Raw genomic sequence first — 56,504 nt, forward strand, 5'->3', positions numbered from 1 at the left:
ACACCCTCGAGGTGACCACCCCCACCGGCCACACCTACCAATCCATGGCCCCGCCGGTACCCGGCTCTCCGTCCTGAGACACTGCCGGGTAACCCGGCCGGCTACCGCCCGAACCACGACTCGGACAGGGACACGTCGGCCTCCATGGTGTAGTCACGGGCCGAGTGCCCGAGCGCCAGGCGGTAGCTGCCACCACGGGTGTGCCACTGCCCGCGGCCGGTGTCGTAGGAGGCCAGCAGCCGCGGATCAACGTCCAGCGAGACGGTCCGCGATTCGCCGGGTTCCAGGTCCACGCGTTCGAAGCCGAGCAGCCGCATCCGGGGCCCCGCAGGATCCTCGAGCAGGTAGAGCTGGGGCACATCCGCGCCGCGGCGCGGCCCCGCATTGGTGACGGTGAACTCGGCTAGCACCCGGCCCCGGTCCTGCACTGCCAGGTCCGCATAGCCGAACCTGGTGTAGCTGAGTCCGTGGCCGAAGGGGAACAGGGGTTCCTGGCCGGTCTTCGCAAACCAGCGGTACCCGACGTCGGATCCCTCGTTGTAGTTGACCGCCGTCGGGGTACCCCACGGCGTGCCGAGGCCCGGCAGCTCAGGCCGCGGCGTCTGGTCCAAGCCCGTCGGGAAGGTCAGCGGGAGTTTCCCGGACGGGTTTGTGACACCGGCGAGGATTTCAGCGATCGCCTGGCCGCCGCGCTGGCCGGGGTACCAGGCCGCCAGGACCGCCCTGACTTTAGGAAGCCACGGCATCGCCACGGGGTTGCCGGTCTCGAGGACCACCACGGTGTTCGGGTTGGCGCCCGCGACCGCCTCGATCACGGCGTCCTGGCCCCACGGCAGGGACAGGTCGGCGTTGTCGTAGCCCTCGCCCTCCACACGGATGCCAAAAACGACGGCGAGGTCGGAGCGGCGCGCCAGCAGCGCTGCCTCGGCCGGGCTCATCCCGGGGTCGTATTCAATTTCGGCGTCGGGCAGCAGCTTCTGCAGTTCCGCCAGCGGGGAGGAGGGCAGCAGGTACAGGTTCCGCATGCTGCCCATAATGCCCGGGCCGCCGATGGAGTGGACCTCGGCGTAGCCGCCAGGCGGGGTGACGGCGCTTGAGCCGCAGCCGGAGGGTACGCCGAGCTGGGCATGTCCCCCGATGACCGCGATCCTGAAGGGCGCGGCAGGAACTGGGGGCGCCTCCAGCGGAAGCACCCCGTCGTTCTTCAGCAGCACAATCCCCTGCCGCGCGGTCTCCAGGGCGATGTCGGCATGGGCGGCGAGGTCGACGTCGGGCGTTCCCTCCCAGCGGTCGATGCCGACGTCGAAGATGGCGTAGAGGATGCGCTGCACCATCTCGGACAGGCGATCCTTGGGGAGTTCACCCGCCGCGTACGCCGCGCGCAGCGGGGCGGTGAAGGTCTCCTGCCCCCACATCATCACGTCGATCTGCACGCCGGATTCCTGGTCCTGGCCCCGGAGCGCGAACTCCCAGCTGGGCGTCGCACCCCAGTCGGACATCACCCAGCCGGGGAAACCCCAGGCGCCCTTCAGGATTCCCTGAAGCAGCGGGCCGTTGCCGCCCGCGTAGGTGCCGTTGATCTTGTTGTAGCCGGTCATGACCGCGCCGGGCCGGGCACGCTCGATGGCGATTTCGAAGGCGAGCAGGTCGGATTCCCGGTGCGCGGCAGGGTCGATGATGGCGTCCAGCCAGTGGCGGTTGGTCTCGTTGCAGTTCAGGGAAAAGTGCTTGACCGTGGAGATGACCTGCTCGCCCTGGATGCCCTTGACCGACTCCGCGCCGAGGACTCCGGTAAGCCAGGGGTCCTCGGAGAGGTACTCAAAGTTCCGGCCGTTTCGCGGGTCGCGGTGCAGGTTGAGTCCGCCGGCGAGCTGGACGTTGAGCCCTTTGCTGCGGGCCTCCCGGCCCACCAGCTGCCCGGATCTGCGGGCGAGCCCGGGGTTGAAGCTGGCGCCCAGAGCGATCGACGCCGGCAGCGCCGTGGCGGTGTCGCCCTCCCGGTAGCCCGGGTTGGTGACGCCCAGGCTCGCGTCGCTCATCAGCAGGGCGGGGATGCCCAGCCGCGCGATCCCGGGCGTGTAGCCGGCACTCATCGGGACGCCGTCCGGGATGCGCGGATCCTTGTCCTGGAGCACCTCATTGGCACCCATAACGCTGATCAGGAGTGAAAAACGTTCCTCATCCGTCAGCTGCGCCTCAACTTCACGGGCCCGTTCCATCGCTTCTGAATTCACGCTTCGCCTGCTTTCGGGGACGACCCGGCGGGCGTTGGGCGCGGGGCGGAGGACCTGGGATCGGTTCCATCATGCCCGTGGCGGCCGGCAAGGGCCAGAGATTTGGGCGGATTCTCGCGCTGCGGCGACCGGATTCAACTGCGGCGGGGGTCACTCCGTTGTGAGCGCACCTGACCCAGGTTGGCGTTGCGGATTCGGCTGCAATGCGGAACTCCACGCGCGCCGCCTTTAAATGCAAGGCCTGCGCCTTTAAATGCGAGGCCTGCAGGTACCTTCGCGATCTCGCTATGAGATGGCTCGGACATTTTCATGTCCTGAACGACCCGGCTAAACCAGATGGTTACCTGCAGGCGCTTTAAGCGTACGCCCGGCTGTCCGCCCGTGACTAGGGGTCCGTCGCCTCTTCCGCGCGACCGAAAAAACGCCCCGGCGCCCAAAAGCGTAGAGTGGAACCAGACGCCTGATTCTGGACGCCGAGCGCTGAGGGAGAAATCGTGACGATTGACTGGGACGAAAAGAAGACCCTGCTGCAGGAACCGAACATCGCCGCCGTAACGCAGCTTTGCGACGAACTGATGGAAAAGAAGCCGGGGTCGGTCGTCCCCTACATCGATCCCGTCCACGACGAGGACGAGTGCCGGATCGTCAGCCTCCACATCGCCCCGGGCAAGGGCACCGAATCGGGCTTCGTCTCCCACTTCAACGATGACGAGACCGCCCGCCGCGCCACCTCCATCTACGAGGCCGTCGAACTCGACCCCCGCTACGTGATGCCGTGGAACGCCTACCCTTGGGTCCGCGACCCCGAACTGCCCTCGGCGCTGAACGTCCAGGAGAAGACGGACGGACTGCGGCCGTTCCGCCAGTTCCTCAAGATCAATAAGCGCGTCTCCGCCGTCATCGCCCACGGCGCTGATGCCCATGCCTTCCTGACGCTCTTCGAGAAGACCTACCACTCCTCCCTGAAGAACCGCGGCGTCAAGATCTACAAGGCCACGGCCCTGGGCGGCCGCGCCTTCGCCGTCTCGGCCGCCAAGCAGGATGAACTCCTGAGCAAGAACGTCGAGGTCTACAAGGACGCCATGCAGCGGGCAGGCATCCAGCACCTCTGAGCCGGCGGCTCAGAACGCGCACGACGGCGGCTCCTATTCCATTGCGCACCGGACCCGCCTAGGGTCCAACGGCCCTGCCCAAGCCCGGCAGTCCTTGGTGAGCTGGAGACGAGCCCGGACCGACGTGTCCCTCGTGCGGCTCGCGGCCGAAAAGGACTCAGCTATGGGACGGTTGGACGGCAAAGTGGCCCTGGTCAGCGGCGGCGCCCGCGGAATCGGCGCAGCCATCGCCAAACGCTTCCTGGACGAAGGGGCCAGGGTCGTCGTCGGCGATGTCCTCGACGAGGACGGCCGGCAACTGGCGCGCCAACTCGGGACCGGCGTCCGCTATGTCCACCTGGACGTGACGAAGCCGCCGGACTGGGACGCGGCGGTGAGCGAGGCCGTAACCGCGTTCGGCAGCCTCAGTATCCTGGTCAACAATGCCGGCATGGTGAACTTCGGCCGGATCGACGAATATCCGCACGAGCAGTGGGCCCGGATCATCGATGTGAACCTCACCGGGGTCTTCAACGGGATCAAGGCTTCGGCGCCGTCCATGAAACGTGCAGCCACCGCCGCCATCATTAACATCTCCTCGATTGCCGGCCTCCGGGGCTATGAGAACCTCTCCGGATACACAGCGTCGAAATTCGGGGTCCGCGGCCTGACCAAGAGCGCCGCTCTGGATCTTGGCGGCTTCGGCATCCGGGTAAACTCAGTCCATCCGGGGGTCATCGAGACGCCCATGACCGCCGGAATGACTTTCGACACTGGACATGTCCCCCTGCACCGGGTCGGGCAACCCAGTGAGGTCGCCGACCTGGCCGTGTACCTGGCCGGCGACGAGTCCTCGTTTGTCACGGGCGCCGAATTTGTGATCGACGGCGGCGAAACGGCCGGCACTGTCGCACCACCCGCCGTCTGACCGGAAAGTAGAAGCCCATGTCCCAGAGTGGCGGATCTAAGCTCGCAATTGTCGGCGCCGGAAGCGTCGGCACCTCCCTCGCCTACGCCGCCCTGATCCGCGGCTCGGCCAGCAACGTGGCCCTCTTCGACGTCAACGCAACGAAGGCCGAGGCGGAGGTGCTGGACCTGGCCCATGGCACCCAGTTCGCCGCCGCTGCGGCAACCGTCATCGGCGGCGGGGATATTTCCGCAACGGAAGGGGCCGACGTCGTCGTCATCACTGCCGGGGCCAAACAGGCGCCGGGCCAGACACGGCTGGACCTGGCCGGCACGAACGTCCGCATCCTCGAACAGCTCATGCCGCAACTCCTCACGCACGCCCCGGACGCCGTCTACGTCCTGGTGACCAACCCCTGCGACGTCTTAACCGTCGCCGCCCAGAAGATCTCCGGCCTGCCGTCCTCCCGCATCTTCTCCTCCGGCACCGTCCTCGATACGTCCCGGCTGCGCTGGCTGCTGGCGCGGAAGGCCGGCGTCTCCCTCACCAGCGTCCACGCCAGCATGGTGGGCGAGCACGGCGACACCGAATTCCCCATCTGGTCCGGCGCAACGATCGGCCCGGTCCCGATCCGCAACTGGAAGGTCGACGGGGAACCCGTCTTCACGTCCGACTACCTCGCCGACACCGCGCGCGAAGTGACGCAGGCCGCCTACAAGGTGATTGCCGGAAAAGGCGCCACAAATTACGCGATCGGGCTGTCCGGCGCGCGCATCGTGGAGGCCCTGATGCGCGGGGAAAACGCGGTCCTCCCGGTGTCCACCGTGTTGGACGGCGAGTACGGAATCACCGGGGTGGCGCTGTCCCTGCCGAGCATCGTGGGGCACGACGGGGTCCGCCAGGTCCTGGATACCCCCATGGACGACGGGGAACTCGCCTCGCTGCACCACTCGGCGGAGACGCTGCAGCAGAGTCTCGCCACGCTGGGAATTTAGGCGCTCTTCGCCGCCCCGTCGGCGGCGAAGCCGGGCACGACGGTCACCGAGCCGACGTGGGGCAATGCCCGCCGGATCCCGCGTTCCACATTGGACGTCACGGAGGCGAGTTCAACGAGGTGCGCCTCCGTCGCCACAGGCACCGTGACCTCGACGTGCAGCCGGTGTCCGGACCAGCGCAGCCGCGCGGCGCCACCGGCTGTGGCATGTTCCGCGATCACGGCCTCAACCCGTTCCGTCAGCTCGGGGTCGACGCCGTCCATCAGCCGCCGTCCGACGTCGCGCACCGTGCCCCAGAGGAGGACGACGATGGCGGCGGAGATCAGCAGGCCCACGATCGGGTCCGCGAGCGGGAAGCCGAGCCAGACGCCGACGACGCCCGCCACAACCGCCAGCGAGGTAAAGCCGTCCGTCCTGGCGTGGATGCCGTCGGCCACCAAAGCCGCGGAACCGATCCGCCGGCCGACGCGGATCCGGTAGATCGCCACGAGTTCGTTGCCTGCGAAGCCCACCAGCCCGGCGGCGAGAACCCAGCCAAGGTTGTGCACGGGCTGGGGTTCGAAGATGCGCCGGATGGATTCGACGGCGGCCACCACCGCGGAGAGCGCGATCATTGCCACGATGAACAGCCCGGCGAGGTCCTCGGCCCGGCCGAAACCGTAGGTGTACGTCCGGGTGGCCTTGCGGCGGCCCAGCAGAAACGCGATCCAGAGCGGGACCGCAGTCAGCGCGTCGGAGAAGTTGTGCACCGTGTCTGCCAGCAGCGCCACCGAGCCGCTGACCAGCACGATCACCAGCTGGAAGAGCGAGGTGGTGCCGAGCCCCAGCAGGGAGACCTTGACCGCGCGGATGCCCTGCGAGCTGGATTCGAGCGCCTCGTCGATGGAGTCCGCGGCGTCGTGCGAGTGCGGGACGAAGACCGACTGGAGCCAGCCCTTGAGACCCTTGGCGTGTGTATGGCCGTGGTCATGCGGGTGGTCATGGCCGTGGCGGTCCGGGTGGTCGTGGCCGTGGTCATGCGGGTGGTGGTCTTTGTGGACAGCGCCGACGTCGTGGGTGGGCTCCTGAGCGCCGCCGCTGCTGTGTTCGTCCACGGCGTCCGACGGGCGGTTCATGCGCCGTGCCCCGGGGCGGTGCCGAGCGCGTGCTCTGCCTGGTGGATCGCGTCCATCACCAGTTGGCGGGCGTGGTCATTCTGCAGCCGGTAAAAGACTCTGGTGCCTTCCTGCCGCGTGGCGACCATGCCGCCCAGCCGCATCTTGGCCAGGTGCTGCGAGACGGCCGACGCCGGTTTCCCTACTTTCTCGGCGAGCGCGTTGACCGGCAGTTCCCCGTCCCCCAAAGCGAGGATCAGCCGGACCCGTGTGCTGTCGGCCAGCATCGAGAACACCTCGACGGCGAGCTCCACGTGGGGGCTGTCGACCTCAACCTGCATATCTGCATTCATACGCAGATACTGTCATAGTTGTCCGCCTCGGCCAAACTGCTCACGGCCGACGGACATGGGTGGCTGGAACACAATGCCCGGACGTTTCGTTGAACACCGGTAGCCTGAAAACCACCCCGAGCGCGCGAAAGGGAGGACCGTGACCGCAGTCAGCCCGGCAGGGGCCGCCTCCGCTCTTCGCCGCGCCGTGCTGCTGGCCGGAATTCTCGCTGTGCTCGCCGGCTTCCTGGGCATGCACATCTTGTCCGGCTCCCATGGGATGCACTCCCAGGAGCCGCATCCTGGCAGCGCCAGCCAAGCCGCGGCGGAGCACTCTGCGGCCTCAACAACCGCACCCGCCCACGACGGCCACGCCAGCCACAACACTGTCCTGACGGCGCCGCCGACCGCCGCCGCGACGCCCGTCCCGGTGACGCCAGCCTCGGTGACCGTCGGCGGTACTGAAGTGCCGCCGTCGTGCGTCTGCCCAGGCGGGTGCGCCGACAACTCGGCGGTTCACGTTGACTGCACGCCCTCCCCGGCGGGCGCTTCCCTGAGCGCCCCGCCGCCCGGGACCACGCCGCTGGCGATGCAATCCTGGACGCCAGCCTTGGCAGCCCGGCCGCCGGGCCGCAGCTATCATCCCGGGACACCAACTCCCCGGGATCTGTCCATCAGCCGCACGTAGGACTGGGCATGTGCCGTGACGACGCCGGCGCACCCCCCTCCCAGAGGCGGCCGCGTGCCCCCAGACCAACGGTTCCGCCACCGGATCCACAAAGGACACGATTTTCCATGAAGAAGACCCTCACCATTTCCGCCACCCTCGCCGCCGTCATTGCGCTGGCGGGCTGCTCCAGCGGATCCGCTTCCGGCGGGAGCAGCATGCCCGGCATGGACCACAGCACCATGGCGGCGAGCCCGGTCCCCGCCGCCGGGGACGCGGACCACAACGGCTCGGACGCGATGTTTGCCCAGGTCATGATTCCGCACCACGCCCAGGCCGTGGAGATGAGCGACATGATCCTGAAGAAGCAGGGCATCGATGCCAGGGTCACCGCGCTGGCAACGAAGATCAAGGCAGCCCAGGCGCCCGAGATCGAGAAGATGACCGGCTGGCTCAACGACTGGAACGAACCCACCCAGGCGCCCGGCGGCCACTCCATGACCGGCATGATGAACGACGACGACCTCGAGAAGCTCAACGCCGCCCAGCGCACCGAGGCCGCCCGGCTGTTCCTCAGCCAGATGATCGCCCACCACGAAGGCGCCGTCGAGATGGCGAACGCCGAGGTCCGCTCCGGCCAGGACGCGGCGGCCATCCAGCTGGGCAAGGACATCGCGGCCTCCCAGACGGGCGAGATCCAGGACATGAAGGACCTGCTCGTCGCGCTGTAGACCGGCCTCAGAGCACCACGATGACGGCGGCCCCGGGCCCCGGGGCCGCCGTCACAGTTGACACCCCGGTGTGATCCCTGCCATATTTTAAGCGTGAACCTGTCAGACAGCCGGACAGCAGGACAGCCTCTCGCCCGCCTCGGCGCGGCCGAAGCAGTCTTCAATGTCCTCCGCTCCGAAATCGAGTCCGGCAAGCTCGGCGTCGGCGCCAAGCTGAGCTCCGAGGCCACGCTCGCCCAGCAGTACGGCGTGAGCCGCTCCGTGGTCCGCGAGGCGTTGCGTTCCTGCACCGCCCTGGGGCTGACCGTCACCAGGACCGGGCGGGGCACCTTTGTCGTCGCCGACCGCGTAGCCAAGGACCTGGTCCTTGGCCAATACTCAGCACGCGACCTCACCGAGGCACGTCCCCACATCGAGGTTCCTGCCGCCGGGCTGGCGGCGGAACGGCGGTCGCCGGAGGAACTGGACAGCCTGCGGGACATCGTCGCCGCGATGACCGCCGAGGACGACCCCGAAGTGTGGGTGGGCCTGGACTCGAGCTTCCACGCGCTGATCGCGAGGGCCAGCCGGAACAAGGTGTTCGAAAACGTAGTCGCGGACATCCGGGAGGCCCTGGCCCACCAGTCCGAAACCCTGAACATGGTGGCGGACCGCCAGCACGCCTCCGATGAGGAGCACCGGCGCATCCTGGCCGCCATCGAAGCCGGCGACGCGGCAACAGCGCGCATCGCCATGAGCCAGCACCTGCATGCCGTTGGCCTTGCCCTTGACTCGATCCTCAACCCCCTTGCAGGCGCCTGACCCCCGCCAGCTTGACCAGTTACCCACACCACCGCCAAAGGACGCAATGATTTCTCCTGCCCTCGTGCACATCCCGACGCCGCTGGCCCCGGAGCGACTCCCGCAGCACGCCCCGCTCGCGGTCCAGACCCGCGACGGCCTCGTCGAGAGCGTCCACTACGGCTCCGCTATCGCCACCGCGGCGGATGGCCGCACCCTCCTGGCCGCCGGCGAGCCCCTCGCCCCGTTCTACCCGCGCTCCGCCCTCAAGCCCCTGCAGGCTGTTGCCATGGTCCGCGCCGGCCTGGACCTCCCGGAGGAACTCCTCGCCCTCGCCGCCGCCAGCCACTCCGGCGCCGCGGCCCACCGCGACGGGGCGCTGCGCATCCTGGACCTGCATGGACTGACCCCTGGCGACCTCGAGAACAGCACTGACCTCCCCTATGGAGTCCGCGAGCGCGAGGAATGGCTCAGGGGCGGCGGGCAGGCCACCCGCCTGGCGCAGAACTGCTCCGGAAAGCACGCCGCGATGGCCGCCACCTGCGTCATCAACGGCTGGCCGGTCCAGGGCTACCTCGACCCGGCGCACCCGCTGCAGCAGCTCGTGGCCGGGACCGTACTGGAGCTGACCGGCGACGAACCGGAGCGCACCTCCACTGACGGCTGCGGCACGCCGCTCTTCGCCCTCACCCTGCGCGGCATGGCCCGCGCGTTCGGGCGGCTGGCCGCGGCAGCCGGATCCGGCGGCAGCGCGGAAGCCGCCGTCGCACGCGCCATGCGCCGCCACCCCGTCATGGTGGCGGGCGAGGACCGCGACGTCACGGCGCTGATGAGCCTGGTCCCGGGGCTGCTGGCCAAGGACGGCTTCGAGGGCGTCCAGCTGGCAGGCCTGCCCGACGGCCGCGCCGTCGCCGTGAAGATCTCCGACGGCGGAGACCGCGCCCGGATGCCCGTCACCGTGCGGATTCTGGCAGCGCTCGACGTCGACACCTCGCCCCTGGCGCACCTTGCCACAGCACCTGTGCTGGGCGGCGGCCGGCCCGTCGGGCTGCTGCAGGCCGCCGATTTCCTGCCTTCCTCCGAAACCTCCAACGCTCCCGACGCCCCGTAAGGACCGCCATGACATCGCTCGACGAACGCGCAGACTTCCGCTCCGAACACGACCTTCTGGGCGACCGGGATGTTCCCGCCGGCGCCTACTGGGGTGTCCACACCCTCCGGGCCGTGGAGAACTTCCCCATCACGGGCCAGCCCCTTGCCTCCAACATGTATCTTGTCCGTGGGCTGGCCGCCGTGAAACTGGCCGCCGCCCGCACCAACCACGAGCTCGGGCTGCTCGACGCCGGGCGCGCCCGGGCCATCGAGGAGGCCTGCACGGACGTCATGAACGGCAAGCTCAGCGAGCAGTTCGTCGTGGACGTCATCCAAGGCGGTGCCGGGACGTCGTCGAACATGAACGCCAACGAGGTGATCGCCAACCGTGCCCTGGAAATCCTCGGACACCCGAAGGGCGACTACGCGCGGCTGCACCCCAATGACCACGTCAACCTCAGCCAGTCCACCAACGACGTCTACCCCACCGCGGTCAAGCTCGGCACGATCTTCGCCGCGAGGGAACTCCTCGATGCCCTCACCGAACTCGAGGACGCCTTCGCCGCCAAGGCGCTCGAATTCCGCACGGTGGTGAAGATGGGCCGCACCCAGCTGCAGGACGCCGTTCCTATGACGCTCGGCCAGGAATTCGGCACCTACGCCGTCACGATCGGCGAGGACCGGCTCCGCCTGGCCGAAGCCGACCTGCTGATCCACGAAATCAACCTCGGCGCCACCGCGATCGGCACCGGCCTCAACGCACCGGCCGGATATGCCGAGGCCGCCTGCCGGCACCTGGCGGAGATCACGGGCCTGCCCCTCGTCACGGCAGTGGACCTGATCGAAGCCACCCAGGACGTCGGCGCCTTCGTGCACCTCTCCGGCGTGCTCAAGCGGGTCGCCGTGAAACTGTCCAAGATCTGCAACGACCTGCGTCTGCTCTCCTCCGGACCGCGCGCCGGGTTCGGCGAGATCAACCTCCCCGCCGTGCAGTCCGGCTCCTCGATCATGCCCGGCAAGATCAATCCGGTCATCCCCGAAGTGGTCAGCCAGGTGGCTTACGAGGTCATCGGCAACGACGTCACCATCACCATGGCCGCCGAGGCCGGTCAGCTGCAGCTCAACGCTTTCGAACCGATCATTGTCCACAGCCTCCACAAGAGCATCTCCCACCTGGAAGCCGCCTGCCGCACCCTCACGGCCCGCTGCGTCCGGGGCATCACCGCCAACACCGAACACCTCCGCCTCACAGTGGAACAGTCAATCGGGCTGGTCACCGCCCTCAACCCGCACCTGGGCTACGCCACGGCCACGGCCATCGCGCAGGAAGCCCTCGCCACCGGCAAGGGTGTCGCGGAGCTGGTGCTTGGACACGGGCTGCTCACCGCCGAGCAGCTCACCGACCTCCTCAGCCCGCAGCGCCTGGCCAACTTGAGCAAGTAAAGCACCCTCGAACCCAAAGGATTCCCATGACGTATCCCGAAACTGCCCGCGCCCAAAAACAACAGGCCCCACAGCGGCAGGCTGTCACCGACCACACCATTCCGGCGCACTCCCATGCCACCGAGGCCGCGCTCCACGCCGAGGACCAGGGCTACCACAAGGGCCTCAAACCCCGGCAGGTCCAGATGATCGCGATCGGCGGTGCCATCGGCACCGGCCTGTTCATGGGCGCCGGCGGCCGCCTCGCCACCGCCGGCCCGGCCCTGGCCATCAGCTATGCCGTCTGCGGATTCTTCGCCTTCATGATCCTGCGCGCCCTTGGCGAACTCGTGATGCACCGGCCGTCGTCGGGTTCGTTCGTCTCCTACGCCCGTGAATTCTTCGGCGAGAAGGCCGCGTTCGTCACGGGCTGGCTGTACTGGCTGAACTGGGCCATGACGGCGATCGTGGACATCACCGCCGTCGCGCTCTACATGAACTTCTTCAAGAAGTACTGGGCGCCAATCGCGGATGTACCGCAGTGGACTTGGGCCCTGGCCGCCCTGATCCTGGTCCTGGGCCTCAACCTCATCAGCGTCAAGGTCTTCGGCGAGCTCGAATTCTGGTTCGCCCTGATCAAGGTGGTGGCGCTTACGTCCTTCCTGGTGGTCGGCATCTACTTCGTCATCTTCGGCACCCCCGTCGCCGGCCAGGAGGTCGGGTTCAGCCTGATCGCGGACAACGGCGGCATGTTCCCCAACGGCCTGCTGCCCGCAATCGTGGTGATGCAGGGTGTCGTGTTCGCGTACGCCTCGATTGAGCTGATCGGCACCGCCGCCGGCGAAACGGACAACCCGGAAAAAATCATGCCGCGGGCCATCAACACGGTGATCGTCCGTATCGCGGTGTTCTACGTCGGCTCGCTCGTGCTGCTCTCGCTGCTGCTGCCTTACAGCTCCTACAAGGCCGGCGAAAGCCCGTTCGTGACGTTCTTCGGCTCCATCGGGATCGAGGGCGTGGATGCCATCATGAACCTCGTGGTCCTGACCGCGGCACTGTCCTCGCTCAACGCCGGCCTCTACTCCACCGGCCGGATCATGCGTTCCATGTCCGTTTCGGGGTCTGCGCCGAAATTCGCCGCCCGGATGAACAAGTCCGGCGTCCCCTACGGCGGCATCGCCCTGACCGCCGGCGTGGCCCTCCTGGGCGTCATCCTGAACGCCTTGGTCCCGGCCGAGGCCTTCGAGATCGTCCTGAACGTCGCATCGCTGGGCATCATCAGCACGTGGGCCATGATCGTCCTCTGCCAGATGCAGCTCGCACGGCTCGCGGCCCGCGGGGAGCTGCTCCGCCCGACTTTCCGGATGCCTGGTGCTCCTGTCACGGGCTGGCTCACGCTGGCCTTCCTCCTGGCAGTGCTGGTCCTCATGGCATTCGACTCGCCGGTGGGAACGTGGACCATCGCGTCCCTCGTGGTCATCGTGCCGCTCCTGATGCTCGGCTGGCGCCTCTGCCGGCACCGCATCCTGGAAATCGCCGCCGTCCGGGACGGCTTCACCGGCCCGTATCCGCTCGTGGCTGCCCGGCCCGCAGGGAGCGCCAGCGGAGACCCGAAGTAGCCTTTCGGCATTCCGCCTCCCCGTAACGCAACGTCCCCGCAACCTCTCCGGGCGGCGGTTCGCATATGCTCGACGGAAGGATTCACACTGGCTCAGCGACGAACCACCCGGGAGACACCTTATGACCAACTGGCGAATCAGGGATTTCCATTCCGCCGATCTTGACGGCATCCTTCACCTCTGGGAGACCCTCAAGGCCAGCAACGTCGAGCCGGTCTACGCGCTCTCCGAGGTGCTGGCCTCCTGCGAAAAGGACCATGCCGTGGTCGCGGTGCAGGGCGATCAGGTCGTGGGCGCCGCCGTCGGACGCGCCGCCCACGACCAGGGCTGGATCGTGTTCCTGGCGACCCTCCCCGAGTACCGCGGCCGTGGGATCGGCACCTCGCTGCTGGCCGCCGTCGAGAACCGGATGGCCCCGCACGGGCTGAACAAGCTCTCCGCGCTCATGCCGGAATCCGAGACCCGGGTGGAGGCGTTCCTGGGCCGCGGCTTCGTCCTGAAGAAGAACCTGCGCTATTTCGAACGCAAGATCCCGGTGCAGCGCCAGGAACTGGAACCCCTCAGCCAGCTCGGCGGCCGGATCCTGGCCCGTGACCTCTGGGAAAACGTCGCCGGCATGCGGAACGAGAAGGAGCTGCTGGAACGCCGCCTGGTCCTGCCGCTGGCCGAGGCCGACCTCGCGGACGAATACGGTGTGGTCCCGCCGCGCGCCGTCGTCCTCTTCGGCCCTCCCGGCACCGGGAAGACCACCTTCGCGAAGGCGATCGCCTCCCGCCTCGAATGGCCTTTCGTGGAGGTCTTCCCCTCCCGCCTGGCCTCCGACCCCAAGGGCCTCGCGGGTGCGCTGCGTGAGACGTTCCTGGAGATCGCGGAGCTGGAGCACGCCGTCGTCTTCATCGATGAGGTGGAGGAGATCGCCTCCCAGCGGTCCGGCGAACCGCCGTCGCCGCTGCAGGGCGTCACCAACGAACTCCTCAAGATCATCCCGGCCTTCCGCGAGCAGCCCGGCCGCTTGCTGGTCTGCGCCACCAACTTCATCCGTGCCCTGGATACCGCGTTCCTACGCCACGGCCGGTTCGACTATGTCATCCCCATCGGCCTGCCCGACCGCCAGGCCCGGGAGGCCATGTGGCAGCGCTTCATTCCCGCGACGGTAGTGGACGACGTGGACGTGGAGCTGCTGGTGGACCGGACCGAGGGCTTCTCCCCCGCGGACATCGAATACGCGGCCCGGAGCGCGTCCCAGCGGGCGCTTGAGAAGGCCGTGTACGACGACGGCGGGCTGGCTTCCAGTCCCACTGCCTCCATTCGCGACGCGGTCCGGAAGGGTCCCGCGACGCAGGACTACCTCGACGCGATCGCCGACACGCGGACCACGGTCAGCGACGAGGTCCACGAGCAGTTCCTCGAGGACATCGACGCCCTGGGCCGGGTGTAACTCCCACCGCAACGCGGGGTCAGATATCGCCCATGTTGAACCCCGGAATGGGCCGGATGTGACCCCGCGTTGCTTGAGTGGTGAGCCAGAGAGGAAGCCATGATCCTGTTCCTGACGGTTGTGAGCGGCCTCGCCTGGACCGCGGTCTACGTTGATGGCATCCGGATCGGGTTCAGGGACCGAAGCTACGCGATTCCGGCCGCGGCCCTCGGACTCAACTTCGCCTGGGAGACCATCTATGCCGCGAGGTCTGTTGCGACCGGAATCTCGGCCCAGGGGGTCTTCAACATCGCGTGGGCACTCGCCGACGTCGTGATTGTGTACACCTTCCTCCGGTTCGGCCGTTCCGAGCTGCCGGCCTGGGTGACACGGCCGCTCTTCATCGGCTGGGCGCTCCTGCTGGGCGCCACGTCCTTCGCAGTTCAGTTGCTGTTCGTGGTCGAGTTCGGCTGGACCGACGCTGCGCGCTACGCGGCGTTCCTGCAGAATCTGCTGATGTCCGGGCTGTTCATCGCCATGTTTGTTGCCCGCCGGGGATCCCGCGGCCAATCCCTGCTGATTGCGGTGGCCAAGTGGATCGGGACCCTTGCACCCACCGTTGTGTTCGGCTGGTATGGCAACTCGCCGCTGATCCTGGGCGTCGGCATCCTCTGCAGCGTCTTCGATCTCGCCTACATCGGCCTGCTGTGGCGGGCGCGGTCCCTGCCAACCGCAACGCGGGGTCAGATATCGCCCATGTTGGGCCCCGGGATGGGCGCTATGTGACCCCGCGTTGCTGTGAGCGGGCGACGGCGGTCCCGGGGTTGGGGACGGAACCGCTGCCGCCAGCGGGGGCTCAGCCCTGGTGCGGCCGGCGGGGGCTCAGTCCTGGTGCGGCCGGGACTCTGAGGCCACGGCCGCGGTTTCCGCCGGTTCCGCCCCGGACGACTCGCCCTCCGGGGCATCGTCATAGGAGAGGTTTTCGTAGTCAGTGTCGTCCGCCTCGTCGAGCAGATCGTCCAGCTCCTCCAGCAGCCACGGGTTGATCCGGGCCAGGATCTTCCGGGTTTCCTCCACCGGAACTGCGGCATAAAGCACCGGGCGGGCCTCGTTATAGCGGGTGACCGGCGGCTTGTCCGGCCACTTCTCGGCCAACGCCCTGACGCGCTCGGGCAGGGAATTGTGCGCGTTATCCGCGATCTTCACCAGGGTGGCGTCGTGGTCCTCGGCGATGTAACGGATACCGGCCTGGTAGTCGTCAGGGTTCTCATGCAGGCGCTTGGTCACGCGCTCAATGATGTCCACGGCACGCTCGGAGACGCCCATGTCCAGCAGTGCCTGCCGGGTCATCGGGGTGTCCTCGGCGATGTCGTGCAGATAGCCGGCAATCCGGATGTCGTCGTCGAAGTCCGCCAGGGCATCCCCGACAGCGATCACGTGCTCCCGGTAGGGGCGCTTGAGCTTGTCCTTCTGGCGGTTGTGGGCCACTTCGGCGAGGATTTTCGCTGTCTCGACGGTAAAACTCGGCTGCGGGCTGCGCGCTTCACTGGACTCTGGTTCTGACATGGTTCAAGCCTACGCGTCCGGGCCGGCCATCCCGGGCCAGACCCACGGCTCCCGCGGCAGTGCGGTGGGGTCAAACACGGCCAGGGCATGCTCCAGCGGCCCGGCCGGCAGCCCGAGGGATGCCAGCAGCGCGTCGCGCACCTGGCCGACGGGTATGCCGGCGGCCGAAAGGTCCGCGAGCGTGACGGCGCCGTCGCGCTTGGCCAGCCGGGCGCCGTCGGCGTTCAGCACGAGCGGAACGTGGGCATATTCCGGAACGGGCATATTCAGCAGCGAGGCGAGGTAGACCTGCCGCGGCGTGGAGGGCAGCAGGTCGTCCCCGCGAACCACCTGGTCGATGCCCTGGGCGGCGTCGTCCACGACGACGGCGAGGTTGTAGGCGGTCACGCCGTCGTTGCGGCGGAGCACAAAGTCATCCACCACGCCGGTGTAACTGCCTTTCAGCACGTCCTGGACGTTCGCCTCGGTGACGGCGGACCGGAGCCGGATCGCCGCGGGGCGGACGGCACGTCTGGCTTCACGCTCCGCCGCGGACAGCTCCCGGCAGGTGCCCGGGTAGGCTCCCTGCGGGGCGTGCGGCGCAGACGGCGCCTCCTGGATCTCGCGGCGGGTGCAGAAGCACTCGTACGTCAGTCCCGCGGCGGTCAGCCGGGCGATCACTTCCGCGTAGAGGGGCCTGCGGTCCGTCTGGCGGACGACGCCGCCGTCCCAGGTCACGCCGATCGCGGCCAGGTCCCGGAGCTGCCCCGCCTCGGCGCCGGCCCGGGCGCGGTCCAGGTCCTCAACGCGCATGAGGAACTGCCTGCGGGTGGACCGGGCGAAGAGCCAGGCCAGGATGGCCGTGCGGAGGTTGCCGACGTGCAGTTCGCCGGAAGGGCTGGGGGCGAAGCGGCCGGCAGAGGTCATGGCACCAGCCTATGCGCCGCCCGCGCCGGAGCCATTCCAATAGCAACCCGGGGTCACCTCCGGCCCATGTCGGGGCCGAACATGGGCCCGAGGTGACCCCGCGTTGCCTTGGGGGCGGTGGACACACAAGAGCCCCTCAGCTACCGATGACTTCGGGGAAACCGACGTCGGTGGCTCAGGGGCTCTTGCCGTGCCGGGCCCGGGGCGTTGCTCCGGGCCATGGCACTGCGGTTGCGGGGCTTTATGCGGAATGACGATGGTGTGAACAAGAGTCAGTCAGCGGGCGGGTTCCTTGCGGGAAGCCTCATCCAAGGTCCGGGTGGTGTGCCGGGGTGCTTGTAGCCTGTGGGAACCGGCGGTGGCCCGTGTCCCTTTGTTGTCACTATTTCAACAGAAGTCCTACAGTTGGCACAATAGGCAGGGATTACACTAGTCGGACTGATCAATTCAGGCAGGAATCACGTACAGGAAGTGGTCACATTGCAGGAACTCGACGCTACGGACAGGCGGATTCTCCTCGCCCTCGATGAGGATCCCCGGCTGCCGATCATGGTGCTGGCCCAGAAGCTGGCCCTGGCGCGCGGCACCGTGCAGTCCCGGCTGGAGCGGATGGCGGCGTCGGGCGCCCTGCGGCCGAACAGCAGCCGGGTGCTGCCCTCGGCGCTGGGCCGGGGGGTGGCGGCCTCGGTGAGTGCGGAACTGGACCAGAGCCACCTGAACGAGGCGATCGCCGCGCTGCGGAACATCCCCGAGGTGCTCGAATGCCACGCCCCGGCCGGCGAGACCGACCTGCTGATCCGGGTGGTAGCGAAGAGCCCGGATGACCTGTACCGCGTCTCCGAGGAAATCCGGCTTTGTCCCGGCATTGTGCGGACCTCCACGAGCATGTTCCTGCGTGAGGTCATTCCCTACCGGACAACGGGGCTGCTGGGCTCCTGATTCTCCTGCCGCGCCGGCGGGGAGTCCTCCCCATCGCTGCCTGCGCCGGATTGCGGCTACGCTGACCTGGGGATTCAAGCTGGTACAGCCAAAGCGGGGGACAGATGGCGGACAACTTTTGCGGGGCGGATGCCGCCCGGCTGCGCCGACAGGCCGGGGACCTGGCCGGCGGCGGCCGCTGCAGTGCCCAGGGGGTCCGGGGATGACGCACCTCCGGGCCAGGCCTTGGGCTGCCGCCCTCGCCGCAGCGGCCCTGGGCTCAAGCCTCCTGGTCACGGGCTGCCAACCGGCCGGTCCGCCCTCCGGCTCTGCCTCCGTGCCGGGTCCGTCCCAGGGGGACACTGCGGCATCCTCTGAATATTCCGCCCTCGACGCTGCAGGTGTGCAGCAGATCGAAAGCAGCCGCAGGGCACGACTGGACATGAGGGGCGGGGAGCTGCTCAAGTCAGCGGTGCGCGTCACGGACGACGCCGGCGGTCCGGAAATCAGCACCCATGGCGCGGGCAAGATCGCGCTCACCGTCGCCGCTCCGAGCGGCGAGATCCGGGGGCAGACGGACCGCATCCGTTTTCTGACCACGGACACCCAGCCCGATTTCAGCCAGGTCACGTACTTCCTGAGCGCGGATACCCGGGACGAGTACTTCGCCCTGATTCGCGACGGGGTACAGCGGTACGGCATCGAGAGCCGCGCTGCGGAAGCGTGGATAGCCTCCATCAGCGGCCAGCCGGAGGGGAAGAGCAGCTTCGCCCTCGGCCCGGGCACCGCCACCGGCCTTAACGTGAGCTATGACCTCCGCTACGACGGCTCGAAGGACGTCCAGGTCATCATCGTGCAGGTCAGCCCTGTCCGGCAGTCCCGGAAACACCACCGCCGCAGCCTACACCGGCGGCCCGGTATTGGTTTTCAGGTTCTTCATGACCAGCGTTGACGTCAACCGCTCGACGCCGGGCAGCGAGGTCAGCTCGCTGTCGTAGAAGCGCTGGTAGGCGGGCAGGTCCTCGGCGATGACTTTAAGCAGGTAGTCGGGGGAACCGAACAGCCGCTGGGCCTCCACGATGTTGGGGTTGTCAGCCACGCGGTTCTCGAAAATCTCCATCGTTGCCCGGTCCACCTGGCGGAGCGTGACGAACACGATCGCCTCGAACCCGAGCCCCACCGCGGCCGGATCGATGTCCGCCCGGTAGCCGCGGATGACGCCGGATGCCTCCAGGTCGCGGAGCCGCCGGTGGCATGGAGCCACGGTCAGTCCCACCTTGGCGGCGAGCGCCGTTGCCGTCATGCGGCCGTCCTCTTTGAGATGACGCAAAATACTTCTGTCCAAGTGGTCAATCACGCAATAATCTTACCGTCTGGCGGCGTTTTACCGCGAAAAGAGGGAACACTTCTGGCGGAAATTTTCCTAGACTTTTCCTGTACCCGCCCCTCAGGAGACCGCCATGAACCCTCAGCTTTTCCTCGCCTTTCTGGTGGTCGCCGGCGCCCTTGCCTGCACCCCCGGGGTCGACTGGGCCTATTCCATCACCGCAGGGCTGAAGCAACGCAGCTTCGTGCCCGCGGTCGCGGGACTCTGCGGCGGCTACCTGCTGCACACTGTGCTTCTGGTCGCGGGCCTGGCGGCCCTGCTCACCGGGATCCCGGGTGTGCTGGGGTGGCTGACGGCGGCCGGCGCGGCCTACCTCCTCTGGCTCGGACTTACTACCATCCAATCCTGGCGCGGGGCGAGCTTCGGCAGCGCCGAGGCGCGGGCGCCGGGGAACCAATTCCGGACCTTCCTGCAGGGCATGGGCACCAGCGGCATCAACCCGAAGGGCCTGCTGTTCTACGTGGCCCTGGTGCCGCAGTTTGTCAGCCCGGAGGCGTCGCTGCCGGTGCCGGTGCAGTCCGGCCTCCTGGGCCTGACCTTCGTGCTGCTGGTCGCAGTGGTCTACAGCTGCGTTGCGTTGCTGGCACGGAAACTGCTGCACTCCCGGCCGGGCGCGGCGCGGAGGGTGACGCTCGCCAGCGGCATCATCATGGTGGCCCTGGGGGCTGTGCTGCTGTCCGAGCAGCTAGTTCCGTTCCTGGGCCACGCCCTGTCGCGCGGCTGAGGTCACTTGCGCTTCATGTACCACTCGGTGAACGCCGTGGCGCGGCCGTCCCCTGTCAGCTGGATGATCCACAGGTTGTCGTAGCTGCGGCTGTTGCCTCGGTACTCGGTGCGGCCCTGCACGAAGGCCCGCCCGCCGTCGACCCCCAGGAGTTTCCACCCGAACGTCCAGTCCCCCGGCTCATCCCGCGCGGCGATCCAGCGCTCCACGATCTCCTCGCGCCCGGTCCACGGCTCGGGATCGTCCGGGCGGGTGGCGTACACAGCGTCCTCGGTGAAGAGGGCCCTGATGTCCTCCGGATCGTTTGACGTCCAGGCTGTGATGTAGTGCTGCATCCAGCGCGTTGAGGCATCTCTCATGCGTCGTTTTTACTCCCTGTTTCCGGCGGCCGGCAAGGGTTGTGTATCCGGCGCGGGACCTTTTGCCCTGGTTCAGTCGTCATCGGTCCAGCCGTATTCGCGGTCCCAGAGCTCATGCAGCTCCGCGTCCTTGCGGATGGCCCGGACCGTTTCCAGTTCCACGGGCTGGCGGTGTTGCCACTCCAGCCGGTTCAACGCCTTCCGCCCGTTGTCCAGCAGCAGGAGCGCCCGGTCCGTCAGGGCATCGCTGCGGAGTGTGAAGTCGGTCCCGCGCCGGCGCAGGACCTCCTGCAGGACGGCCCGGGCGGACGCGTTGGCACCAAGCTTCCGGAGCGAGCGTGCCCGCACCAGGAGCAGCGCCGCCGCGAGGTCATCACCGTTGCGCAGCCCGTCAGTGTCTTCCACCACGTCCCCGTGCCGCCCCAGGACGGCGGCGAGCGAGCACCGCGCCAGCGCCATGGGCAACGACGGCGGCAGTCCGGTCAGCGCCGCGAGGGCAGCCTCGGTCTGGCCGGCCTCGCGCAACGAGTGGGAAAGCGCCAGGAACACCCCTTCCTCGCTGAAGAGAACCGGAACCTCGACCCGCTCGGCCACGGTCACCCGGGTGACAACCCGGCTTAGATAGGCGGAGGCATAAAGGTTCGCGTCGTCCTCGTTCCTGGTCAGCATCCCGCGCTGGAGCAGTTCAGCGGCGCGCAGGTGGCCGCCGTGGGCGTAGCTCAGCAGCCCCGCCATCAGGTAGCACAGCCCGGCCCACCCGGGGTAGCTGTGCGCCAGGGCGATCAGCCGGTTTGGGTCCGAGCTGCCGAAGATCGCGGCGTGCACCTCCTTCGCGGCCTTGCCCGGCGCCTTGCGGCCCACTTTGCCGAGCCGCGGTGCGCCGCCCTCCACGGGCAGGATACCGCGGGTCCGTCCGGCCAGGATTCCGGAGACCGCACCCCCTACACCTTCGGCGAGGCCGCGGACCGGCGTCCGGATGACCGCCGTGCGGAACGGCGTCAGGTCGCGGAGGTCGCGGTAAAGGACGGGGCGGGGTGCGGATTCTGCTGGTCCGGCGCTCATACCTCCATGCTAGTTCTCTGCGGGAGGCCGCGGCAGGCTAGGCCGCAGCCGAAATCCACAGGCCGATCACCCAGGTGCTGCCGGCAAGGCAGGCGAGCCCGAACTCCACGATCATTCCCAGCCCCGTGGCCTTCAGTGCGGCCCAACTCGATGCCATCGCGGTGCCGAAAGCGCGCGTGCGGTGCAGTTCACTCAGCAGGAGACCGGCGGCGAACCCCACGAACAGGCCCACGACGGGAATGATCAACATTCCCACGACACCGAAGACGAGCCCGGCCACCACCGAGCGGCCGGGAATGCTGTGTTGTTTGAGCTTCCGGCCGGTCAGGACCGCGCTGGCGGCCATCCCGGCGAGGACGAAGACCAGGCCGATCCCGAAGACCACCCAGCCGGTGGTTCCGGCGCCGCCCCAGATAGCCCAGGCCAGCAGGCTCAGACCGATCAGGATGCTGCCGGGAAGCACGGGGATGACGGTGCCGGCCACGCCCACAAGGATGGCGAGGCCACACACGATCGTCACAACTGTCTCGGTGTTCATCGCCCCAGTCTAGGTCGCGCTAGGTCGCGACAGCGGGCGGTCCGGGGCGGTCCGCCAGGAGGGCGCCGGAGCGCAAAAGACGGCGACGGCGCCGCATCCCCCAAGGAAGCGCCGCCGTCGTCGTCTGTTTAGCTATTGCTACTCGGCTTCAACCGCCGCGGCGACGGCGGCCGAAACTGCCGGTGCCACGCGCGGGTCCAGCGGACTGGGGACGATGTAGTCGGCCGAGAGGTCCTCTTCGGCCAGTGCCGCGATGGCGCGGGCCGCAGCCAGCTTCATGGCCGGCGTGATCCGGCGGGCGCCGGCATCGAGGGCGCCCCGGAAGATGCCGGGGAACGCGAGGACGTTGTTGATCTGGTTCGGGAAGTCGCTGCGGCCGGTGGCGACGACGGCCGCGTACCGGCGTGCTACCTCCGGCAGGACCTCGGGGTCCGGGTTGGACAGCGCGAACACGATCGAGTCCTGGCTCATGAGCTTGAGGTGCTCCTCGGCAAGCTTGGAGGAGGAGACGCCGATGAACACGTCGGCGTCCAGCAGGGCATCGGCGGGTCCGCCGGAGACGCCGCGCGGGTTGCCGCTCAAGGCCAGCTGGGCCTTCTTGCTGGCGGGATCGGCGGCGATGTCCGCACGCTCGCTGTTGATGACACCGCGGGAGTCCAGCAGTACGACGTCGGTGATTCCGGCGGTGAGCAGCATCTGTGCCACGGCGATCCCGGCGGCGCCGGCGCCCGAGACGACAACGCGCAGCTTCTCGAGTTCGCGTCCGGTTACCTTGGCGGCGCCGGTCAGGGCCGCGAGGACGACGACGGCGGTGCCGTGCTGGTCATCGTGCATGACGGGGCAGTCGAGGGCCTCGATGAGCTTTTCCTCGAGCTCGAAGCAACGCGGCGCCGAGACATCCTCGAGGTTGACTGCGCCGAAGCTCGGACGCAGGCGGACGAGGGTCTCCACGATCTCGTCAACGTTGGTGGTGTTGAGCACCAGCGGGATGGAGTCGAGCTCGCCGAAGGCCTTGAACAGGGCTGACTTGCCCTCCATCACGGGCAGCGAGGCGCTGGCACCGATGTCCCCGAGGCCCAGGACGGCTGTGCCGTCGCTGACGACGACGACGAGGCGCTGGGCCCACGTGAGGGTTTTGGCGAGTTCCGGGTTGGCGGCGATGGCTCGGCTGACCTGGGCGACTCCGGGCGTGTAGGCGATGGAAAGGTCGCGCTTGCTGGCGAGCGGCACGGTGCTGGAAATTGAAAGCTTGCCGCCCTGGTGGGCCGCGAAAATTTCCTCGTCGCTGAGCACCGCTACGGGCTCTGCTGCGGACGCGGGGTCGGTGGGGTTAATCGTCTCAATGGACACTTCGTTGTCTCCTGGGGCTCACCGTGGGCATACGGCTCATGGAAGCTCAAGCACAGGGATGCTCAAGATGGTCTGGGGAACGTCAGCTGCGACCCGTGGTTGGTGGGTCTGCGGCGACGCTCCGGGGTACTGCAAGCGGCTGGGCCGCTCCGGTTCTGCAATGGTAGACAACGCGCGGCGGCGGCGACGTGATGCACGACACACCCGAGCAAATGGTGAAACGTTTATCCAACACTTTTAGTGAGCTGCATCACGAAAAAGTGCCGTTACCGTCCAGTAAAAAGTCAGATTGGTCTAGACCAGTTACGCCGCACGGCGGCTGCATGTCAGCAGAAAGCAGGCCTTTTTGAGGTCTTCTTCGGCCTCGAAGAGGGAAAGGCGGCGGCAGCGGACGGACTGGACCAGTCCAGTGACGGTCAGCAGCAGCACCCGGGAGATGGCGGCGTCGCCGCTCACGGCCGTGACGGCCTTTTCGGCCGCGGAGTCGATCTCCCGGAGCAGCTTCGTGGTGTCGGTGTCCTTGGAGTAGACGGCCTTGTTCAGGCACTGCTCCACGGCCGGCTGCATAAGGCGCATGTGGAAAATTTCCATCACGACGCCGGCTAGCGCCTGGGCGGGAATGTCGCCCTTCGTGTTCGCTGCGGGAGGCGTCGAGGAGCGTCCCGCAGCGCGCCCCGCGGACTTCTTCGCGGGCCTGCCGGCCGTGCCCGCAAGCGCGCCGGGCGCGGCGCCGGGCGCGACGTCGACCGGTGCGCCGGCCGGTGCGCCGGCGGCCGCATTGGCCCCGGGCGCGGCCGGGGCGTTGGCCGCATGCAGCTCCGTGAGTTGCTTGCGGTAGAGCGCCAGCACCAGCTGGGTGGCGGAGGGAAAGTAGCGGTACAGGGTGCCCAGCGGGACGTCAGCCTTGGCGGCGACCTCGGAGAGGACGACGGAGTCCAGACCCTTACGGGCGAACCCGGCGGCTACGTCGAGGATCCGGGTGTAGCGGAGCCGCTGCCGGGGCAGGGTGGGCGGAGGGGCCATCGGAGGAAGTTCTGAGTGAAATTCAGGCATCAGCAGCGTTCCGGGATCGGTTTCTCGGCAGCCGGAGGGATCCCCCCCGCAGCACTGCCGCGGCAATTCCCGTCCACTATACGCCACGCTCCCGGGCCGTCAGCGAGCCACAGAAAGCGCCGGGGCTGCCCGAACGAAGTCGCGCCCGCGGTGGGCCCGGAGCTAGTCGACGCCCTTGATTTTGACCACGAATACAGCACCCATCAGCCCGATCACCGCGGCGGCCACGTACAGCGAAACGTAGCCTCCCCACATCGTGACGAAAGGGAAGGCGATGAGCGGCGCGAGCACCTGGGGCAGGGAATTGGCGATGTTGAGGACGCCCAGATCCTTTCCGCGGCTTAGTGCCGTCGGGAGCACCTGGGTGATGAGGGCGAAATCCACCGCAAGGTAGCAGCCGAAGCCGATCCCCAGCACGGAGGCGCCAAGGAGTGCCCCCGGCCAGGTCGGCGCGAACGCCAGGATCAGCGAGGCCACTGCGATGATGACGGAGGAGACGATCACGAGCGGCTTCCGTTTCCCCATTCGGTCGCTCAGCCGGCCGCCGATCACGCTGGTGATGATCACCGTCACGGCATAGAGGCCTGTCAGGATCAGCACACCGAACTCCGGTGCGATGCCCTGCGTCTCCTCAAGATGGACGGCGTCCTTGAGAAAGAAAAGCAGGTAGAGGGTGACCATGTGGTTGCCGATGTTCACCAGGAGCCGGGTCAGCCAGGCCCAGCCGAAGTCCGGGTACAGCACCGGGGAAATCCAGAAGCCCCGGGCGAAACCAGCCAGGCTGAACGGCGGGCACGCCCCGGCGGGGAGCGCGACGTCGTCGTTCCTGAAGAAGTAGAGCAGGACCCCGGCCAGCAGAGCCACGGCGCAGACCAAATAGCCGACGGCGAAGTTTCCGGTCACCGCTGCAGCGATCACCGCGCCGACAAGGATTCCGACGGTCTGGCCCATGGCGCCGAGGCCGCCCACCGTGCCACGCTGGGCCACGGGCACGCGGTCCGGGACGGCCGCGGTAATGGCGGCATAGGCGCCGTTGCAGCCCGCCTGGACGAGGCACCAAAGCAGCGTCATGATGGCAACATTGGGTGCCCCGGCGAGCGCGATCAGGGCCGCGGCGCCAAGGATGGCGCCGAAGAGGACCCACGGCACCCGGCGTCCCAGGCGTGAGGTGGTGCGGTCGCTGAACGCACCGAACAATGGATTGGCCACGAGGGAGACCGCCGCCCCCGCCCCGGTCACGAGGGCGAGGATGGCCTCTTTGTCGCCCGCGCTGAACGCTTCCGCCTGCTGGCCGAGCAACACCTGGAGCGGGGCGAAGAACGCCGCGTTGATGCCCAGGTTGACGAGGACGACGCCGGCAATCCAGACGGGACGGACCGCCCGCTCAGGCTCGGCGAGCGCAATCGCGGTCGGGCTTCCCGCAGCGAGGCCGACACGGGTTGGGTCCGGAGCTTCTCCGGATAGATCGGACAGGCTCATGTAATTCGGTTCCCCCGGAAACGGCTGACGCACGCAAGATCAATGTGCAGCCAGACTATCGTGGGGACCACGATCCGCCCCCTATTTCCAGCATGAGGAGAACCGATGGCTGCATCCGCCGTTAATACCGCCGATCTCTATGACGTGCGGGGTGAGGAGCTCGACTCCGTGGCCCTGCAGTTCCAGTCGCTCGGCGGGCACACGCATTTCAGCGGCCCGGTCCGGACCATCCGCTGCTTTGAGGACAACGCCCTGGTCAAGTCCACCCTCGCGACGCCCGGCGGCGGAGCAGTCCTGGTGGTAGACGGCGGCGGCTCGCTGCGCACGGCCCTGATGGGGGACCTGATCGCGGCGAGCGCCGTCGCGAACGGCTGGGCCGGCGTCGTCATTAATGGCGCCATCCGCGACAGGACGGCAATCGCCGGGCTGCCGCTCGGGGTCAAGGCGCTGGGCAGCAACCCCCGCAAGAGCGCCAAGGCGGGCGCCGGCGAGAGCGACGTGGAACTGGAGATCGACGGCGTCGCCCTCCGGCCCGGCGCGATGATCTGGTGCGACCCTGACGGGATCCTGGTTGAGCGGTAGCCCGCCGAGGTGATTCTCCGCGCCCATAACTCGGAACGTGATGGGCGTGAAGTCTCACCTCGGCGTCCAACCACGGGAGAGGAGGGCACGCCGGACCCTCCCGACGACCGCAGGGCGCTCTCCGGCCAGATCTTCCTTTGAGACCCTCACCTCGACCCAGCCCAGCCGGTCCGTGGTCCGTGCACGGCCAATGTCGCGCAGGTGCTGCCCAGGCTCGCCGTGATGGACCCCGTCGTACTGCAGCGCTACTCCGAACGCCGGATAGGCTGCGTCGGGCCACAACTCCGGCGCTCCGGCCGGGCCCCAGACCACGTAGTTGAGCTTCGGCTCCGGCAGGCCGCCGCGGACGACGGCGAGGCGCAGATGCGTCTCCGGCGGGGAATCCGCGCCGACGCGCACGAACCCGAGCGCTTCCCGCGCCCTCCGGATGTTCCTGGCTCCGGGGTGCTGGAGCAGCATCCGATTCAGCGCTTCGATGCTCGACAGGGCTGCCCGGGGTGAAGGGAACTCCGGACCGTGTTCGGACACCAGGGAGTCCCCGGCAGCCACGAGATCATCCAGCGCCAGAGTCGCAGCCAGGTCAAGGAAGGTGCGTTCGGGCGAGGTAACCCGGACGCCGTCGAGCATCACGACGTCCCCGGGTCCCAGCGCGAGGCGGTGCCCCGACACGTTCACCCGTTTCGGGATACTGCCGCCCCGCGGCCGGGCAAGGTGGATCCGCCAGTCGCAGTCTGCCCCTGCAGGAAGGCCGACGCGCCAGATCCTCGCCGCAGTGAGGTGGCAGAGCACGGTACATGCGTCGAGTTGGCAGTAGGCCCTCAGCGCTGCGGCGCCATGGGCGCTGCTGCCGGCCGAGATGCGGATGCCGCGGGACACGGTGATCAGGTCCTGGGCGCGGGTCCGCTTCCGCGGGATCCCGGCCGCGTCGGCAGCCAGGACGGAGAACGAGCCATCCGCCAGCAACGTTGGGAGCTCAATTCGGCGCATTCCCCCATCATGATGGGATCCGGCGCCGCCCGCTTAAGTTATCCACAGCCCGCGGCCACCCGCCCTCCACAGTTCTGGGGCGATGGCCGCCGAGGTGAGAGTTGACGCCCATCGCGAGGCCGGACATGGGCACGGACTCGCACCTCGGCGTTGCCCGATGGCGGTGGCCGCCCAGGGTGCCCGCACTCCCGGCCAAACTGTATGTTTCCTCTCACTTTTTTCGGCGTGTGACAGGCGTCGCTCCGGCCCCGGTGTAAGACTGGGTAGCTGCGGCGCAGGCCGTGGAACGCGAAATGCCGAGGGAGCCAGATGACAACCACCCAAGACCAGACCGCAGCCAAGATCCCCCAGCGGGTCATTTGGCTGGCCGTGGCGGGCGCCGTCGGCGGCTTCCTCTTCGGCTTCGACTCCTCAGTCGTCAACGGCGCCGTCGACGCGATCAAGGACGAGTTCGCGCTCAGCGAGGCCGTGACCGGCTTCGCCGTGGCCGTGGCCCTCCTCGGCTGCGCGGCTGGTGCCTACCTGGCCGGCAAGGTCGCTGACAGGTACGGCCGCATCCCTGCCATGAAGCTCGGTGCGCTGCTGTTCCTGGTCAGTGCGATCGGGACCGGCTTCGCCTTCAGCGTGTGGGACCTCATCTTCTGGCGACTCGTCGGCGGCTTGGGCATCGGCCTGGCCTCCGTGATCGCGCCGGCGTACATTTCCGAAATCTCCCCGCGCCACGTCCGCGGCCGCCTGGCCTCGCTCCAGCAGCTCGCCATCACCACGGGCATCTTCGCCGCGCTGCTATCGGACGCCCTGTTCGCAAACTTCGCTGGCGGCGCCGGCCAGGACCTCTGGTTCGGCCTGGAAGCGTGGCGCTGGATGTTCATGGCCGCCGCCGTCCCAGCCGTCGTCTACGGCTGGATTGCCTTCACCCTGCCGGAGTCACCGCGGTTCCTCATCTTCCAGGGCAAGGACGATGAAGCCCTCAAAATCTTCCAGTCCATCGCCCCGAACGAGGACACGGACCGGCACCTGCGCGACATCAAGAATGCCATCGAGGAGGACAAGCTCGCTGGCCAGAAGGGCTCGCTGCGCGGCAAGGCCTTCGGTCTGCAGCCCGTGGTGTGGATCGGCATCATCCTGTCGGTGCTGCAGCAGTTCGTCGGCATCAACGTGATTTTCTACTACTCGACCACCCTGTGGAAGGCCGTCGGATTCCAGGAAAAGGACTCCCTGACGATTTCCGTCGCCACCGCGATCACGAACATCCTCGTGACGCTCGTGGCGATCGCCCTGGTGGACCGGATCGGCCGCAGGCCCATCATGCTCGCGGGTTCCATCGGCATGGCCGTCTCGCTGGGCACCATGGCGCTGGCATTCGGCTCCGCCACCGGAACCGGGGACGCAATTTCGCTGCCCGGCGCATGGGGGCCTGCTGCGCTGGTTGCCGCCAACGTCTTCGTGATCAGCTTCGGCGCCTCCTGGGGCCCGCTCGTCTGGGTGCTGCTGGGCGAGATCTTCCCGTCGCGGATCCGCGCCCGCGCCCTGGGCCTCGCGGCGGCCGCCCAGTGGATCGCCAACTTCGCCATCACCCTGAGCTTCCCGGTCATGGCGGCGGCTTCCCTGCCCCTGACTTACGCCATGTACGCGATGTTCGCGGCGGCGTCATTCTTCTTCGTGAAGTTCAAGGTGCCGGAGACCAACGGAATGTCCCTGGAGCACGCCGAGACCCTCTTCGTCCCGAAGGGTTCCGCGAAGGCCTCCGCCCAAGCCTGAGACGCACGTACCGCGCCGCGCGTGCGTTTCGACTCTCGTGGTGACAGAAGGCGCCCATGTTCTGCGGGAACATGGGCGTCTTTTGTCACCTCGGCGGGATGGCGGCTACACCACGTGGGGCTCGTGCGCTGTGAGGTAGCGGCGTCCGCCGAGGACCACGGCAATTGCCGCCACCATGGCCAGCGCGCCCGCGAAGAAGGGCACCTGCGGCCCGAAGTGCTCGCCCAGCTGCGCAGCGGCAAACGGTGCCATGGCGCCGCCCATCCAGCGCACAAAGTTGTACCCGGCGGAGGCGACCGGCCGCGGCGAATCAGAAACCCCCATGGCCAGCTCCGTGTAGATGGTGTTGTTGACGCCCAGGAGCGCCCCGGAAACCACCACCAGGACGACGACGGCGGGCACCGAGTGCCCGGCAGCCAGTCCCAGTCCTACGAGGTCCAGCATCAGCAGGGCCAGCGTGCCGGTGAGGACCCGCACGGCCCCGAAACGGTTCTGCAGCACGGGGGCGGCAAAGACTGAGAAGACGGCGACTGCTACACCCCAGCCAAAGAACACACCGCCGATCCCGTAGGCGTCCATGCCGAGGATGAAGGGCGTGAAGGCGAGGACGGTGAAGAAGCCGTAGTTGTAGAACAAGCCGCTGGCCGCCGTCGTCCGGAGCCCTTTGTGCCCCAGCGCGAGGAGCGGATCGCGGAGCCGGACCTTCCGCTCGGGCAGCGGGGTTTTGGGCAGCAGGGCAATAAGGGCGATGAACGCGGAAGCCATCAGCACGGCGGTGCCGAAGAACGGCGCGCGCCACTGCCAGCCGCCAAGCAGCGCACCCAGGAGCGGGCCCAGGGAAATGCCGAGGCCGAGGGCGGCCTCGTACAGGATGATCGCCGTGCCTGCCCCGCCCCTGGCGACGCCGACAATGACGGCCAGCGCCGTGGCCACGAACAGGGCGTTGCCCAGTCCCCAGCCGGCGCGGAAGCCAATGAGCTCGGCCACGCTTCCCGAAGTGCCGGAGAGCGAGGCGAAGACGACGATCACTGCCAGTCCGATCAGCAGCGTCCGTTTTCCGCCGATCCGGGACGAGACATAACCGGTGATCAGCATGGCGACGGCGGTTACCAGGAAATAGCTCGTAAAGAGCAGCGACACCTGGCTGGGCGAGGCTTCCAGGTTCTTGGCGATCGCCGGCAGGATGGGGTCCACCAGGCCGATCCCCATGAAGGCGAACACCGCTGCGAGGGCCGTCGCCCACACCGCCTTGGGCTGTTTGAGCAGTGAGGCCTTCTCAGCCTCAAGGGTTTCTTCCGCTGCCGGCAGGGTGTCGGCGGGCTGGCCGTGCATAGTCGCACTCCTAAGTGATGGGTTCTGAATTACGGGATTTTCGGTTGAGTATCAGGCCTGAAGCGTCGCGTTGATCTTGCCGATGACCGGCAGGGCGGCCGCGAGGGTGGCGCGGTCCCCATCCGAAAGGGACGAGAGGATGCCGGCCATAACGGCGTTTCGGCGCTCATTGGCGGATTCGACGGCGGCACGTCCCGCCGCGGTGAGGGTCACCCGGACAGCGCGGGAATCGTTGGGATCGGGCTCCCGGCGGGCGAGGCCGGCGCGTTCGAGTTTGATGATCTGTTCCGTGGCGGTGGGTACTCTGACACCCAGGTTCCGGGCGATTTCGCCCACCCTCGCACCGCTGCCTTCACCGGAGGCGGCGTCGGCGCCGTCCATCAGCATTTTCAGGGTGCTGAGCTGGGCGGCGCTGAGTTCGCCGTCTGCGTCCAGGCGGCGGACAAGGTAGATGCTATGGCGGAGGGCCTCGCGGAAGTCCTGGGCGAGGGCGTCGAGGCGCGGGTCAGCCGGTTCACTATCGTACATAGTTAGGTAGCCTAACAGTTAGACGCCCTAACGGTCAATACGCGAAGCTCTCCGTTCCGCCTCCCGAGGTGACAGTTGACGCCCATGGTTTCGAGAAGTATGGGCGCGAACTGTCACCTCGGCAGGGCTTAAATACGCCGACGCCGGGGCTCGGGTGAGCTCCGGCGTCGGCGGATAATACAGCTAGGCTTCGGCGATTGATGCGGACTAGACGGCGGTTTTGGCGTCCTCGACCAGGGCGGAGACGGCCGGGAACAGCGGATGGTCCGGGGCCAGGCCCGTGATCTTCGCGGTGGCCTCCTCCGCGGTGGAGGACGCCAGGATCTGCCCGAGCTCCACGGCTTCGGCGTCGGCCGGGTCGTTGAAGCGCAGGGCTGCGGCGATCGCGCCGAGCAGTGCCTCCGGGACGATCCCGCGTTCTGCCAGTTCCGCAGCCGGACCGATGAAGCGTTCGTGCCGGCTGAGCTTGCGCAACGGCGCCCGTCCCACCCGGTTCACGGTGTCCGGCAGGTACGGGTTGGAGAAGCGGCCCAGGATCTTCTGGACATAGGCTTCCTGCTCCTCCCGGTTGAAGCCGTGCTTGGCCACCAGCAGCTCTTTCGTTTCGTCCAGGACGGCGCGCACATCGGCGGCGACGTCCTGGTCGGCCATGGCCTCGGAAATCTTCCCGAGCCCGGCCTCAAAACCGAAGTACGCTGCGGCGGCGTGCCCGGTGTTGACGGTGAACAGTTTCCGCTCGATGTACGGCTCCAGGTTGTCCACGAACGTGGCGCCCGGAATGACCGGCGCCGCCGCACCGAACGGGGTCCGGTCGATGACCCACTCGTAGAACGTCTCCACGGTGACGTCCAGCCCCTGTCCACTTTCCTGGTTGGGCACAATGCGGTCCACCGCGGTGTTCGCGAAGACCGCCTTGTCAGCGAGGGATCCCGCGGCCGGATCCCACTGGGCCGCCACCTCGGACTTCAGGATGTCCGTGGCGTTGATGGCGTTCTCACACGCCATCACCTGCAGCGGAGCGAGTCCGGCAGCCCGGGCGGCGATCCCCTTGGCAATCACAGGGGCCACGAATTTGAGGATGTGCGGCCCGACGGCGGTGGTGACGACGTCCGCCGTCGCGATCTCGGTGACGACATCCGCCTCCTGGCTGCTGGAGTTCAGCGCCCGGAAGTTCTCCACCGTGCGGACCGTGGGATGCTCCCCCACCTCGTGGACCTGGTAGCTGTCCGCGGCGGCCAGCTGGGTGATCAGGTCCTCCGCGACATCCGCGAATACCACCTCATACCCTGCGTCGTGCAGCAGCAGCCCCACGAATCCGCGCCCGATGTTTCCGGCTCCGAAATGTACAGCCTTCACTATGAATTGACCTTTCCGAACAGGGCCAGGACTTCCTCGACCGTGGTGGCGGCCTCAAGCTGCGCCACCTGGGCCTTGTTGGTGAAGACCTTCGCGATCGAGGACAGAATGTGCAGGTGTTCGTTGTTGATGCCCGCAACGCCGACCACGAACTTCACTTCCTTGCCGTTCCAGTCGATGCCGTTCGGGTAGCGGACCACGGAGACCGCCGACTTCATGATGTGGTCCTTTGCGGCGTTCGTGCCGTGCGGGATGGCCAGGAAGCTGCCCATGTAGGTGGAGACGGATTCCTCGCGTTCGTGCATGGCGTCCAGGTACCCGGCGTCAACGGCGCCGCGGTCCAGCAGGAGCCGTCCGGCCTCGTCGATGGCGGCGTCGCGGCTGGTGGCCGAGCCGTTCAGGACGACGCTTTCCGCCACAAGGATTCCGGCGGGGCCGGTTTCCTCGGGAGCTTCCGGCGTTGCGGCGCCGGCCGCAGTGCCCGCAGCGGCGGCCGGAACGTCGGTTCCGCCGTCCGTGTTGCTTGACCTGACCAGCTCCACGATCTCGTCGTAACGCGGGCTGTTCATGAAGTTATCGACCGAGACGTGCACGGCGCTGGCGGTAACCGGCTTGGCCCGTTCCGTCAGGTCCTGGTGCGTGATGACGACGTCGTAGGTGTCGCTGAGGTTGGCGATCGCGGAATTGGTGACCTTGACGTCCGGGAAGCCGGCGGCCTTGATTTTGTTCCGCAGCACCGAGGCGCCCATCGCGCTGGAACCCATGCCGGCGTCGCATGCGAAGACGATGTTCCTGACCGGGCCGGCGAGGACCGCGACGCCGCCGGCGGCAGAACCGGCCGCAGCACCGGCGGCAGCACGGGACCCTGTGAGCATGGAGGACACCGAGCTCTTCTTGCCCTTCATTTCCTCCATCCGGACGGTGGCGGCGCCGAGGGCTTCTTCCTCGGTTGCGCCCACCGGGGTCTTGCTGGCCTTCAGGATCACCGAGGCGATCAGGAAGGACACGGTGGTGGCCAACAACACGGAGAGGGTCACGCCGACGTAGCTGTCGCGTGCGGTGGCGGCGTAGACGGCGATGATGCTGCCTGGCGCTGCCGGCGAGCGGAGACCGGCGCCGGTGACCACGAGGGTGAAGATGCCGGTCATGCCGCCGCCGATGGCGGCGAGGATCATGATGGGCTTCATGAGCACGTACGGGAAGTAGATCTCATGGATGCCGCCGACGAACTGGATCAGGGCGGCGCCCGGCGCGGACGCCTTGGCCAGTCCCGTGCCGAAGATCGAGTAGGCGAGCAGGATTCCAAAGCCCGGACCGGGGTTGGCCTCGAGCAGGAACAGGATGGACTTGCCCTGCTCGAGCGCCTGCTGTGTTCCCAACGGAGTGAGGATGCCGTGGTTAATGGCGTTATTCAGGAACAGGACCTTCGCGGGCTCGATGAAGATGCTCGTGAAGGGAAGCAGTCCGTTGATGACCAGGAATTCGACAACTTTGCTGGCGCCGTCACTGAAGGCCTTCACCACCGGGCCGATCACGAGCATGCCAACGACGGCCATGGCGGCGGCCAGGATGCCGGCCGAGAAGTTGTCGATCAGCATCTCGAAGCCCGGCTTGACCTTGCCTTCCCAGATCTTGTCCAGCTTCTTCATGAGCCAGGCCGTGAGGGGGCCGAGCATCATGGCGCCAATGAACATGGGAATATCCGTGCCGACGATGACGCCGGTGGTGGCCACCGCCCCCACGACCCCGCCGCGCACGCCGTAGACCATCCGGCCGCCGGTGTAGCCGATCAGGAGCGGCAGCAGGAAGGTGATCATCGGTCCCACGAGCTTGGCGAGATCCGCGTTGGGCAAGAAGCCCGCCGGGATGAAGAGCGCCGTAATAATGCCCCAGGCGATGAACGCACCGATGTTGGGCATGATCATTCCGGACAGGAACGTCCCGAACTTCTGGACGCCCACCCGCACGCTGGTGCGGGGTTTCGCAACCGTCTCTGTTGCCATGTGATTTCCTAACCGTCATTCCTGCTGCACCGCAGGATGGTCCGATAATTTCGCGAAGCTAGCTGGTGGAGCTGATGGAGATCCGGTGGAGCCATTCGAGGAAAAGCTTGAGTTCCGAGCTGGAGAGCTGGTCCGAGTGCGATGCCTGCAGTGCCGCGTTCAAGGCGATCGCCGCCACAACCACTGACGATTTCCCGGAATCCTCGGGATCGCTGTTCTTGGCCTGGTCCGAGGACACCGCAAAGATCATGGCGTCGCGGGTCATGGCAGACAGCTCGAGGTTGCGCTCGGGCGCTTTTTCCGTGATGAGCATGAGCGTCACCCCGACGTTGGCAGCCAGAATGCTCCTGGCCGCCTCCCGCGGAGGAACGTTGAGGTGGCCGGCGACGGCGGCCTTGTTCAGCATTTCCTCCATCAAGCCCTCGGCGTCGGCGACGACGGCCGGGCGGCTCTCCGGGCGGATATTGCCAAACATGACCAGGTACAGTTCCGGCTGCTTGAGCCCAAACTGCACGTGGTTGTCCCACATCCGCCGGATATCTTCCAGCGGTTGTCCGGACGGCGCGAAGTCGCGTTCGCCCGCCACGTACTCCTCAAAACCCGCCGCGACGACGGCGTCGAACAGCCCTTCCTTGTCACCGAAGTGGTGATAGAGGGTCGGGGCGGTGACGCCGGCCAGCTGGGTGATCTGGCGGGTGGATACCGCGCCCCCGGCGGAGTTGGCCAGCAACTCCGCCGCCGCACGCAGCAGCCGCGTCTTTGGCGGAAGCTGGCCATCGAAACTCATAACCGCTACCCTAGCACCTATAGCAACGCTATATGAAGTGCATCACATACAATTTTTTCAGGTGCCGGGAGACGCCCGCTGACGTAGCCGTCGGCGGGCCCACCGGATGGACCGGGCCGGAATCTCCGGCCCGGTCCGGACGGCCGGCTCCGGCACCTGACACACCGGCTTACCGGCCCACGGCAGAGAATGAGGACCTTCAGTGCAGAACTTCCCAGGAGTAGGCGTCAGCCCCGGCCGCATCATCGGAACCATCCGCCAGATGCCCAAACCTGTCAGCGAGCCGCCCGCCGGGGAGCAGTTGCCGGCCGGCGTCACGGCTGAGGAAGCGACGGCGGCGTTGAAAGCGGCCGCGAAGGCGGTGCACGATGAGCTGAAGGCCCGGGCGCAGACGGTCAGTGGCGACGGAAAGGCGGTCCTCGAGGCCACCGCACTCATGGCGACGGACACGATGCTTCTGAAGTCGGCTGCCAAACTGATCGGCCGCGGCACCTCGGGCCAGCGGGCAATCTGGGAAGCGGGCGCCTCGGTCTCGGAAATGCTGCATAACCTGGGCGGCTACATGGCGGAGCGCGCCACCGACGTCCTGGACGTCCGGGCCCGGATCGTGGCCGAACTGCGCGGCGTCCCGGCCCCTGGCATCCCGTCCTCCCCCACCCCGTTCATCCTGATCGCCGAGGACCTGGCGCCGGCTGACACCGCCACGCTGGACCCGGAAAAGATTCTGGCGCTGCTCACGGCCGGCGGCGGACCGCAGTCCCACACCGCGATCATCGCCCGCTCCCTGGGCCTGCCCGCCGTCGTCGCCGCCACGGGCGTGGACCAGCTTCCGGACGGCACCGAGGTTTACGTAGACGGCGCAGCCGGCCTGATCACCGTGGATCCTGATGACTCCCAGCGGGCCGCCGCCGAGCACTGGGCCGCCACGGCCTCGCTGCTGGCGGACTTTGACGGCACCGGCGCGACGGCGGACGGCCATCTGGTGCCGCTGCTCGCCAACGTCGGCGGGGCGAAAGACGCCGTGGCCGCCGCGAAGCTCAACGCACAGGGCGTGGGCCTGTTCCGGACCGAATTCTGCTTCCTGGAGCGGGACACCGAGCCCACCGTGGATGAACAGGCCGCCGCATACAAGGGCGTCTTTGACGCCTTCCCGGGCAAGAAAGTGGTCCTCCGGACGCTCGACGCCGGCGCGGACAAACCGCTGCCCTTCCTCACTGACGCCACGGAACCCAACCCCGCCCTCGGCGTCCGCGGGTACCGCACCGATTTCACCACACCGGGCGTGCTGGAACGCCAGCTGCAGGCCATCGCCCGGGCCGAGCAGGAGTCCGAGGCGGACGTCTGGGTGATGGCACCGATGATTTCCACCGCGGAGGAGGCCGCCCGCTTCGCCACACTGTGCGCCGAGGCCGGGATCAAGACCCCCGGGGTCATGGTGGAAGTCCCGTCGGCGGCGCTCACCGCCGAGGCCATCCTCCGGGAAGTAGCCTTCGCGAGCCTGGGCACCAACGACCTCACCCAGTACGCCATGGCCGCCGACCGCCAGCTCGGCCCGCTTGCAGCGCTCAACACGCCCTGGCAGCCCGCCGTGCTCCGGCTTGTCGGCCTGACCGTGGAAGGTTCCGTCGCGGAGGGCCACAACAAGCCCGTCGGCGTCTGCGGCGAGGCGGCCGCGGACCCGGCCCTCGCCGTCGTCCTCACCGGGCTCGGGGTTTCCACGCTGTCCATGACGGCCCGGTCCCTCGCCGCCGTGGCCGCCGTGCTGAAGACCGTCACCCTGGCCGAGGCGCAGGAACTGGCCAAACTGGCCCTCTCCGCGCCGAGCGCCACCGAGGCCCGCGCCTGGGTCCGGGCGAAGCTGCCGGTGCTCGAGGAGCTCGGGTTGTAGGGACGCAACAGGTCGGAGGCAGTGTGAGGCCGAACCGGGGGCGCTAGGATGCACTCCATGACACTGATTGCTCCCCGGGTGACGGCCGCCCTTCCGGCTGTGGACGCCCGGAATCTCCGGTTCGCCCTGAACGGCAGCGACGACATCACGGTGTTTGTCGACGGCACCGTCCACCGGCTGCCGTCCCAGGCCCGGGACGCCGTCGTGGACCTGCTGGCGCGCTTCGGCCGGGGCGAGGCGGTGACAGTCAGCAGCGTCGAGGAAATGCTGACCACGTCCCGGGCCGCGGAGCTGGCCGGCATCTCGCACACCTATCTGCGGAACATGACGGACCGCGGCGAAATCCCGGTGGAATACCGGGGCACGCACCGGCGGATCCGGCTCGCCGACATCATGGCCTGGCTGGAAAGGCAGAAGAAGAACAGTACCGCTGACGGCGCCCAGGAGCACGGGGATGACGGTGCCGCCGGTGCTTCGTGACGGCGTGATAAGGATCAAACAACAATCCCGGCCCTGCGCGGAAACGCGGAGAAGGCCGGGGTTACGCTTGGATTGTGGGTAAGTTCAAAGGGTGGCACATCGTGGCCGGCATTGCCGCCATGGTGCTCACCGGTATCCTCGGAACCGCCATGGGGCTGAACAATACGGCTGCCTTTATGTCCAGCTGTGTTGCGTTTGTGGCCGTTTCCCTGTGGGTGGACAGCCGGATTTCGCTCCGCAGGAGGGCAGCAGCGCAGCGGGGGGCGCGGGAAGCAGCGCGTGCGGCAGCGCTGGAGGCCGAGCAGCCCAAACGCGAGGGCCGCGGCACCTGAAGCCACTGGACCGGCCTAGATCCTGGGGCGCCCCGCCCAGCGCCGCGCCTTCAGTGCCGCGTGGAGTTCCAGCCGCACCATCCCCTTGAGCGGGTCGACGCCGAGCAGCTGGCGGATCCGGCCCAGGCGGTTGTAGATGCTGCTCCGGTGCAGATGCAGTTTGTCCGCTACTTCCTGGACCGAGCCGTCATTGTCATAGAAAAGCTCCAGCACCGGCAGCAGCTCGTGGTTCCGGTCGTGGTCCTCCAGGATGCGGAAATAGACCGAGCCCGCGTCCGCCCACGCCCCCGCTCCGCCGCCGGCCGAGGCCAGCACCTGGTAGATCCCGGTGGCGCGGCAGTCCACGAGTTCACCGAGCTGGGGATCCACCGCCGCGGCCTGCGCGGCCTGCCGGGACTGCCGGTAGGCCTCGGCCAGTTCACGCGGCTTCGCGAAGCCCTCGGAGGTTCCCAGGATGATCCGGTGGACCTGCCGGCCGGCGCGTTTGGCCAGCTCCAGCTGGTAGTGGACCAGCACCTGGGCGTGGTCGGCCCGGCCGGTCGATTCCCTGAACAAGACGGCGGCGTGGGTTTCCGTGCCGGCGCTGAACAGGGCGGCGTCGACCCCGATGGTTGCCTGCAACGCCGCGGAGCGGTGGATCAGCGTGGAGGCGATCGGATCCGCACCTTCCGCCCAGCCGTCGGCGTCGAGGACCGTCACGAGCTGCCAGGGTCCGCGCCCCTGCACTTCCTTCCAGCCGGCCACCGCGGCGACGGCGTTGGACTCGCCACGGCAGGCCGCCAGGAATTCCTGTTCACGGCGGCGGCGGAACTCGGATTCGGCCGTGTTGGAGTCCAGCAGCAGGGCAGAGAGCTGCTCCAGCTCGCCGGCCACCCCGGGCAGCTGGGCGAGCACCGACGTCGCGTTCGGCTCCTCGGCGTCGAGCTGGACCCAGAGGTACCCCACCCGGAAGCCCCGCACCAGGAGGGGAACGCAGACCCGGCCCAGCATCCCGAGCTCCTCGTTGGCGGGCACGACCACGGGGCGGACCGCCGTCGCGATCCCGTGCGAGAGCTGCCAGGCGCTGACGTCCACCGGGACGCGCTTGCTGAGCAGGAAGTTCACCCGGACCCGGTCCGCGTGCGACTGGTTGGAGCTGTAGGCGAGCAGCAGGCCGTCGAGATCCTCGAGCGACAGACCGCGGCCCAGCTTCAGCGCGACGTGCTCCACGAGCTGTTCGACATCCTGCTGCTGCATGCTGCCAGACTACTGCCGATGCCACCGCCAGCGACAATGCTGCGGCGGGCACCACCCAACGGACAGCAGGCGACACCTGCCGCTTGCCGATTCGACAAATGTCCAGCCCGCTATTTGAAAAAGCGCGGATTTCCGGGGAAAGCCGGTGCCGCCGCGCGGCGGAGCCTGTCGCTTGCCTCACAGCCGGATTTATTCTGGAAGTACGACTTCCCCGCATACACCCAGGCCTACAAGGCCGCCAGCACTGGAGCCCACAAATGATCATCGGTGTCCCCAAAGAGATCAAAAACAATGAATTCCGCGTCGCCATCACGGCTGCCGGTGTGCACGAGTTCCGCACCCACGGCCACTCGGTCCTGGTGGAGCGCGGCGCAGGCCTGGGCTCGGGCATCACCGACGAGGAGTACGCCATCGCCGGCGCCGAGATCGTCGCCGACGCCGATGACGTCTGGGGCCGCGCGGACATGGTCATGAAGGTCAAGGAGCCGGTAAAGGCCGAATACCACCGCTTCCGCAAAGGCCTGATTCTCTTCACCTACCTGCACCTCGCCGCGGAACCGGAGCTGACGCAGGAGCTCATCAACACCGGCGTCACCGCCATCGCCTACGAGACCGTGCAGGAAGGCCGCACCCTGCCGCTGCTCGCCCCGATGTCAGAGGTTGCCGGCCGACTGTCCGTCCAGGTCGGCGCCACGTCGCTGATGGCTCCGGCCGGCGGCAAGGGTGTGCTGCTCGGCGGCGTGCCCGGTGTCCGCCCGGCCAAGGTCGTTGTCCTTGGCGCCGGCGTCGCCGGCACCAACGCAGCCGCCATGGCCCTGGGCCTCGGCGCCGACGTCACCATCCTGGACATCAACATCAACCGCCTGCGCGAACTTGATGCCCAGTACCAGGGCCGCCTGAAGACCGTTGCCTCCAACGCCTACGAGATCGAGAAGTCCGTGGTCGACGCCGACCTCGTGATCGGCTCCGTGCTGATCCCTGGCGCAAAGGCCCCGAAACTGGTCACCAACGAGCTCGTCTCCCGGATGAAGCCCGGCTCCGTGCTGGTGGACATCGCCGTGGACCAGGGCGGCTGCTTCGAGGACACGCACCCCACTACGCACCAGGAACCGACGTACAAGGTCCACAACACGATCTTCTACTGCGTTGCCAACATGCCCGGCGCCGTTCCGAACACCTCGACCTACGCGCTGACGAACGTCACGTTGCGCTACGCCGTCTCGCTGGCCAACCTGGGCGTCAAGGCCGCCTTCGAACGCGACGCCGCCCTTGCCGCCGGCCTCAACATCGCCGGCGGCAAGGTCGCCCACCGCTCGGTCTCGGAGGCGCACAACCTGCCCCTCGTCGCCGACTGGCACGATCTGGTCTCCGCCTAAGCAACCGCCCCCGGCACCGCATCGGCTGCTCCGTTACCGCCCTTTGGGACCCCCCAAACGGCGGTAGCGGAGCCGTCGATTGCTGTTTAAGCCCGGTTGCTGTTCAGGCCAGCGCCCGCGCCTGCTCGATCAGCCGCAGCACCTCCACGGGCCCTGACGGATCCACCGGGACAGGCAAGGCCGAGCCCGCCCCGCCGCCGCGGATCTTGTCCGCCAGGATCCGGTAGAACTCCGGGTAGGCGCCGCGCTCGGTGGGCAGCCGGTCGAGGTGGCCGTCCCGGCCGAGGAGCCCGGCCCAGTTCCGGTCCTCGACGCCGTAGTCCGGGTCCATTGGGCTGCCGCCCGCCGCGACGAACGGCTCCTGCGGGTCAACGCCATGCTTGGTGAAGCCGCCCCCGCTGCCCAGCAGCCGGAAACGCGGCCCCTGCTGGGCGCAGAGCATGTTCATCCACAGATGGCTCGTGACGCCGGATTCGTGCCGGAGGGCGAGGAAGACGTCGTCGTCGGTCCTCTCCCCGGGCCGCCGGGCGTCCAGTTCGGCGTGGGTGACTGTGGCGGGCCCGAACAGCTGCACCGCCTGGTCCAGCAGGTGGGTGCCGAGATCGAACAGCACGCCGCCGCCCTCGTCCGCCGTCGCCGCCGCCTTCCACGCCTTGGCGACCGCCGGGGACCAGCGTTCGAATCGGGATTCGAACCGCGTGACCGTGCCGAGGACCCCGCTGTCCAGCAGGCCCCGGATGGTCAGGTAGTCTCCGTCCCAGCGCCGGTTCTGGAAGACGGTGAGCACGCGTCCCAGCCGCGCCGCAAGCCGGATGAGTTCCTCACCTTCGGCGCTGCGCACGGTAAAGGGTTTGTCGACGACGACGTCGAGCCCGGCTTCCAGCGCGGCTTTCGCGAGCGGGAAATGCGTGGCCGGCGGGGTTCCCAGGATAAGCAGGTCCAGTTCGCCGGCGAGCCTAAGGATGTCCGCCGGGGTGTCCACGATCCGGGCGCCGGGGTACCGGGCAGATGCGGCGGCCTGCCGGCCGGCGTCGGAGGTGGAGATGACCGCGAGGAAGTAGGCGGGGTCCGCCGCGAGCAGCGGGGCATGGAAGACGCTGCCCGAGAGGCCGAAGCCTGCAACGGCCGTACGGATGGGCCGGGTGGAGTCGGTTGTCATGGCTCCCACGCTACCCCCGCCCGGACCCTCCCGCCCGGCTCAAACGGCGAAGGCCGGCACCCCCGATGCGGGGTTGCCGGCCTTGCTGTATCAGCTGGCTCGTAGCCGGGGGCTACTTCTTTTCCCAGCCGAGGGTGGTCCAGTCCGGAACCTGGGACAGGCTCTTGAACAGGGACGGGCCGTAGTTGGCCAGGCCGCTGCGCACAAAGGAGATCTGCGGACCGTTCATCACCACACCCATGGAGAAGTACTTCTCCATGTGCTTCTTCTCAACTTCCATGGCTGCCTTGTTGCGCTCGGTGTTGTCGGCGATGGTAGAGAGCTTCTGGATCTCGGCGTCCAGTTCCGCGTCGCCCAGTTCGTTCTCGTTCGTCTTGGAATCATAGAACTGCTTGACGGCGTCGGTCGCGTCCGAGCCCACGGTGTAGCCGGAGACGCTCATGAAGAAGTCCCGGCTGCCCAGGACCTTGCCGAAGTCGGCGGATGCGCGCTGGTCGATGCCAACATCCATGCCGCCGGCCTTCAGCTGGCTCTGCAGCGTCTGCGCGAACGCCAGGGTGGTGGGATCGTCGCCGAAGTTGCTGATCTTGAAGGCGGCGGGGACGCCGTCCTTTTGCATGATGCCTGCGGCGTTGGCCGTGTAGCCAGCGTCGGTCAGGACCTTCTTGGCGGCCTCGGCGCCGGTTTCCTTGACCGGGTAGTTGTCCTGGTAGTACTTGGAGAACGGCAGCAGCATCATCGATCCGGAGCTGGTTTCGTCCCAGTTCAGTCCGTTGAAGCGCACCTTGCGCAGGGCCTCGCGGTCGACGGCGGTGAAGATCGCCTTGCGGACTGCGACGTCACTCATCGGCGCCTTCTGCGCGTTGAGGTTCAGGCCGCCGGCGAAGAGGCGCTGGCCACGGCGGATCTCGGAGTTCTTGGAGCCGTCGAGCTGCTTGTAGGGGGTGATGGTGTTTGCGGAAACACCATCGATTTCACCGTTCTTGAAGGCTGCGATGGCGGCGCTGCTCTCCAGCTGGCGGAAAACCACCTTGTCCAGGACAGGCTGGGTGCCCCACCACTTGTCGTTCTGGGCAAGCGTGACCGTCTTGGCGGCACTGTCGTACTGGTCCAGCTTGAAAGGCCCGGCCATCCATTCCGGGTGCATGTCGCCGGTGAAGCCTTCGTTGAAGAGCGCCGGGGTGTTCACGGCCGGGTGGACCAGGCCGGTGAAGAGGGCATCCAGCGGATAGACCGGCTGGGTGGTGGTGACAATGACTTCCTTGGCGCTGGAACCGGCTTTGACGGATTCGACGAACTCGTAGGCGCCGGAACTGACGATGTCGATGTCCTTGTTTTCGCCCTTGAGCATGTTCCAGGTGTTTTCGAAGGTCTTGACGTCGATCGGGGTGCCGTCGTTGTAGGTGGCCTTCTCATTGACCTTGATGGTGATGGTCTGCTTGCCGTCCTTGACCTCGCTCTTGACGTCTTCGCAGAAATCCTTGTTCGGCGTGGCGGTGCCGTCGAAGTCATAGTTCCAGCAGCCCCAGGTGCCGGCCTGGTCGATCGGGCGGTGCAGGGCGGTGTTGTCCGCACTGTTGCCGTTGTTGGAGAAACCGTTGAAGTCCGGACCGATGTTGCCCAGCGGCAGAGTGACGGTGCCGCCCGGCTGCAGGTCCTTGACGTCCTTCGCGTTGATGCTGATCAGCTTGGCCAGGTCACTTCCCGCGTCCTGGCCTTTCGCGGCCGCCGGACCTTGTGCGGCGCCGCCGCCACAAGCGGTCAGCGCAAGCGCTGCAACGACGGCGGTAACGCCGCCGATCTTGGTCAGATTCTTCATGTGTTCCCCTTCATTTTTGGTGCAAGGTGTGATGCGTGTGACTGGTGGGTCAGTTTGTTTCGTGGACAACGAGCATGTCCGCGTCCAGTTCGCCGTCCGGGTAGAAACAGGCGAATTGCTGGTCGATGGGGGCCGCCGGGAACGGGTGTCCGGCGCCGGTGGTTTCCGCGACTGTGGCCAGTCCGGGCTCCAGGCTCAGGCACTTCTCCTGCTTCGCCGGCGGCAGTGCCACGAATACCGGGCAGCGGGTCGCGAAGTTGCAGCCCGTGGGGGCCTCCAGCGGTGAGGGCAGGTCCCCCTGCAGGATGATGCGTTCGCGGGTGCGTTCCAGGACGGGGTCCGGAACCGGAATCGCGGAGAGCAGCGCCCGGGTGTACGGGTGGCGCGGATTGTCGAAGACGCTGTCCACGTCCCCGATCTCCACAATCTTGCCCAGGTACATCACGGCCACGCGGTTGGAGACGTGCCGCACCACGGACAGGTCGTGGGCCACCATCAGGTAACTCAGGCCGAGTTCCGCACGGAGCTGGTCCAGCAGGTTGATGACGCCGGCCTGGACGGATACGTCCAGGGCGGACACCGGCTCGTCCAGAACCACCAGTTTGGGGTTCACGGCGAGGGCGCGGGCAATGCCGATGCGCTGGCGCTGGCCGCCGGAGAACTGGTTGGGGAAACGGTTGACGTGGTCCGGCTGGAGACCCACGAGCTCCATCAGCTCCATGATGCGTTTCCGGATCTGGGGCTTGGCCATGCCCGCGTTCTCGAGCGGCTCGGACAGCACTTCAAAGACGGTGAAGCGCGGGTCGAGGGCGCCGGTGGGGTCCTGGAACACCATCTGGAGTTCCTTGCGCATGGCACTCTTGGTCTTTGCGTCGGAGGCTTCCTTGTTGCTGAGCCCGCCGATGACCACTTCCCCGTCCTGGTCTTTGTGGAACTCCATGATTTCCAGCAGGGTGGTGGTCTTGCCGCAGCCGGACTCGCCGACGATCGAGAAGCACTCGCCCTCGCGGATGTCGAAGCTCAGCCCGTCCACCGCCTTGACGGTGCCGATCCGGCGTTTGATCAGGGCACCCTTCATCAGCGGGAAGTGCTTCCGGACGTCCCGGAGTTCCAGCACAGTCCTGCGTTCCGCGCGCGGGATCGCGTCAAAGTGTGACACCGGAACGGCCGGCGCCCGGAAGACCTCACGGACGTCCACGTCGGGGCCGAGGGACCCGGTCTTGAGGCAGGCGGCCCGGTGCGGCAGTCCGCCATTCAGACTGGCACCGGTGACCGGCCGCAGCTCCGGCTCGCCGTGCAGGCAGGCGTCGCTGGCCAGCGGGCAGCGCGGCGCGAAGGAACAGCCTGTGGGGGGATGGATGAGGTTGGGCGGGATGCCCTCAATAGGCACCAGCGAGGACTTTTCGGCCGCGTCAACGCGCGGCACCGCGCCGAGCAGGCCCATCGTGTACGGCATCCGCGGGTTGTAGTAGATGTCATCGACGCTGCCGGTTTCCACCGGCTTGCCGGCGTACATCACCATGATGTCGTCCGCCATGCCGGCGACGACGCCGAGGTCGTGGGTGATCATCACGACGGCGGCGCCGGTTTCCTCCTGCGCGGCGTGCAACACCTCGAGGACCTGCGCCTGGATGGTGACGTCCAGCGCCGTCGTCGGCTCGTCGGCGATCAGAACTCGCGGGTTGTTGGCGATGGCGATGGCGATCATCACGCGCTGCCGCATGCCGCCGGAGAACTCATGCGGGAATGCCTTGATCCGGTCCTTCGGGCTGGGGATGCCCACCATGCCCAGAAGCTCGACGGCGCGCGCCTCCTTGGCCTGCTTGCTCATGGTCGGGTTGTGCACCGTGAGCGCCTCGATGATCTGGTTCCCTACCGTGTAGACCGGGGTCAGGGAGGACAGCGGATCCTGGAAGACCATGGCGATATCGTTCCCGCGGTACTGGCACATGGCCTTGTCGCTGAGTCCCAGCAGTTCCTTGCCCTGGAGCCGGACCGAACCGGTGATCTCCGCCGTCGGGGGCAGCAGTCCCATGATGGCCATGGAGGTAACGGACTTTCCGGAACCGGATTCGCCCACGATGCCCAGCGTTTTGCCGGCACGGAGGTCAAAATCGATGCCGCGGACGGCGTGCACCACCCCGTTCTCGGTGTTGAAGCGGACGTTCAGGTCCCGGACGGAGAGCACGGCGTCCGCAGGGGCATCACCTGCGGCGTGCAGCCCGGCGACGTGCAGGCGCTCGATGGCGGAGAGCTCGGCGGACAGGTCGGCGGACTCGGTGCCGGCGGTCATTTCGTGGCTCATGTGGTCTTCTTCCCTGCGGTCGTCGGTGTCTTGCCGGACTTGCCCTTCCCGGGGTCGCTCCTCTTGGCGCGGCCGACGGAGCTGGAGCTGGGGTCGAACGCGTCACGGAGGCCGTCGTTCATCATGGCGAGCGAACCGGTCAGCAGGAACATGACGGTCAGCGGGACCCAGAACATCCACGGGAAAGTGGAGACCTGGGAGGTTGCCTGGCCGATCAGCACACCCAGGCTGACGTCCGGGACCTTGATGCCGATGCCGATGAAGGAAAATGCCACCTCGGCCAGGATCGCTCCGGTGATGCCGCGGGTGATGTCCAGCACCAGCAGCGAGCCGATGTTCGGGACGAGGTGCCGCCAGACAATGCGCCGCGGCGGGATCCCCATGTACTGGGCGGCCTTGACGAAGTCCCGGGTCATGAGCGACATCGAGAGTGAGCGGATGAGGCGGGCCGTCCCCATCCAGCTGAAGACCAGCAGGACGATGATCAGCAGGAGCCAGCTGGGCAGGGACTTCTGCAGGCCGTTGCCGCCGCCGCTTGTGGCCACGGCGACGACCAGCAGGGCCGGCATCATGATCAGGGCTTCGAGGATGAAGAGCATGACCTTGTCCACCTTCCCGCCGAAGTAGGCCATGGTGCAGCCATAGACGGCGGCGATCAGGACCGAGACGAGGCCGACGACGAGGCCAATCAGGATCGAGATCCGGGTGCCCTCCACGGTCAGGGCGTAGAGGTCTATCCCGGCCTGGGAGGTTCCCAGCAGGTGCTCGGCCGACGGCGGCATGCCAATGTTGAACGGGTCGATCCTCTCCTTGTCCCAGCTGGTGAAGAGGCCGCCCATGAAAGAGAAGAGGGTCAGGGCGAGGAAGATGACCAGGCCGACGACGGCTGTCTTGTTGCGCAGGAAGCGGCGGAGGATGATCGAGGACTTCGTGATGACGACGTCGCTGTTCTCGATTTTTGCCTCACCGGCGACGGCAGCCGGGTCGACGGTATTGAGGTTTGTCATGGTTACTGCACCCGCACTCTCGGGTCGACGAGCGTGGTGGCGAAGTCCGCCAGGATGGCGCCGATTGCGAAGATTACGGAGCCGTAGGCGAGGGTCGCCGTCGCGGCGTTGACGTCCTGCAGGGCGATCGCGTCAATGCTCCAGGAGCCGACGCCGTGCCAGGCGAAGATCTTCTCGGCGAAGAAGCCGCCGGCGAAGATGGCCGGGATGGTGAAGGCGATGCTTTGCGCCACGGGGATGAAGGACACCCGGAGGGCGTGCCGGCTGATGGCCTGGTTGCGGGTCAGCCCCTTGGCCCGAGCCGTCCGGACGAAGTCGGCGTTGACGTTGTCCAGGAGGTATTGGCGCTGGGCGATCTGGTAGGTCCCCCAGCCCACGATCGTGATCGCGAAGGTGGGCACCGCGTAGTGGGCCAGCATGTCGACGAATTGCGCCCAGCCGCCGCCGTCCAGCCCCGGGGTGGAGATGCCGGTGACAAAGAAGATGCGTTCTCCGACCGTCTCGTTGATGTTGATGGCGCCAAGCTGCACCAGGAAGTAGGCGATTGGCGCGGGCACGATGTAAACGAGGTAGCTGTAGGAGGTGATGACCCGGTCGGAGGCCCTGTACTGCCGCGCCGCGGTATACACACCCAGGGCGACGCCGATGATCAGGGTCAGGACGATGGAGGCCAGGAACAGCCGGGTCGAGATCCAGACCCGGTCACCGAATTCGGCGTTGATGAACGCGCCGTTGGGGCTGCGTCCCCAGTCCCAGCGGGTGACGATCGCCGTGAGCCACCCGACGTAGCGCTCCCACGGGCTCAGGTCCGGGTCGAGTCCCTTGAGGCGGAAGGAGTTCGCCACCTGTTCGGGGGTGGGCCGCGGAATGCGTTCCTGTTCCAGCAGCGCGGGCTGCAGGGTGTTGACGGCCAGGAAGTACCCGGCCGTGGTGGTCAGGAAGATCATGAAGACATACGTGAGGGCACGTTTGGCGAGGTATCGGATCATGGGACGGCTAGTTCTGGATCGCCGTTGCCTGTGCGGAGCCTGCCGTTGCCGGACCGGCTGATACAGCCTCGCCAACTGCAGGATTCTTGACAAAATTCACAGCTTGGTCCTTCCGTAGTCCCCCATCCGGCAGGGGATTACCGCCGCCGATCCGGGATCTTGGCCAGCGGGTGTCTGGCCGCCCGCAGGCCTTTCAGCACGTCCTGGTGGACTATGTTGCGGGTCACATTCCAGAGGAAACTATCACATCCGCACGGCAGCCGAATGCCCCCCATCCCGGCAATCCGCGAGTCAGGTATCAGATCGTTATGAATAAATCCGGGGAATTGATTTGACGTGGCCCGTCCGGGATCCGGATCGAACTAGGCCCCCCGCACCACGCGCGAGACGAGCTCACGCCAGGACGCGGCGAGGCGGTCGGGGGAAATCTGGTGCACCCGGACGGCATGCAGAATCCGCTCAGGCTCCAGGACGGCACTGAGCGAGGTGGCCATCAGCCAGGGGTCCGCGGTCACGCCCGCCTCCCGGAGCAGCATCTCCAGATGCCGGTGCCAGAGCACGGCCGCCGGTACGTCGAAACGGTTGTACGCGGATACGTCCGCGGCCCGGGCCAGCTCGCCGAATTCCATCACCCAGGCGATGCGCTCCTCGCCGAAGGCGATGAGCCGCTCCAGCGGCGGAGCGCCCGGGCCGAGCGGCGGCGGACCGAACATGAAACGCCCCTGGAACCGGGCCTCGGCGTCGCTGAGCAGCGCCATCATGAGCCCCGCCCGGCTGCCGAACCGGCGGAACACCGTCCCCTTGCCCACCCCCGCCCGCTGCGCCAGCGTGCCCATGGTCAGCCCGTCCGCCCCGCATTCCTCGATGAGCTCGCGGGCAGCACGGAGCAGCAGCTCGCGGTTCCGGGCGGCGTCGCGGCGTTCGGGCTCCGCGTCCGGGCGGAGGGGGATTAAGCTCACACCGCACAGTCTAGCCTCGGGGAATAGAAACGGACCGCAGTCCGTTTTGATCAGTGAAGGCCGGCAAAGCCTCCACGATCAGCCAGCCGCGGGATCATCCGCGGCGCGACCCCCAGGAGTCCACATGTCCAAGAACACCGTTCTCACCCTGGTCGGCAGCCTGCGCGCCGATTCCACCAACCAGAAGCTCGCCGAGGCCATCCAGCTGAACGCACCCGAACAGGTTGAGGTGCTCATCCATGATTCCCTCGGCAACATCCCGTTCTACAACGAGGACATCGACGTCGAGGGCCAGGTTCCCGCCGCCGCAGCCGCCCTGCGCGCCGCCGCCAACGAGGCCGACACCCTGCTGCTGGTTACGCCGGAGCACAACGGCACGGTCCCCGCATCGCTGAAGAACGCCATCGACTGGCTGTCACGCCCCTTCGGCGCAGGCGCCCTCAGCGGCAAGCCGACCGCCGTCGTCGGCACCGCCTTCGGCCAGTTCGGCGGAATCTGGGCCCAGGATGAGGCCCGCAAGGCCGTCGGCATCGCCGGCGCCCGGGTCCTGGAGAACGTCAAGCTGGCCGTCCCGGGCTCCATGGTCCGCTTCGCCGAGGTCCACCCGAAGGACGACGCTGAGGTCGTGGAGCAGATCAAGGCCGTCTTCGAGGCCCTGGAAGACTCCCGCGCGGTCACCGCAGCCTAGGTCCGCAACAAAGCGGAACATCCCCGGCCGCCGAGAAGCGGCCGGGGATGTTCCGTGTCCGGAGCCGTCCGGAACTGATTGGAAACAAAGGTTTTCCCCGAGGCAACATGGGTTGTATTCTGTGAGATGTGACCCACGAAACACTTGATGCCGCCGCAGAAGTACTTCCGGCCGAGGCAATTGACGCAATCGAACGTGCGGCTACGTCCGCCCACCGCCACGAGGACCTGTTCTCGGAGCGCGCAGCAAATATCAAGCAATCGGCGGTCCGGGATGTTTTCGACATCTCGATGCGCCCCGGGCTCGTCTCACTGGCGGGCGGAAGTCCGTATCTGCAGTCCCTGCCGCTGGAACGGCTCGGCCAGACCGCCGCGAAGATCATCGCCGAACAGGGGATGACCGCGCTGCAGTACGGCGGAGGGCAGGGCACCGAGGAACTCCGGACCCAGGTCTGCGAAGTTATGGCCGCCGAAGGCATCCTGGACGCAAAACCAGAAAACGTCGTGATCACCGCGGGTTCCCAGTCCGCGCAGGACGTCGCGACGAAGGTCTTCTGCAACCCGGGGGATGTGGTGCTGGTCGAGGACCCCACCTATGTCGGCGCACTTAACACCTTTGAGGCCTATCAGGTCCAGGTCGCCAACGTGCCGATGGACGGCGACGGGATCATTCCGGACCTCCTGGAGGCGCGGATTGCCGCCCTGCAGACGGCAGGCAAGAACATCAAGTTCCTGTACACGATCCCGAGCTTCAACAACCCCTCCGGCATCACGCTGTCGATGGAGCGGCGGCAACGGGTGGTGGATATATGCCGTAAGGCGAACATTTTGGTATTGGAGGACAATCCCTACGGACTGCTCCGTTTCGACGGAAAGCCCCTCACCCCGCTGCGGGCAGCGAACCCGGACGACGTGATCTACATGGGGTCCTTCTCGAAGATCTTCGCGCCGGGCCTGCGGATCGGCTGGGCACTCGTCCCCGCCCACCTCCAGCGCCGCTATTACCTGGCCTCGGAGGCTGTCACCCTGTGCCCGCCGACCCTCAACCAGATGCTCGTCTCCGCCTACCTTCGTGACTACGACTGGCGCGGCCAGATCGACACGTACCGGGGGCTGTACAAGGAAAGGTGCGATGCGATGCTGGCCGCCCTCGACGAATACATGCCGCCGGGCCTCAGCTGGACGCGTCCGGAGGGCGGCTTCTTCGTCTGGGTCACGCTGCCCGAGGGCGTTGACACCTACCCGCTGCTGAAAAAGGCAATCGATGCCGGGGTGGTCTTCATTCCGGGCGCCGCCTTCACACATTCCGATGATCCCTCCAACAAAATTCGGCTGGCCTTCAGCGCCGTCCCACCGGAGTCCATCCGCGAAGGAGTCCGCCGGCTGGCGCCGGTCCTGCGGGAAGCCATCGAGGCCCTGTAGCCTGAATCATTGGTGCATGGCCCCACACGTTCGCTGACCCCAAGGAGCATTTCATGACCGGAATTATTGTTGTCGGCGTTGACGGCAGCGAGACTGCCCTGAAGGCCGCGCACACCGCCCGTGACCTTGCCGCCTCGCTCGGGGCGACCCTTCACGTGGTCAGTGCGTTCGACAGCGACAGGACAGAGGTCTTCGGCAGCGGCAGCGACAAATGGATTGTCTCCGATGCGGGGGACGCGGAGAAGGTGGCCCGGGGCGTCGCGGACAGCCTCCGCACCCCGGCACTGAACGTCACCTACGCAGCCGCCCGCGGCAAGCCGGCCGAGGCGCTGATCGACGAAGCGGCCCGCTCCGGCGCCTCACTGATAGTGGTCGGGAACCGCCGGATGCACGGCCTGGGCCGCGTGCTCGGCAGCGTGGCCAACTCCGTGGCCCACAACGCGCCCTGCGACGTTTACATCGCCAAGACCGATACGTCGGATTAGGCGCGGACCGCAACTGCCGGCGCCGGACATTCCCGGCGCCGGCCCGGCCGTTGAACAGCCCCGGGGCAAATCTTCGGCGGCCTCCGGTCACCCCCAATGGTGATCGGCAGCCAACGGACAGCGCGTCCCGTGCCGGCGGTCGTGGCTTCTTTACGGAAGCACTGGGGTACGTGCCGTCTGGTCCGAGATGTGGGACGTGGCAGCGCATTCCCGCACGGACTCGACCCCTTCGACCGCAGCGGCAAGGTCCGGGTAGGTTCTGGAGAGGGCCAGCACGGCCCCGTTCCCGTCAAGGATGCGGATGAGGAAGGCGCCCCGGTCGTCACGGACGAGTTCAAACTTGCCGGGGGCTGAGGGCCGTTGGGCTTCGGCTGCCTGAACGGTGCCGGACACGGCCGGCGCCGGGGCGTGCGGGACTCCCTGGAACGCATGTGCGTGTTTGGCGGCGGAAGGCTGGACGGGGGAAATCGTTGACATGGTAGCTCCACAGTGGGGTTCCAGTGGCCGCGTCCTGACCTACTCCTGACTATACCCTCCGAGACCCTGCACGGATGTCGTGCGTCACAATCGGGGTCCCGCGTGGACCGACAGGGCGTCTGCGGGCCCTGTCGGTCCGGCTCCAGGGCCCGCCGGTTCCCGGCCTATCCGGCCGCCGCCCCGGCAGTCTTCAGCATCCGGCGCAGGATCTTGCCGGAGGAGGACTTCGGTACGGCGTCGATGAATTCCACCCGGCGGATTTTCTTGAATGGCGCCACCCTGGCCGCCACATACTCCATTACCGCGGCCTCGTCGAGCCGCTCCCCGTCCTCCCCGGGCTGACGCACCACAAACGCCATCGGCACTTCCTGGCCGTCGGCGTCGGACGTTCCGATCACTGCGGCGTCCGCGATGCCGGGGTGGGTCAGCAGCAGCGCTTCCAGCTCCGCCGGTGCGATCTGGTAGCCCTTGTACTTGATCAGTTCCTTGAGCCGGTCCACGATCGTGACAACGCCGTCGGCGCGCACTGTGGCAATGTCCCCGGTGTGCAGGAAGCCGTCCGGGTCGAGCGTGTCCGCCGTTTCCTCGGGCCGGTTGAGGTAGCCGAGCATCACGTTGGGTCCGCGGCACAGCAGGTGCCCGGGCGCACTGGTGCCCTCGGCCGGGAGATCGATTTCCGCCCCGGTGGCAGGATCCAGCAGCCGGCAATCCATGTTGGGGACGGTGTAGCCCACCGAGCTGACGGGCAACTCCGTGGCCTCCAGGGGAATCAGGTGGGACACCGGGCTCATCTCGGTCATGCCGTAGCCCTGCAGCACCCGGCAGCCAAGCCGCTCCGCCAGCCTGGTGCCCAGTTCGCCGTCGAGCGGCGCCGCCCCGGAGAGGGTGGTGTGCACTGAACTGAGGTCGTAGTCGGCGACCATCGGGTGCTTGGACAGGGCCACAGCCACCGGCGGCGCGATAAACAGGTAGCTGCATTTGTGGTCCTGGATGATCCGCAGGAACTCGGCCAGATCAAACTTCGGCATGGTCACCAGGCAGGCACGCTGGCGCAGGGCAAGATTCAGAAGCACGGTCAGCCCGTAGATGTGGAAGAACGGCAGCAGTGCGAGCAGGCGGTCCTCCGGCGTGACCTTGAGCAGGCCGCGGGACTGCTCCGCGTTCGCCACGAGGTTCCGGTGGCTGAGCATGACGCCCTTGGGCCGGCCGGTCGTCCCGGAGGAGTACGGCAGCACCGCGACGTGGGTCGCCGGATCGAAACTGACATCCGGCGCCGGGGCACCCGCACCCAGCAGGTCCCGCAGGGAGCGGTGTCCGGCGGCGCCGTCGAGCACAACGAGCCGGTGGTCCGGGATTCCGGACCGGCTGGCCGCCTCCCGGGCCGCGGGGAGCAGGGCGGAGACGGTGAACAGCCACTCCGCGCCGGCGTCGGCGAGCTGGAGCGCAATCTCGTCCGCCGTGTACAGGGAGTTAACGGTGGTGACCGTCGCACCGGCCCGCAGCAGCCCGTGGAAGACGACGGCGAAGGCCGGGACGTTGGGGCACAGAATGGCCGCAATCCCGTGGACGCCCAGGCCTTGGGCTGCGACGGCTCCGGCGACGGCATCGATCTGCCCGACCAGGGCCCGGTAGGTGGTCTCCGCACCGCTCGTGCCGTCGACGACGGCGATCCGGTCCAGGTCGGCCTCCGCCAGGCCGCCAAAGAGGTAGTCGTAGACGTTGACGTCGGGAATTTCCACATCGGGGAACGGGCTAGAAAACACGCAACATCTCCTTTGATCCGCGTCCGCCCAGCTGGCGGCGGCTGGTGCCACTCTAGTGCCGCCGGACCGTCCAGGACAGGACCGGAGTTGAGCCGCGTCACCGTCCCCAGTGGGCAGCCTCACGCGGATTCCGGCCTGCCGGGACGTTGTGCCGGCGGTAAAATTGAAGGTGCCCCCACTGGCGTGGACATCCAATACTATTAGCTCCAGGGGATGAAAATGCCTGCACTTCAGCGCCGCCAGCTCGTTGGCCACGACATTCTTCTGGCCCGTCACGGCAACCACATCAGTTCCATGCGGGTGGACCGCCGGGGCGGCCGGGTCCTCGCTTTCCTGGACGACGGTTCCGTGGACAGTGCCCCCAACATGATCTCCCCCGGGCTGCGCATGCCCGAGACGGTGCGGAGCATTGTCCGCGATGACTGGAAATTCTTTGCCGTGGTGACCGCGTGCACAACAGGATTTGCCGGCGTGATGTTCGCCGCCGCCGTGGCCCTGGCCGGGAACAGCGGGGATCCGGGCATGATCGCGCTGCTGTCGAGCTACTCCGGCAGCTAGTCCCGCAGGTCCCGCGTTTTCAACCACGAAACCCCGCCGCTGAGCATGCTCAGCGGCGGGGTTTCGTGGTCGCCGGTGTTATCCGCTGGCGGGTCAGTCCAGCAGCAGGGCCGGCTCTTCCAGGATCGCCGCAACGTCGGCCATGAAGCGCGCCGAGAGGTCGCCGTCCACCACCCGGTGGTCGAAGGAACCGCCGAGGGTGGTGATCCAGCGCGGAATCACTTCGCCGTCGAGGACCCAGGGCTTCTGCTTGATCGTGCCGAAGGCCACGATCGCCACCTCTCCGGGGTTGATGATCGGAGTGCCCGTATCGATCCCGAGGGCGCCGATGTTCGTCACCGTCAAGGTTCCGCCCTGCATCTGCGCGGGCTGGGTCTTACCGGCCCGGGCGGTCGTGGCGAGGTCGTTCAGCGCCAGGGCCAGCTCCTTGAGCGAGAGATCCTGGGCATTCTTGATGTTCGGGACCATCAGGCCGCGCGGTGTGGCGGCGGCGATTCCGAGGTTCATGAAATGCTTGACATGGATCTCGGCGGAGTCGCTGCCGTCCGGGTTGTCCACCCAGGTCGCGTTGACGCTGGGGTTGCGTGCCGCGGCCCAGATGACCGCCTTGGCCAGGATCAGCAGGGGCGAGACCTTGATGCCTTCAAAATCGCGGGAGGCTTTGAGCCGCTTGACGAACTCCATGGTCCGGCTGGCGTCGACGTCGACGAAAATGCTGACGTGCGGAGCCGCGAAGGCCGACTCGACCATGGCCTTCGCGGTGGCCTTGCGGACGCCCTTGACCGGAATCCGTTCGATCCGCTGTTCCTGCGGGCGGCCGGTCTTGCCCCAGAAGGTATCCGCTTTGTCCACCTCGGCGTCGCGCTGCGCCTGGTAGCTCACGAGGTCCTCGCGGGTCACTTCGCCGCGGGCGCCGGTGGGGACGACGTCGGCCAGATCGATGCCAAGGTCCCGGGCGATTTTGCGCACCGGGGGCTTGGCCAGGACCCTGCTGACCAGGCCGCTGATGGCGCCGCCGAGGGTGGGCCGCAGGTCAATGTTCTCCGATGGAGCCGGGCGCTCCGCATGGGCGACGGCGTCCGGGCTGATCCAGATGTCGTGCGCCTCGACAGGTTCGGCCAGCGGGACCGGCCCGGCAGTGGAGCCTGCCGCAGCCGCCGGCGTCGCTGCCGGAGCCGCCACCCGCCGTCGGCGCTTGACGGCGTCGGCCTTGGGACCGGAGCCCACCAGTGGACCGCCGGCCGGGCCCCCGGCCGATTCGCCGGCGTCGGAGGTGTCCGCCTCCAGCTGTCCGTACAGCGGAGCTTCGGGGGCCGGCGCCGCGGTGGGGGCCGGGGCGGCAGCCGCGTCGGCGGCCACTGCATCGCTCACGCTGATGATCGGGGTTCCGACGTCGACGGTCAGCCCCTCGGGGACGAGCAGTTCGGTAACGGTGCCGGCGAACGGCGAGGGCAGTTCGACGAGGGACTTTGCGGTCTCGATTTCGCACAGGACATCGTTGATGGCCACCGTGTCGCCGGGCTTGACCTTCCAGGCGACGATCTCGGCCTCGGTCAGCCCTTCGCCCACATCGGGGAGGTTGAACTTGTGGAGAGTCATGTTGTCCTTGCTGGGAGAAGGCGCCTCAGTGGAAGCGGTCAGTAGGAAAGGGCACGGTCCAGTGCCTCGAGGATGCGGTCGATGTCCGGAAGGTAGTCTTCCTCCACCTTGGCCACGGGGTAGGGCATGTGGAAGCCGCCGACCCGGATGACGGGCGCCTCGAGCGAGTGGAAGGCACGCTCACTGATCCGGGCCGCGATTTCGCCGCCGATTCCGCCGAAAGTCGGGGCCTCGTGGGCCACGATCAGCCGGCCGGTCTTCCTGACGGAGTCCGTGACGGTGTCGAAGTCGATCGGCGAGATCGAACGCAGGTCGATCACCTCGACGCTGCGTCCGTCCTCGGCAGCGGCGTTGGCAGCGGCCAGGGCCACCGGCACCAGCGGGCCGTAGACCACGACGGTGGCGTCCGTTCCCGCGCGGAGCACATGGGCCTTGAACGGGTCGGCGGAAGTTCCGGGCGACTCGGTGTCGACCTCTCCCTTGAGCCAGTAGCGGCGCTTCGGCTCGAAGACGATCACGGGGTCCTGGCAGTCGACGGCCTGCTGGATCATCCAGTAGGCGTCGTGCGGGTTGGACGGGGTGATGATGCGCAGGCCCGCCGTGTGGGCAAACAGCGCCTCCGGGGATTCCGAGTGGTGCTCGATCGAGCCGATCCCGCCGCCGTAGGGGATCCGGATGACAACGGGAACGGTCAGGTTGCCGTTGCTGCGGGAGTGCATTTTGGCCAGCTGGGTGGTGATCTGGTTGAAGCCCGGGAACACGAAGCCGTCGAATTGGATTTCGCAGACGGGCAGGTAGCCGCGGAGGGACAGGCCGATCGCGGTGCCGATGATGCCGGACTCGGCAAGCGGGGTGTCCACCACGCGGTCGGCGCCGAACTCGGTGATCAGGCCGTCGGTGACGC

Annotated in this window: 53 protein-coding genes (1 of these 53 running past the window's edge); 24 read left to right on the forward strand and 29 right to left on the reverse strand. The window is 67.5% G+C overall.

What is annotated here, in order from left to right; genetic code table 11:
• Positions 1-101: 101 nt before the first annotated feature.
• Positions 102-2,234 carry a beta-glucosidase family protein gene (locus QCD75_RS04030; RefSeq protein ID WP_301225972.1) on the reverse strand — a complete coding sequence of 711 codons (2,133 nt, stop codon included), beginning with the start codon at positions 2,232-2,234 and terminating at the stop codon, positions 102-104.
• Between the two features lie 494 nt (positions 2,235-2,728).
• Between QCD75_RS04030 and QCD75_RS04035 the strand changes: the two genes are divergently transcribed.
• The 3 genes from QCD75_RS04035 to QCD75_RS04045 all read left to right on the forward strand — a co-directional run bounded on the left by QCD75_RS04035 (position 2,729) and on the right by QCD75_RS04045 (position 5,227).
• A complete protein-coding gene (locus QCD75_RS04035; RefSeq protein ID WP_301225974.1) occupies positions 2,729-3,346 on the forward strand; it encodes a uracil-DNA glycosylase in 618 nt (205 codons plus the stop codon).
• A gap of 163 nt (positions 3,347-3,509) precedes the next feature.
• On the forward strand, positions 3,510-4,253 hold the full coding sequence (locus QCD75_RS04040) for a glucose 1-dehydrogenase (protein WP_301225976.1): 744 nt from the start codon (positions 3,510-3,512) through the stop codon (positions 4,251-4,253).
• A 17-nt stretch (positions 4,254-4,270) separates the two neighbouring features.
• Positions 4,271-5,227, forward strand: a complete 957-nt coding sequence (locus QCD75_RS04045; RefSeq protein WP_301225978.1) for an L-lactate dehydrogenase — start codon at positions 4,271-4,273, stop codon at positions 5,225-5,227.
• Here the strand turns inward: QCD75_RS04045 and QCD75_RS04050 are convergent.
• Together QCD75_RS04050 and QCD75_RS04055 are read right to left on the reverse strand one after the other, a co-directional pair.
• Positions 5,224-6,342 (reverse strand): cation diffusion facilitator family transporter, encoded by a 1,119-nt coding sequence (locus QCD75_RS04050; RefSeq protein ID WP_301225980.1) that lies wholly within the window; start codon positions 6,340-6,342, stop codon positions 5,224-5,226. The genes QCD75_RS04045 and QCD75_RS04050 overlap by 4 nt on opposite strands.
• Positions 6,339-6,674 carry an ArsR/SmtB family transcription factor gene (locus tag QCD75_RS04055; protein WP_301225982.1) on the reverse strand — a complete coding sequence of 112 codons (336 nt, stop codon included), beginning with the start codon at positions 6,672-6,674 and terminating at the stop codon, positions 6,339-6,341. Before QCD75_RS04055 ends, QCD75_RS04050 begins: the two co-directional genes overlap by 4 nt.
• 139 nt (positions 6,675-6,813) lie before the next feature.
• On the opposite strand from QCD75_RS04055, the gene QCD75_RS04060 reads away from it, so the two are divergent.
• The 8 genes from QCD75_RS04060 to QCD75_RS04095 all read left to right on the forward strand — a co-directional run bounded on the left by QCD75_RS04060 (position 6,814) and on the right by QCD75_RS04095 (position 15,167).
• Positions 6,814-7,341 carry a hypothetical protein gene (locus tag QCD75_RS04060; RefSeq protein WP_301225984.1) on the forward strand — a complete coding sequence of 176 codons (528 nt, stop codon included), beginning with the start codon at positions 6,814-6,816 and terminating at the stop codon, positions 7,339-7,341.
• 107 nt (positions 7,342-7,448) lie between these two features.
• Positions 7,449-8,051, forward strand: coding sequence for a DUF305 domain-containing protein (locus QCD75_RS04065; protein ID WP_301225986.1), 603 nt, complete (start codon positions 7,449-7,451; stop codon positions 8,049-8,051).
• A gap of 93 nt (positions 8,052-8,144) precedes the next feature.
• The gene (locus QCD75_RS04070) at positions 8,145-8,852 is read left to right on the forward strand and encodes a FadR/GntR family transcriptional regulator (RefSeq protein WP_301225988.1); all 708 of its coding nucleotides are present in this window, start codon (positions 8,145-8,147) and stop codon (positions 8,850-8,852) included.
• Positions 8,853-8,898: 46 nt separating this feature from the next.
• A complete protein-coding gene (locus QCD75_RS04075; protein ID WP_301225990.1) occupies positions 8,899-9,942 on the forward strand; it encodes an asparaginase in 1,044 nt (347 codons plus the stop codon).
• Positions 9,943-9,950: 8 nt separating this feature from the next.
• Positions 9,951-11,366 (forward strand): aspartate ammonia-lyase, encoded by a 1,416-nt coding sequence (locus tag QCD75_RS04080; protein ID WP_301225992.1) that lies wholly within the window; start codon positions 9,951-9,953, stop codon positions 11,364-11,366.
• A gap of 26 nt (positions 11,367-11,392) precedes the next feature.
• Positions 11,393-12,964: an amino acid permease gene (locus tag QCD75_RS04085; protein WP_301225994.1), complete on the forward strand. Its 1,572-nt coding sequence runs from the start codon at positions 11,393-11,395 to the stop codon at positions 12,962-12,964.
• A gap of 121 nt (positions 12,965-13,085) precedes the next feature.
• Positions 13,086-14,402, forward strand: coding sequence for an ATP-binding protein (locus QCD75_RS04090; RefSeq protein WP_301225996.1), 1,317 nt, complete (start codon positions 13,086-13,088; stop codon positions 14,400-14,402).
• A 99-nt stretch (positions 14,403-14,501) separates the two neighbouring features.
• Positions 14,502-15,167 (forward strand): transmembrane-type terpene cyclase, encoded by a 666-nt coding sequence (locus QCD75_RS04095; RefSeq protein WP_301225999.1) that lies wholly within the window; start codon positions 14,502-14,504, stop codon positions 15,165-15,167.
• 96 nt (positions 15,168-15,263) lie between these two features.
• Here QCD75_RS04095 and QCD75_RS04100 read toward each other — a convergent pair whose 3' ends face one another.
• Together QCD75_RS04100 and gluQRS are read right to left on the reverse strand one after the other, a co-directional pair.
• On the reverse strand, positions 15,264-15,947 hold the full coding sequence (locus QCD75_RS04100; protein WP_301226001.1) for an HD domain-containing protein: 684 nt from the start codon (positions 15,945-15,947) through the stop codon (positions 15,264-15,266).
• Between the two features lie 9 nt (positions 15,948-15,956).
• On the reverse strand, positions 15,957-16,853 hold the full coding sequence (gene gluQRS, locus QCD75_RS04105) for a tRNA glutamyl-Q(34) synthetase GluQRS (RefSeq protein ID WP_301226003.1): 897 nt from the start codon (positions 16,851-16,853) through the stop codon (positions 15,957-15,959).
• Positions 16,854-17,333: 480 nt separating this feature from the next.
• Between gluQRS and QCD75_RS04110 the strand changes: the two genes are divergently transcribed.
• Positions 17,334-17,792, forward strand: a complete 459-nt coding sequence (locus QCD75_RS04110; RefSeq protein WP_226758519.1) for an Lrp/AsnC family transcriptional regulator — start codon at positions 17,334-17,336, stop codon at positions 17,790-17,792.
• 202 nt (positions 17,793-17,994) lie between these two features.
• Positions 17,995-18,723, forward strand: a complete 729-nt coding sequence (locus QCD75_RS04115) for a hypothetical protein (RefSeq protein ID WP_301226005.1) — start codon at positions 17,995-17,997, stop codon at positions 18,721-18,723.
• Here QCD75_RS04115 and QCD75_RS04120 read toward each other — a convergent pair.
• On the reverse strand, positions 18,673-19,128 hold the full coding sequence (locus tag QCD75_RS04120; RefSeq protein WP_301226007.1) for an Lrp/AsnC family transcriptional regulator: 456 nt from the start codon (positions 19,126-19,128) through the stop codon (positions 18,673-18,675). The two genes, QCD75_RS04115 and QCD75_RS04120, sit on opposite strands and share 51 nt — an antisense overlap.
• A gap of 103 nt (positions 19,129-19,231) precedes the next feature.
• Between QCD75_RS04120 and QCD75_RS04125 the strand changes: the two genes are divergently transcribed.
• Positions 19,232-19,882 carry a LysE family translocator gene (locus tag QCD75_RS04125; RefSeq protein WP_301226009.1) on the forward strand — a complete coding sequence of 217 codons (651 nt, stop codon included), beginning with the start codon at positions 19,232-19,234 and terminating at the stop codon, positions 19,880-19,882.
• 2 nt (positions 19,883-19,884) lie between these two features.
• Here the strand turns inward: QCD75_RS04125 and QCD75_RS04130 are convergent, their stop codons facing one another.
• The 6 genes from QCD75_RS04130 to QCD75_RS04155 form a co-directional block, all read right to left on the reverse strand.
• On the reverse strand, positions 19,885-20,241 hold the full coding sequence (locus QCD75_RS04130; protein WP_301226011.1) for a nuclear transport factor 2 family protein: 357 nt from the start codon (positions 20,239-20,241) through the stop codon (positions 19,885-19,887).
• A 72-nt stretch (positions 20,242-20,313) separates the two neighbouring features.
• A complete protein-coding gene (locus QCD75_RS04135) occupies positions 20,314-21,303 on the reverse strand; it encodes a hypothetical protein (protein ID WP_301226013.1) in 990 nt (329 codons plus the stop codon).
• Positions 21,304-21,340: 37 nt separating this feature from the next.
• Positions 21,341-21,841: a DUF456 domain-containing protein gene (locus QCD75_RS04140; RefSeq protein ID WP_301226015.1), complete on the reverse strand. Its 501-nt coding sequence runs from the start codon at positions 21,839-21,841 to the stop codon at positions 21,341-21,343.
• 138 nt (positions 21,842-21,979) lie between these two features.
• Positions 21,980-23,191: an NAD(P)-dependent malic enzyme gene (locus QCD75_RS04145; RefSeq protein WP_301226017.1), complete on the reverse strand. Its 1,212-nt coding sequence runs from the start codon at positions 23,189-23,191 to the stop codon at positions 21,980-21,982.
• 303 nt (positions 23,192-23,494) lie between these two features.
• On the reverse strand, positions 23,495-24,214 hold the full coding sequence (locus QCD75_RS04150) for a helix-turn-helix domain-containing protein (protein WP_301226019.1): 720 nt from the start codon (positions 24,212-24,214) through the stop codon (positions 23,495-23,497).
• 192 nt (positions 24,215-24,406) lie between these two features.
• Positions 24,407-25,723: an MFS transporter gene (locus QCD75_RS04155; RefSeq protein ID WP_301226021.1), complete on the reverse strand. Its 1,317-nt coding sequence runs from the start codon at positions 25,721-25,723 to the stop codon at positions 24,407-24,409.
• Positions 25,724-25,828: 105 nt separating this feature from the next.
• Here QCD75_RS04155 and rraA point away from each other — a divergent pair, with 105 nt between their 5' ends.
• Positions 25,829-26,305: a ribonuclease E activity regulator RraA gene (gene rraA, locus QCD75_RS04160; protein ID WP_301226023.1), complete on the forward strand. Its 477-nt coding sequence runs from the start codon at positions 25,829-25,831 to the stop codon at positions 26,303-26,305.
• Between the two features lie 54 nt (positions 26,306-26,359).
• On the opposite strand, the gene QCD75_RS04165 is transcribed toward rraA, so the two are convergent.
• Complete coding sequence (locus QCD75_RS04165) at positions 26,360-27,292, reverse strand: hypothetical protein (protein ID WP_301226025.1); 933 nt, start codon at positions 27,290-27,292, stop codon at positions 26,360-26,362.
• Between the two features lie 309 nt (positions 27,293-27,601).
• Between QCD75_RS04165 and QCD75_RS04170 the strand changes: the two genes are divergently transcribed.
• Complete coding sequence (locus tag QCD75_RS04170; protein ID WP_301226027.1) at positions 27,602-29,053, forward strand: sugar porter family MFS transporter; 1,452 nt, start codon at positions 27,602-27,604, stop codon at positions 29,051-29,053.
• Positions 29,054-29,158: 105 nt separating this feature from the next.
• On the opposite strand, the gene QCD75_RS04175 is transcribed toward QCD75_RS04170, so the two are convergent.
• The 5 genes from QCD75_RS04175 to QCD75_RS04195 all read right to left on the reverse strand — a co-directional run bounded on the left by QCD75_RS04175 (position 29,159) and on the right by QCD75_RS04195 (position 35,059).
• The gene (locus tag QCD75_RS04175) at positions 29,159-30,385 is read right to left on the reverse strand and encodes an MFS transporter (RefSeq protein WP_301226029.1); all 1,227 of its coding nucleotides are present in this window, start codon (positions 30,383-30,385) and stop codon (positions 29,159-29,161) included.
• A 51-nt stretch (positions 30,386-30,436) separates the two neighbouring features.
• Entirely contained in the window at positions 30,437-30,913 is a 477-nt protein-coding gene (locus QCD75_RS04180) for a MarR family winged helix-turn-helix transcriptional regulator (RefSeq protein WP_301226031.1), read from the reverse strand.
• Positions 30,914-31,120: 207 nt separating this feature from the next.
• A complete protein-coding gene (locus tag QCD75_RS04185) occupies positions 31,121-32,269 on the reverse strand; it encodes a mannitol-1-phosphate 5-dehydrogenase (protein ID WP_301226033.1) in 1,149 nt (382 codons plus the stop codon).
• A complete protein-coding gene (locus QCD75_RS04190) occupies positions 32,269-34,272 on the reverse strand; it encodes a PTS mannitol transporter subunit IICBA (RefSeq protein WP_301226035.1) in 2,004 nt (667 codons plus the stop codon). The genes QCD75_RS04185 and QCD75_RS04190 overlap by 1 nt, the downstream gene beginning before the upstream one ends.
• Before the next feature lie 58 nt (positions 34,273-34,330).
• Positions 34,331-35,059 carry a TetR/AcrR family transcriptional regulator gene (locus QCD75_RS04195; RefSeq protein WP_301226037.1) on the reverse strand — a complete coding sequence of 243 codons (729 nt, stop codon included), beginning with the start codon at positions 35,057-35,059 and terminating at the stop codon, positions 34,331-34,333.
• Positions 35,060-35,261: 202 nt separating this feature from the next.
• On the opposite strand from QCD75_RS04195, the gene ptsP reads away from it, so the two are divergent.
• The 3 genes from ptsP to QCD75_RS04210 all read left to right on the forward strand — a co-directional run bounded on the left by ptsP (position 35,262) and on the right by QCD75_RS04210 (position 37,759).
• A complete protein-coding gene (ptsP, locus tag QCD75_RS04200; RefSeq protein ID WP_301226039.1) occupies positions 35,262-36,947 on the forward strand; it encodes a phosphoenolpyruvate--protein phosphotransferase in 1,686 nt (561 codons plus the stop codon).
• Between the two features lie 57 nt (positions 36,948-37,004).
• Positions 37,005-37,427, forward strand: a complete 423-nt coding sequence (locus tag QCD75_RS04205) for a helix-turn-helix domain-containing protein (RefSeq protein WP_301226041.1) — start codon at positions 37,005-37,007, stop codon at positions 37,425-37,427.
• A gap of 74 nt (positions 37,428-37,501) precedes the next feature.
• Positions 37,502-37,759, forward strand: a complete 258-nt coding sequence (locus tag QCD75_RS04210) for a hypothetical protein (protein WP_301226043.1) — start codon at positions 37,502-37,504, stop codon at positions 37,757-37,759.
• A gap of 15 nt (positions 37,760-37,774) precedes the next feature.
• Here QCD75_RS04210 and QCD75_RS04215 read toward each other — a convergent pair whose 3' ends face one another.
• Positions 37,775-38,995, reverse strand: coding sequence for a PucR family transcriptional regulator (locus QCD75_RS04215; RefSeq protein ID WP_301226045.1), 1,221 nt, complete (start codon positions 38,993-38,995; stop codon positions 37,775-37,777).
• A gap of 257 nt (positions 38,996-39,252) precedes the next feature.
• Here QCD75_RS04215 and ald point away from each other — a divergent pair, with 257 nt between their 5' ends.
• Positions 39,253-40,371 carry an alanine dehydrogenase gene (gene ald / locus QCD75_RS04220; protein WP_301226047.1) on the forward strand — a complete coding sequence of 373 codons (1,119 nt, stop codon included), beginning with the start codon at positions 39,253-39,255 and terminating at the stop codon, positions 40,369-40,371.
• Positions 40,372-40,474: 103 nt separating this feature from the next.
• On the opposite strand, the gene QCD75_RS04225 is transcribed toward ald, so the two are convergent.
• The 6 genes from QCD75_RS04225 to QCD75_RS04250 form a co-directional block, all read right to left on the reverse strand.
• Entirely contained in the window at positions 40,475-41,530 is a 1,056-nt protein-coding gene (locus QCD75_RS04225; protein WP_301226048.1) for a Gfo/Idh/MocA family protein, read from the reverse strand.
• A gap of 112 nt (positions 41,531-41,642) precedes the next feature.
• Positions 41,643-43,349 carry an ABC transporter family substrate-binding protein gene (locus tag QCD75_RS04230; RefSeq protein ID WP_301226050.1) on the reverse strand — a complete coding sequence of 569 codons (1,707 nt, stop codon included), beginning with the start codon at positions 43,347-43,349 and terminating at the stop codon, positions 41,643-41,645.
• Positions 43,350-43,398: 49 nt separating this feature from the next.
• A complete protein-coding gene (locus tag QCD75_RS04235) occupies positions 43,399-45,654 on the reverse strand; it encodes a dipeptide ABC transporter ATP-binding protein (protein WP_441005437.1) in 2,256 nt (751 codons plus the stop codon).
• Entirely contained in the window at positions 45,651-46,661 is a 1,011-nt protein-coding gene (locus QCD75_RS04240; RefSeq protein ID WP_301226052.1) for an ABC transporter permease, read from the reverse strand. Before QCD75_RS04240 ends, QCD75_RS04235 begins: the two co-directional genes overlap by 4 nt.
• Before the next feature lie 2 nt (positions 46,662-46,663).
• On the reverse strand, positions 46,664-47,650 hold the full coding sequence (locus QCD75_RS04245) for an ABC transporter permease (RefSeq protein ID WP_301226054.1): 987 nt from the start codon (positions 47,648-47,650) through the stop codon (positions 46,664-46,666).
• Between the two features lie 362 nt (positions 47,651-48,012).
• Entirely contained in the window at positions 48,013-48,609 is a 597-nt protein-coding gene (locus QCD75_RS04250; RefSeq protein WP_301226056.1) for a TetR/AcrR family transcriptional regulator, read from the reverse strand.
• A 124-nt stretch (positions 48,610-48,733) separates the two neighbouring features.
• Between QCD75_RS04250 and QCD75_RS04255 the strand changes: the two genes are divergently transcribed.
• The 3 genes from QCD75_RS04255 (at position 48,734) to QCD75_RS04265 (ending at position 51,203) form a co-directional block, all read left to right on the forward strand.
• Positions 48,734-49,297 (forward strand): NAD(P)H-dependent oxidoreductase, encoded by a 564-nt coding sequence (locus QCD75_RS04255; protein ID WP_301226058.1) that lies wholly within the window; start codon positions 48,734-48,736, stop codon positions 49,295-49,297.
• A gap of 128 nt (positions 49,298-49,425) precedes the next feature.
• Entirely contained in the window at positions 49,426-50,718 is a 1,293-nt protein-coding gene (locus QCD75_RS04260) for an aminotransferase-like domain-containing protein (RefSeq protein ID WP_301226060.1), read from the forward strand.
• A gap of 53 nt (positions 50,719-50,771) precedes the next feature.
• Positions 50,772-51,203, forward strand: a complete 432-nt coding sequence (locus QCD75_RS04265) for a universal stress protein (protein WP_301226062.1) — start codon at positions 50,772-50,774, stop codon at positions 51,201-51,203.
• Positions 51,204-51,353: 150 nt separating this feature from the next.
• Here QCD75_RS04265 and QCD75_RS04270 read toward each other — a convergent pair whose 3' ends face one another.
• Both QCD75_RS04270 and QCD75_RS04275 read right to left on the reverse strand, forming a co-directional pair.
• The gene (locus QCD75_RS04270) at positions 51,354-51,680 is read right to left on the reverse strand and encodes a YegP family protein (protein ID WP_301226064.1); all 327 of its coding nucleotides are present in this window, start codon (positions 51,678-51,680) and stop codon (positions 51,354-51,356) included.
• Positions 51,681-51,844: 164 nt separating this feature from the next.
• Positions 51,845-53,443 carry an AMP-binding protein gene (locus QCD75_RS04275; RefSeq protein WP_301226066.1) on the reverse strand — a complete coding sequence of 533 codons (1,599 nt, stop codon included), beginning with the start codon at positions 53,441-53,443 and terminating at the stop codon, positions 51,845-51,847.
• A gap of 219 nt (positions 53,444-53,662) precedes the next feature.
• Between QCD75_RS04275 and QCD75_RS04280 the strand changes: the two genes are divergently transcribed.
• Positions 53,663-54,001: a hypothetical protein gene (locus QCD75_RS04280; protein WP_301226068.1), complete on the forward strand. Its 339-nt coding sequence runs from the start codon at positions 53,663-53,665 to the stop codon at positions 53,999-54,001.
• A 93-nt stretch (positions 54,002-54,094) separates the two neighbouring features.
• Here the strand turns inward: QCD75_RS04280 and QCD75_RS04285 are convergent, their stop codons facing one another.
• Together QCD75_RS04285 and QCD75_RS04290 are read right to left on the reverse strand one after the other, a co-directional pair.
• Positions 54,095-55,600: a dihydrolipoamide acetyltransferase family protein gene (locus QCD75_RS04285; RefSeq protein WP_301226070.1), complete on the reverse strand. Its 1,506-nt coding sequence runs from the start codon at positions 55,598-55,600 to the stop codon at positions 54,095-54,097.
• Positions 55,601-55,638: 38 nt separating this feature from the next.
• A protein-coding gene (locus QCD75_RS04290) for an alpha-ketoacid dehydrogenase subunit beta (RefSeq protein WP_301226072.1) crosses the window boundary here: on the reverse strand, positions 55,639-56,504 show its 3' portion. 115 nt of this gene lie beyond the right edge of the window; 866 of the gene's 981 nt are visible here — the last part of the coding sequence; its start codon lies beyond the right edge, outside the window; its stop codon occupies positions 55,639-55,641.

The sequence above is a fragment of the Arthrobacter sp. PsM3 genome, assembly GCF_030433895.1.
Taxonomy (GTDB): domain Bacteria; phylum Actinomycetota; class Actinomycetes; order Actinomycetales; family Micrococcaceae; genus Arthrobacter.

Excerpts from the sequence above, each read along its gene's own strand:
- QCD75_RS04280 (WP_301226068.1), top strand. The coding sequence starts at position 53,663 with ATGCCTGCACTTCAGCGCCGCCAGCTCGTTGGCCACGACATTCTTCTG.
- QCD75_RS04265 (WP_301226062.1), top strand. The coding sequence starts at position 50,772 with ATGACCGGAATTATTGTTGTCGGCGTTGACGGCAGCGAGACTGCCCTG.
- QCD75_RS04225 (WP_301226048.1), bottom strand. The coding sequence starts at position 41,530 with ATGACAACCGACTCCACCCGGCCCATCCGTACGGCCGTTGCAGGCTTC.
- QCD75_RS04050 (WP_301225980.1), bottom strand. The coding sequence starts at position 6,342 with ATGAACCGCCCGTCGGACGCCGTGGACGAACACAGCAGCGGCGGCGCT.
- QCD75_RS04080 (WP_301225992.1), top strand. The coding sequence starts at position 9,951 with ATGACATCGCTCGACGAACGCGCAGACTTCCGCTCCGAACACGACCTT.
- QCD75_RS04180 (WP_301226031.1), bottom strand. The coding sequence starts at position 30,913 with ATGTACGATAGTGAACCGGCTGACCCGCGCCTCGACGCCCTCGCCCAG.
- ald (WP_301226047.1), top strand. The coding sequence starts at position 39,253 with ATGATCATCGGTGTCCCCAAAGAGATCAAAAACAATGAATTCCGCGTC.
- QCD75_RS04285 (WP_301226070.1), bottom strand. The coding sequence starts at position 55,600 with ATGACTCTCCACAAGTTCAACCTCCCCGATGTGGGCGAAGGGCTGACC.
- QCD75_RS04045 (WP_301225978.1), top strand. The coding sequence starts at position 4,271 with ATGTCCCAGAGTGGCGGATCTAAGCTCGCAATTGTCGGCGCCGGAAGC.
- QCD75_RS04205 (WP_301226041.1), top strand. The coding sequence starts at position 37,005 with ATGACACTGATTGCTCCCCGGGTGACGGCCGCCCTTCCGGCTGTGGAC.
- QCD75_RS04195 (WP_301226037.1), bottom strand. The coding sequence starts at position 35,059 with ATGAGTTTCGATGGCCAGCTTCCGCCAAAGACGCGGCTGCTGCGTGCG.
- QCD75_RS04170 (WP_301226027.1), top strand. The coding sequence starts at position 27,602 with ATGACAACCACCCAAGACCAGACCGCAGCCAAGATCCCCCAGCGGGTC.
- QCD75_RS04175 (WP_301226029.1), bottom strand. The coding sequence starts at position 30,385 with ATGCACGGCCAGCCCGCCGACACCCTGCCGGCAGCGGAAGAAACCCTT.
- QCD75_RS04095 (WP_301225999.1), top strand. The coding sequence starts at position 14,502 with ATGATCCTGTTCCTGACGGTTGTGAGCGGCCTCGCCTGGACCGCGGTC.
- QCD75_RS04240 (WP_301226052.1), bottom strand. The coding sequence starts at position 46,661 with ATGACAAACCTCAATACCGTCGACCCGGCTGCCGTCGCCGGTGAGGCA.
- QCD75_RS04230 (WP_301226050.1), bottom strand. The coding sequence starts at position 43,349 with ATGAAGAATCTGACCAAGATCGGCGGCGTTACCGCCGTCGTTGCAGCG.
- QCD75_RS04090 (WP_301225996.1), top strand. The coding sequence starts at position 13,086 with ATGACCAACTGGCGAATCAGGGATTTCCATTCCGCCGATCTTGACGGC.
- QCD75_RS04270 (WP_301226064.1), bottom strand. The coding sequence starts at position 51,680 with ATGTCAACGATTTCCCCCGTCCAGCCTTCCGCCGCCAAACACGCACAT.
- QCD75_RS04190 (WP_301226035.1), bottom strand. The coding sequence starts at position 34,272 with ATGGCAACAGAGACGGTTGCGAAACCCCGCACCAGCGTGCGGGTGGGC.
- QCD75_RS04245 (WP_301226054.1), bottom strand. The coding sequence starts at position 47,650 with ATGATCCGATACCTCGCCAAACGTGCCCTCACGTATGTCTTCATGATC.
- QCD75_RS04125 (WP_301226009.1), top strand. The coding sequence starts at position 19,232 with ATGAACCCTCAGCTTTTCCTCGCCTTTCTGGTGGTCGCCGGCGCCCTT.
- QCD75_RS04130 (WP_301226011.1), bottom strand. The coding sequence starts at position 20,241 with ATGAGAGATGCCTCAACGCGCTGGATGCAGCACTACATCACAGCCTGG.
- QCD75_RS04235 (WP_441005437.1), bottom strand. The coding sequence starts at position 45,654 with ATGAGCCACGAAATGACCGCCGGCACCGAGTCCGCCGACCTGTCCGCC.
- QCD75_RS04085 (WP_301225994.1), top strand. The coding sequence starts at position 11,393 with ATGACGTATCCCGAAACTGCCCGCGCCCAAAAACAACAGGCCCCACAG.
- QCD75_RS04100 (WP_301226001.1), bottom strand. The coding sequence starts at position 15,947 with ATGTCAGAACCAGAGTCCAGTGAAGCGCGCAGCCCGCAGCCGAGTTTT.
- QCD75_RS04165 (WP_301226025.1), bottom strand. The coding sequence starts at position 27,292 with ATGCGCCGAATTGAGCTCCCAACGTTGCTGGCGGATGGCTCGTTCTCC.
- QCD75_RS04055 (WP_301225982.1), bottom strand. The coding sequence starts at position 6,674 with ATGAATGCAGATATGCAGGTTGAGGTCGACAGCCCCCACGTGGAGCTC.
- QCD75_RS04115 (WP_301226005.1), top strand. The coding sequence starts at position 17,995 with ATGACGCACCTCCGGGCCAGGCCTTGGGCTGCCGCCCTCGCCGCAGCG.
- QCD75_RS04155 (WP_301226021.1), bottom strand. The coding sequence starts at position 25,723 with ATGAGCCTGTCCGATCTATCCGGAGAAGCTCCGGACCCAACCCGTGTC.
- gluQRS (WP_301226003.1), bottom strand. The coding sequence starts at position 16,853 with ATGACCTCTGCCGGCCGCTTCGCCCCCAGCCCTTCCGGCGAACTGCAC.
- QCD75_RS04135 (WP_301226013.1), bottom strand. The coding sequence starts at position 21,303 with ATGAGCGCCGGACCAGCAGAATCCGCACCCCGCCCCGTCCTTTACCGC.
- QCD75_RS04065 (WP_301225986.1), top strand. The coding sequence starts at position 7,449 with ATGAAGAAGACCCTCACCATTTCCGCCACCCTCGCCGCCGTCATTGCG.
- QCD75_RS04075 (WP_301225990.1), top strand. The coding sequence starts at position 8,899 with ATGATTTCTCCTGCCCTCGTGCACATCCCGACGCCGCTGGCCCCGGAG.
- QCD75_RS04150 (WP_301226019.1), bottom strand. The coding sequence starts at position 24,214 with ATGGCCCCTCCGCCCACCCTGCCCCGGCAGCGGCTCCGCTACACCCGG.
- QCD75_RS04040 (WP_301225976.1), top strand. The coding sequence starts at position 3,510 with ATGGGACGGTTGGACGGCAAAGTGGCCCTGGTCAGCGGCGGCGCCCGC.
- rraA (WP_301226023.1), top strand. The coding sequence starts at position 25,829 with ATGGCTGCATCCGCCGTTAATACCGCCGATCTCTATGACGTGCGGGGT.
- QCD75_RS04140 (WP_301226015.1), bottom strand. The coding sequence starts at position 21,841 with ATGAACACCGAGACAGTTGTGACGATCGTGTGTGGCCTCGCCATCCTT.
- QCD75_RS04215 (WP_301226045.1), bottom strand. The coding sequence starts at position 38,995 with ATGCAGCAGCAGGATGTCGAACAGCTCGTGGAGCACGTCGCGCTGAAG.
- QCD75_RS04255 (WP_301226058.1), top strand. The coding sequence starts at position 48,734 with ATGTCCAAGAACACCGTTCTCACCCTGGTCGGCAGCCTGCGCGCCGAT.